Genomic DNA, 57671 nt, shown 5'->3' on the forward strand with positions numbered 1-57671 from the left:
CAAGAATTGCTTCTTTCTGGTCCTCCGTCACTTCCCGGCTGCCCAGTTTGATATCCACATGAACAATCGGTCCGGTCAAAATATTTTGATGGCTGTGTTCCAGCTTATAGCGGAGCTCGTAGAGCAATTCCTCGAATTCACATTGATCGTCCAACAGGAAAACCAGGCCGTCTCGGATGCCTTTAATCGTTACGTGATTCGATTTTACCGTCATAAGCCTGTCCCTCCCATCTCATTACATTTCGTGCCCGGGTCCCCAAGTTCCTGCTTCTCACTCCAAAAATGGTTCAAGAAGCTTCTTGTGCTTTGCTCTTTCTCTTACCAATCCGCTCCAGTTGTTTCCGAAGAGGAACATAAATGATCAGCGCGAACACAAAATGAATAAACAAATTGGGAATCATATACTCAAGCAACGCCCAGTCAAATGTCACGTGATTGAGTTGGAAGAGCTTGTACAGAAAGAATAACATGGTGTCATTCAGCAGACTTCCCAAAAGGACGACGGAAACCATAACAGGCAGTGGTGCACGCGGCGCTTGGAAAATAAGTCCCATCATATATGCTGACAATCCCATAGAGAATCCGTAGGGTCCAATCATTTCGCCGTAAAATACGACGTCGTGCAACAGTCCAAATAGTATGCCAAGCACCAACGCTGTGTGCCGATGATGATATACAGCGATAAATAAAATCACGATGTAAACCAGATTGGCAGAAATGCGCATTTGCCAGCCCGAAGGAATGAGTAGCGGAAGGATCGTTCCTTCAACAATGAACAAAACGAACAGCACCAGGAATAAGACTTGCTTACGCGTCACCATTACTCTTTTACCTCAGGTGGGATGATCACAATCAGCTCTTTCCAGTCCAGAAAGCTTGCATATGGCTTAATAATCGCAGTTCGTGTCAAACCGTATTCCCCAACTTCAACCTTCTCCACTTCCCCTATCCGCATGTACTTCGGAAAATTGTTGATAATTCCAGAGGAGATGATTTCATCACCCTTCTTGATATTGGAGTCTTCCGAAATCTTGGTCATTTTGAGCATACCTGTCTTCGGATCATAACTCTCGATCATGCCAAACACTTTTTCTTTACCAACTGCTGTAGCTGCAATGGCATTGGATGTTGGATCATTGGCGTCCATGGAAGTCAACAGATTCACTGTGGACGTATATGAGCTGACATGACTGACAACCCCAACCAGCCCTTCCTGAGAAGTGACGGCCATCCCAGGTTTAATCCCTGCATTTTCACCGATGTCGATATTAATCGTTCTGCTGTTTGGGTCGGAATTGGCACTGATAACTTGAGCAATTCGTGAACCGTAGTTATACCGATTCTTTTGTTCCTCGGTAAAATTGAGAGCTTTCTGGAGCTGTTCATTCACCTGTTCCATATCATTGTATTTCAGCCGATCTCGGGTATAGTGACCCATTGCTATGCGAAGTTCTTCATTTTCTTGATATACCGTACGCATGTTCGCCAAATCTTTGAAAAAGCCCGCTACAGAAGAAGCGGGCTTGTAAAATACGTATTGTACAAATCCGACTGAATCCTTCAGGAATTTCTCCGGCCAGGATAGAGCGGTTCGCGGACCGAGCGTAAAGCCCATTAACGCGATAAATGTAACAAGGCCCACCAGCAAAACAAAAAGTCTTTTGTTACCCAGCAGTTTAAACAGTTCGACCACCCTCTAACATCCATTATTCTCTTCCGAGCCATGCCCGGCGGGGAGACTGTCAGACTTATAGTCCCTTCGAGAATATCAGTCAATTCTCCCCGGGTATGCGGGTAATAGCTCTCCCAGCCTAAGCCAGGTCCTCTTCGTTGATATCATGCCCCTTGGTCGATAAGCGAGCCAAGCAAGGGAGTAATCAATTATCGTTTGGAACGAACTGCCGAACTGCTTCTGCTCTTGAATAAATGGATATTCTCAAGCGCTTTACCTGTTCCGATTGCAACGCAATCGAGCGGGTTCTCTGCTACGATAACAGGCATTCCTGTCTCACCAGCAAGCAGCTTGTCCAGATTGCGAAGCAATGCACCGCCACCTGTGAGAACAATACCACGGTCCATAATATCCGCTGCCAGCTCAGGAGGACATTTCTCAAGTGTTACTTTTACAGCTTCAACAATGGCATTCACCGTATCTGCCAGAGCTTCACTGATTTCGTCTGATGTAATCGTAATCGTCTTCGGCAGACCTGTAACGAGGTCACGTCCACGAATTTCCATTGTTTCCACTTGCTCAAGTGGCATAGCTGATCCGATATCCATCTTCAACTGCTCGGATGTACGTTCACCGATCATCAGATTATACTGGCGTTTAATGTATTGAATAACGGATTCATCCATCTCGTCACCAGCTACTCGAACCGAACGACTCGTTACAATCCCACCCAGGGAAATAACAGCCACTTCGGTTGTACCGCCACCGATATCCACCACCATACTTCCCGTTGGCTCCCATACCGGTAGATCTGCACCAATTGCAGCCGCAAAGGGCTCTTCAATCGTGTAGGCTTCACGTGCACCCGCTTGTTTTGTCGCATCTTCAACGGCACGTTGTTCTACCGCAGTAATCCCGGATGGTACACATACCATCACGTTAGGATGACGTTGGAACATGGAGCGTTGCTTTTGCGCCTGACGAATAAAGTATTTGAGCATTGTTGCCGTGATGTCGAAATCTGCAATAACGCCGTCTTTCATTGGACGAATTGCACGAATGTTACCTGGTGTACGTCCAATCATTTTTTTGGCAGATTCCCCGACTGCCTCAATGCTTTTTGTATCCGTCCGCAGAGCGACTACCGAAGGTTCGCGCACCACAATTCCTTTTCCACGTACATAAACCAAAGTATTCGCTGTCCCCAAATCAATACCCAAATCTTTCGTAAAACCACCAAACATGACGTAATCTCCTTTTCTGCCTCATATAGCCGCCCCGGTTAATCAAGAGCGTTTCATTTTCATTCCCACCACAATGGCGGAGCTAATATTCGCATTTGTTTTGTGTTGCATTGTTTTGCATTTGTAAAGTGAACCTATCTTCTACGGACAACGCCGTCAACATTCATAGGAAAACATCAACGCCAACCATTATATTATACTAAGCCCTTCTCCTTCAAACTTACGTACGTTCCATCTCCGATAATAATGTGATCCAGCACGTCTATGCCAACAATTGCGCCGGCCTCGATCAGTCTTTTGGTTATTTGGATGTCCTCTGGACTAGGCGTAGGATCACCACTGGGATGGTTGTGTGCGCACACAATAGAGGCGCTGCTGCATTTGATGGCAGCCCGGAACACTTCACGCGGATGTACAATCGAAGCGTTAAGGCTACCCATGGAGAGTGTTTCCTGGGCAATAATGTGGTTTTTGCTATTCAGGAATAGACACACAAAGTGTTCTTTCTGCAAGTAACGCAATTGTTCGGTAAGGATATCGGCCGCATCACGAGGGGTACGGATTGAAGTTGACTGTGTAAGTCTGCTCTTCGCAATCCGATGACCAAGCTCAATGCTGGCTTTCAACTGTACAGCCTTGGCCATGCCGATTCCCTTCATCGCAGTCAATTCTTCCATGCTCAAATCCATCAACGAGCGAATTCCACCCGCTTCGGTCAGAATCCGCTGTGCCATATGCACTGCGGATTCCTGTCTTGTACCTGTTCGAAGTAAGATGGCCAGCAATTCAGCATGGCTTAAGGCGCCCGCCCCGTATTCCATCATGCGTTCTCTCGGGCGTTCTTCCTGGGGGATGTCGCGCATCATATATTGAGGCGACTCCATATGTTCCCTCTTTTCAGATCGTCAATTGCGGAATTTCATGTACGCGGCAGTACATGTATGCCGAATCCATCCAGCATATCGCTAAGCAAGGACAACGGTAGGCCCACCACATTGAAATAACATCCTTCAACACGGTCTATCAGTGAAGCACCAATGCCCTGAATGGCATATGATCCTGCCTTGTCCGAAGGCTCCCCGGTCTGAACATACGCACGAATCGTAGCGTCAGACAGTTCCTTCATCGTTACTTCAGTCTGCCGATACTGAACCATAGATTGCCCATTGCTTGCATCGATACAGGCTACTCCCGTGAAAACACGGTGTACACGCCCCTGTAGACGAGATAACATATGTTCAGCGTCCGCTTCGTCTACGGGTTTACCAAGAATATCACCGTCCAGAACGACAACAGTGTCACTACCAACAATAACCGCATCCTGTTCACGGCCTTCCAGCTCACGATAAACGGCAAGTGCCTTGCGCATCGCAAGCTCCTGTACCGTCTGTTCAGGAGTCCATTCCGGCGGTGTATCTTCATCGGCATGACTTGGTATTACTTCAAATGCTAGATGGAGTGATGCAATCAGTTCTTTACGCCGTGGCGAAGTGGAAGCCAGAATAATGCGACGCTGTTGTGTTTTATCCAAAATAACCGGCCCCTTTTGCTACGGCGACATCCTGTCGGATCACGCTAGTAGATATCATTTTTTTGTTTCTTCGTCAAAATTCGTCATTCTCCTATAACCTGCGATACAGCCATACAGCAGCAATAATACCGATCAGACTCAGGAGGCTCATTTGAAATTGAAGTGAAATGTCATAACTGATAATATCCAGATCAGCCTGCGGCGACCAACGAATGGTCGTGGCTTTCGTTAGAAAGGCAACTGCCTTTACAGGCTGCAGTGCCTTGGCGATCCACGCACCGGCCAGCCAGCCGAGCAGCAGAAACAGCAATAACATGCCGAAGTTTTTTTTCATCGGTGATCTTCCCTCGCCATTTTTTGACACCCACATTATTATACGGGGTTTTGTACGTCAATACAAACACAAATCCGGCAAGGGGAACTATTTCCAGTTCCTTGCCGGATAGGTATTTCAAGGCTGTGTTATGGGAAAGCGTTGATTACTGTTTTATCGCTTCAAGCCATTTTTTTTGCTGTAATACATATTCCATCAGATTGGATTGTACAGACCACATATGCACATTAGCCGGATTTTTGTTGTATTCGGCAAGTGCGGTTACAGCACTGTTCATCGATTTGTCCATCGCGGATACATAGGGTTGTACCTCTGCAGTCAGACCCGATGCAATACTATTCAAACCTGTCAACCAGAGTTGATGCTGGTTCTGTAGTGCGGTCATTGTTTCGGTTGAGACGGCTTCAGGAACAGACAGACCGAGCTGCTGGATCGAGAGGGTAGACAGTTGTTCTACCAAAGTTGATCCGCTTGCGAAGAACTGCTGGACATCCTCTGCTTTTCCGCCGAATACTGCTGGATTCACTTCAGGGTTGACGATTTCCTTGACGTACAGTTCCACACCTTCGGCCTTAAGCCTTGAGCTAAGCAGTTTGGCCTCCTCACGGTCAGCCGCAATGCCTGCGTATACCCGATTACCATCCTCCGGGTCGGAGCCTGCGGCAATGCCTGCCTGGGACAGTTCCACCTTCGCTTGTTCAGCGCGTTCAGGAGAACTGAATACACCGTATTGCAGTGCATAATAACTGCCGCCTGTAGTAGCTGCCTGGAGCTGCTGTTCCGAACCTGCCACTCCATCCTGACCTGTCACAGCGGAAACCGCCTGATTGGCGGGAATCTTGCTCCCAGGATCTACGGCTCCTTCCCGATTGAAAAAAGAAAGAATAACCATGCCGAAGAGGGCACCAGTTACAAGCGCACCGCTTACTGAACCAATCATTTTCCAGCCCCTTGGGGGACGATTTCGCTTATAAGAATAGTTTTCACTATCTGCAAGCCAATTATGGTCACCATAATTCTCGTCCGACCTGTTCTCATTCTCATCTCCCGGATATTCAGTAAGATGATAATTATAATTGTATTCGGACTCATCAAGTTTCGAATCCTTGTCCGTTTTTTGGTAAGGTTCAGGTACAGTGGAGCCTGTCAGCACCGTCTCTCCCCAGTCACCGGGAATATCCTCTGGTGTCCATGAAGGAGTTGTATTCAACCGCGTTGGCGTTGGACTCTGCGGAATTTCTTCACTCAAAGCTGCAAATGTGCTGGATGTGGGTATCCCCTTGTTTTCAGGCTTGTCCGACTCGTTATCCCCAAAGCGAAACGTCATTCTAGCATTGCTCACCCCGTACCCTCTCCTTTGTCCCATTTATAACAGCTATATGCAGAGAGAATCAGAAACATTCCATTTCATGCAAAAAAACCGCCTGCTTCGAAATGAAGTCAGACGGTTCTACGAATGTATTTATTTCAACCCTTTGGCAAGTGTATCGCCAACTTTCCAGATATCACCTGCACCCATCGTGAGCACAAGATCACCTGGCTGAAGACGGTGCTGCAAATCTGCAACCACTTCTTCCTTGGTCGGAAGATAACGCGCAGAAGCATTACTGTTCTGAACGATGAGTTCAACCAGTCTGGCCGAGTGCACACCTTCAATCTGTTTTTCACCTGCAGGGGAATAGATATCGGTAATGAGAACCTCATCCGCTTCTGCAAAGGCTCGACTGAACGCATCAAGCAGGAAGAATGTACGTGTGTAACGCTGTGGCTGGAATACCGCAATGATGCGTTTCCCCGTCGCTTTGGCCGCACTGATCGTAGCCTCAATCTCAGTCGGGTGATGAGCATAATCATCAATAATCAGCATATCATGCGCTTCGCCCAGCACCTGGAATCTGCGTTTCGCTCCATGGAACTGGATAATGGCAGCCGTAATTTTCTCAAATGGGATACCTGCTTCCAAGCATGTGATAACCGTAGCCATCGCATTATAAACGTTATGTTTACCTGGAACTGACAACTCCACCGTACCCAAAACATTGCCCTGATGGCTCATCGTAAAGGAAATTCGGCGATCACCAAGCACGATATCTGTTGCCATATAATCAGCAGCATAATCAATACCATATGTGGTCACCCGTGATTTCAGATCTGGCAAAATGGCTTGAACATTCTCATCATCAGCACACACAATGGCCGTGCCCTCTGGACGAATTTGACTCAGGAACTGTACATAAGCCTTTTTGAGTTCCTCAAAATCACTGTTGTAATTCTCAAGGTGATCCGCTTCAATATTCGTTACAATGCCTAGCCAAGGGTGATACTGCAAAAACGAACCGTCACTTTCGTCTGCCTCTGCAACAACCCAGTCGCCTTGGCCTGCCTTGGCGTTAGTACCCACGTTCATGATTTCCCCGCCAATGATGTATGTCGGGTCTGTATCACATTTTTCCATAACGAGTGCAATCATGGATGAAGTGGTTGTTTTGCCATGAGCCCCGGCCACAGCCACACCCTTGCGCTCGTTCAGCAAACGCGCCAGCATCTGGGCACGATGTAGAATCGGGATGTTCAGTTGTTTGGCTGCCACCCGCTCCACATTATCAGCCGGAGCTGCCGTAGAGTAGACAACCAAATCTGCCCCATTTACGTGCTCTGCCGTATGTCCGATATATATTTTCGCTCCCTTGGCTGCCAGCTTCTCGGTCAACTCCTGTGAAGCGACATCCGATCCGGTAACGGTGTATCCCATCTCAAGCATAACTCTCGCGATGGCACTCATGCCATATCCGCCAATCCCTATAAAATGAACGTGTTCCGATGTATTTAACAAAACTTTCACCAACCTTTTTCAGAATCGGTTTGATGCAAAAGGGCTGCCCGCACATCTGCAATCAGGTACAATGTGCCGGACACCACCCCCAGATCTTCCGCTTCCGTCCGTGACTTCAATAGATCAAGTGCCTTTGCCCATTCAGGCTCGACGATGATTTCCAGGTCCGGTTTCGCAATGGCGGGACGTACCCGTTCGACAATCTGCAGCAATTCGGCTGCATCCATTTTGCGTCGGAAATCTGGCTCGGTCAGGATCAGCGTATCCACTAGTGGCAGTATATGCTGCAAATACGCTTCGTGATGCTTATTCGCCAGCATGCCCATCATCAAAATTAACTTGTTGTGAGGATAAACGTCGATAATGCTCTTGGCCAGCGATTCTGCCCCCTCCGGATTATGCGCTCCATCCAGAATAATGCGGGGCTGATCAACCACTTTCTCGAACCGGCCTGCCCAGAAGGCATTCTCCAGTCCAAGCGCAATATCTTCATCATCCAGCATAAATGCCATGTATTGGCGAAGCAACTCCAGTACCATAAGTGCGCCCGCTGCATTGTCGCATTGATATACGCCCTGCATACGAATACGAGCGTCCAGATCACGGAACGGTCCTGTAAAATGAAAGGATTGACCGTTCTCATCACTGTCCAGTCTATGATAGGAGAAACGATCTCCCGCCAGATACACGGTTGAACTTAACCGTTGTGCGGTCTCCCGAATCACCTTCACAGCCTCTGGCTGCGTGGCACAGGTAACAACGGGTACCCCCGCCTTAATAATGCCTGCCTTCTCTCCTGCAATCGCCTCAATCGTATCTCCCAGTACATCCGTATGGTCCATACCGATATTGGTAATGACCGATACCACGGGTGTAACAATGTTCGTTACGTCCATCCTTCCCCCGAGCCCTGTCTCCCATACTACAATGTCCGGGTAGCATTCTTCCGCATAATACAGAAGGGCGATTGATGTAGACACCTCAAACATCGTAGGTGATCCAAGGGGAGTCAATGCCATCTCTTGGACCAACGGATGAAGACGATTCGCGAGTTTTAGCAGTGTCTCTTCCGGGATGTCCTCCCCGTTGTATTGAAAACGGTTCGTGAATTTGGTGATATAAGGGGATGTGAAGGTTCCAACATCATATCCCGCCTGAAGCAGCACTGACGTCAAAAAAGCGCAAGTCGAACCTTTGCCGTTCGTTCCCGCGACATGAATAAATTTGAGACGCTGGTGAGGATTGCCCAGCAATGACATCAATCCCTCGATTCGTTCCAATCCGGGTCGGATGCCGAAAGGAATAAGGCCATTGATCCAGTTGACTGCCTCGTCATAGGTAAGTAAAGGAGCTGCTTTTTCTGTCCCGTTAAGTTCCGTCATATGATTCACCTTTGGTTTGAGTTTGGTTGAAAAAAGCGGCCGGATGGCGCAAAAGCACTCCATCCGACCCGAATACATTAACCTTTCAGTTCCTTGATTCGTGCAATCACTTTATCCCGTTTATCGGAATAATCCGCTTGCTTGGCGCGCTCTTCCTCGATAACCTTGGCAGGAGCCTTGGCAACAAAGCCTTCGTTCGCCAGCTTTTTCTCCACACGGAGTACTTCGCCCTCAAGGTTCTGCAACTCTTTCTCCAGACGAGCCACTTCCTGATCAATATCAATAAGACCCGCCAGCGGCAAGTACAGCTCAGCCCCAGTAATGACAGCAGTCATTGCTTTATCCGGTGAGCTCAGATCCAGGCCGCTGTCGAACTCGGACGTATTACAGAAACGTTTGATGTAATGGCTGTTGCGTTCAATGATGCTGGATGTCTCTGCGTTGTTCGCTTTCACCATCAATTCGATTTTCTTGCTCATAGGTACATTCACTTCTGCACGGATGTTTCGCACTGCACGGATGGTATCCATAAGCAGATTCATCTCGGCAACTGCTTCTGGGTTCTCCAATGCAGGATCATATACCGGCCAGGAAGCCAACGTGATCGTCTCTCCCTCATGCGGCAGATGCTGCCAAATCTCTTCCGAGATGTAAGGCATGAACGGATGAATCAGGCGCATGGTCTGATCCAGCACATAAGCAAGCACCGATTGTGTTTTCTTCTTGGCAACCGGATCTTCCCCATAGAAGGACAACTTCGCAAACTCAATATACCAGTCACACAGGTCATCCCAAATAAAGTTATACAGCAAACGGCCTGTTTCTCCAAATTCATACGCTTCGATTAGACGCGTAATATCACGAGAAGTTTCGTTCAGGCGGTGCAAAATCCAGTAATCCGCTGTTCCAAGATCTCCACTAATATCGCGATCTTCATAGGTGAACCCTTCCAGATTCATCAGGGCGAAGCGTGATGCATTCCAGATTTTGTTCGCAAAGTTACGAGCCTGTTCCACACGCTCCCAGCGGAAACGGAGATCCTGACCCGGAGTGCTGCTGGTAGAGATCATGTAACGCATAGCATCCGCGCCATATTGCTCAATCACATCCAGCGGATCAACACCGTTGCCAAGCGATTTGGACATCTTGCGTCCGTCTGCATCACGAACAAGACCGTGCATCAGCACATCTTTGAACGGAACCTCTTCCGTGAACTCCAGAGCGGTAAAGATCATGCGCGCCACCCAGAAATAAATAATGTCATACCCTGTTACTAATACACTTGTCGGGTAATAACGTTTCAGATCTTCCGTGTCTTCCGGCCAGCCTAATGTAGAGAACGGCCATAATGCGGAGCTGAACCATGTATCCAGAACGTCTTCATCCTGTCTCAGCTTGCGCCCAGCGTATTCTGGCAGGGTTGTCGGATCTTCAGCAGATACAATAACTTCTCCAGTCTCTTCATCATACCAGGCAGGAATACGATGACCCCACCACAATTGACGAGAGATACACCAGTCACGAACATTCTCGATCCAGTTCAGATACGTTTTCTCAAAACGATCCGGAACAAAACGAACCCCTTCACCGCTTTGTTGCTTCTCAATCGCTTTCTCCGCGAGTGGCTTCATCTCAACAAACCACTGTGTCGACAAATACGGCTCAACAACAGCTCCTGTACGTTCGCTGTGTCCAACCTGATGCGTATGATCCTCGATGTTGATCAATACGCCCTGTTCTTGCAGGTCGGCAACAATCTGCTTACGGCAGTCGCTGCGATCCAGTCCCTGATATTTGCCTGCTTCGGCATTCATCGTACCCGTCTCATCCATCACCGTAATCTGTGGCAGATCATGACGAAGGCCCACTTCAAAGTCATTCGGATCATGAGCAGGCGTAATTTTCACGGCGCCGCTTCCGAAATCTTTATCTACATACTCATCTGCAATAACCGGAATTTCGCGTCCGATAATAGGCAGAACAAGCACCTTGCCAATCATATCTGCGTAACGCTCATCCTTCGGATGAACAGCAACTGCCGTATCTCCCAGCATCGTTTCCGGGCGAGTTGTCGCTACTGTAACATACCCACTTCCGTCTTTGAGCGGATAACGCAGATGGTACAAGTGACCCTGAACTTCTTTATATTCAACCTCAATGTCGGACAGTGCAGTCCGGTTCACTGGGTCCCAGTTAATAATTCGTTTGCCTCGATAAATGAGGCCTTTTTCATACAGTTGAACAAACACTTTACGCACAGCCTGGGATAGACCTTCATCCAGTGTAAAACGTTCACGCGAGTAGTCGAGCGACAAGCCCATTTTGCCCCATTGCTGACGAATCGTTGTTGCGTATTGTTCTTTCCAGTCCCATACTCTCTCCAGAAACTTCTCACGTCCCAGATCATACCGAGTCTGACCTTCTTCACGCAATTTCTGCTCCACTTTGGTTTGGGTAGCAATCCCTGCATGGTCAGAACCCGGCAACCATAGTGCATCATAGCCCTGCATCCGCTTGGTACGAATCAGAATATCCTGCAGTGTAAAATCGAGCGCATGCCCGATATGGAGCATTCCGGTTACGTTCGGGGGTGGAATTACAATCGTATAAGGCTCAGCATCTTTACGCTGGCCTGCCTTGAAATATCCATTTTCCATCCAAGTGGAATACCATTTTTGTTCCGCAGCTTTCGGATCATACGTGGTCGGCATCTCTGTTGCAGCTGAATTTTTTTGTTCAGACATGTGTCATTCCTCCGTTACTTATTCATCATCGCCAAAAAACAAAAAAACCTTTCATCCATCAAAGGACGAAAGGTTAGCTTTCGCGGTACCACCTTTGTTTCACGCAGATAGAAAGATAGACTACCCCTTCTGTACTTACGTGACACTTCAAGCAGATAACGGCTGCGACCGGCCCATCCTACCTTAGGAATGAATGATACTAAAGTTACTCATCCCTTGTATTCAAACAGGCAACTCCCGGGCGACTTCGATCAGTTGGTTCCTACGGAATTTCCCAGCGCTACAATCCCGCTCTCTGAAAGGTCATACTGTCTACTACTCCCGATCCACGTTGTTCTTCAAAAAACCTAAACACATCATACCCTGCCCGTGCCCGATAGTCAACCTGACAACAGCGGAAAAAGCGCGCTGCAATGCAGGTTGAGGGCTGACAAAGCAAAAACCCGCCATCCTCAAGGGATCACGGGTCGAAATGGTCATTAAACCAGCCTACAGGTTAAGGGATATATAGAATCTGTCCTTCTTCCACAACCTGTTCGGACAAACGATTATACAACTGGAGCTCTCGGGTACTTAACTGATATCGGTCTGCAATGGTATCGAGCGTCTCTTCACGCTGTACAATGCATAACTTCACTTTACGGAACGGGGTCTGATCAACAATGGTGCCGAGAAACAGCTTCTTCCACTCTACATCATCAGGCGAGTATGCTTCTTGCTGCTGGACTCCAGCAAGTGCCTCTTGCTCCCGTTCAGCCTCCGCCTCCCGTGTCACCCTGCCAGAGGATAACAAGGAGGAGATGCCTACGCCCTCTTCCTGTTTGGGTGCAGATTCTCTCTTGCTGCCAAAAGCAACCTTAAGCTCCGGCTTGTCTTCCGTCTCAGCCACAGGTTCAGGGATAAAAGATTCTTTTTCAGCGGGTTCACTCGTCTCCCCCGCTTCAAGAGGAGGTGTGTTTTCCTCCGAAATTTCCGGTTCAGACGTTGCAAAGGCATCCTGCCAGTTTTCTGAATGCGAACCCGCCGGGACATCTGCAACCGCCTGATTCTCTTGTTTGGGTTCAGATCGGGCAGATTCAAAATGCCAAACGTTCGGTGCTGCCGGTTCATCCGAAGGCTGCGAGTCCAGTTTGGAATCGGCCTGTTCCGAGTTCCTTGAGTTTGTATGTAAGGTCTCGACGGAAGGCTCGGACCAAACAGACGGCTCTTCAGCCAGAGGAAGCAAAGGCTCAGATTCAGGGTAAGAAGCCAACCTGTCGGCTGTCTCCGCCAAAAAAGACGAAACTGGAGAAGGCGTATCGGAGAACACTTCCGCTTGCGCATCATCCTCCTTGTCCCTCAAGGACGAGGACTCTTCGTTTTCAGCCAATATTTTGCTTTGCTCCGCGTTCCCATCCCCATGCTGCCAGGACTGAAACTGTTCAGGAGAAGCTTGAAATAGATGTTCCTGCTGCAATTCCTCTTCGCTCCGTTGAAGCAGATATTCCTGAGCAAATACATTGGGATAGCTGCCTGTCTGCTCTGTTTCAGCCGAACGGTCGCTCTGCTGAGGGTCGGGCGAATGTACAACGGTAAACTCATCTGCTGACCAGACCTGCGGCTCCTCCACCGGAAAGCCCTCAATGCCGCGAAGCGACAATACGCCTGTAATGTTCAAACTTCGGTTGGATAACAAATCGACGTCAAAATTTTCGATCTCAATGGAAATATCCTCAAGCGATCTTACCCGGTTCAGGGGTACTGTGATCTCCACCGGGATAAAATGTTTGAGTTCCTCCGAGATCTCGTTCTCTCCCCGATACGCACCTGTTAGCAAAAGATGGCCTCGCAATGTGGCATGATCATCCTGACCTATCACCTGAATGCGGGGGTATAACTCAATTTCCTCCAGTTCCTCAATCGCAGGGACTCCCTCTGACAAATGAACGCGCTCATAAATATCGAACCGCAAACCATAAGGTTGATTCAACAAAGGTGGCGTCCTCCTTTCGGCATATGTTCACCATGATCCTTCTCATGGGACTGATCCATGGTCCAAATCCTTCGTTACCCCATCTATATGCCTTGAATGAGATGAGCATGCCACCTTTTGTGCAAACCTTTCCGGTTTATTGGTCCTTGCCTTCACGTTGTGCCAGTTGTTCGAAATCCGGCGGCCAAGGGTCAGCCACTTCAATTCGTACCCCTGTCAGCGGATGACCAAAACTCAGTGTCTCACCATGAAGCGCCTGCCGGCCAATTGAATCCTTTCTGCCCCCGTATAACTCATCTCCAATAAGGGGGTGTCCTGCATAACTTAAATGCACCCGAATCTGGTGTGTGCGTCCTGTATCCAGTGTCAGCCGTACAAGGGTAGCTCTATCCCATACCTCCACAATCTCCACATGGGTTACCGCTTCCTGCCCACCTTCCGAGACACGTCTGCGTTGCTTGTGATGCCTGTCCTTTCCAATTGGAGCATCAATCGTATTCAACTCCTTGGATATCTGACCACCTGCAATGGCGACGTAATGGCGGCCAATGTCTTTACGCCGCATCGCTTCATCCAGTTTGGCGAGGGCAAAAGCATTTTTGGCATATAAAACAGGACCCGTTGTGTCCTCGTCCAGACGATGAACATGGCGTACATTAGCCTGGATGCTACTCATTTCGTAATAGGAGGCAACCGCATGATCCAGTGTAATAGATAGATTCGCACGGCTCCCATCGGGATGCAGCTTCATTCCTGCCGGTTTATGCACGACCAGACAGAAATCATCCTCATACAAAACATCAATATCTGCCCACCTAGGCTCAACATCGATTGGCTGAGACGCAAAAAGGGCCAGCCGAAGCCGGTCCCCTGCCAGTTGTATGCCCTGATTCGTCTTTAGCTGACGCAACATTTTCTCTGGTATCTGAAGTTCAGACAGAAGCCACTGCTCTGCAGCAGCCTGTCTGTCTGAACTTCCTGTCACCACTTTGCCTGGCATCAGCTCAAGCCATTCCCCACGGCGTTTCCAACTTTTAATGGTCATAATGATTGAAGCGCCTTACGGTTCGCCTCGATCGTATCGTCAATATCCTGCTCCGTATGCACGCCAGAGACAAACATGCCTTCGTATTGGGAAGGTGCAACACTTACACCTTGATCAATCATGGCCGCAAAGTAACGACGGAATTGATCCAGATTGCTTTCTTTGGCAATATCATAATTCGTAACCGGAACAGCACTGAAAAATGGACAAACCATTGAACCAACACGGTTAATCGTAATCGCGACACCCGTCTCTGCTGCATTCTTTTCAAACCCGACCTGCAAGCGTGCAGACAGCGTCTCCAAGCGGTCATAGACCTCCGGTGTCAGCAATTTGAGCGTGGTATAGCCTGCTGCCATAGCCAGCGGATTGCCGCTCAATGTACCTGCCTGATAGATCGGTCCGGTCGGAGCAATCTGTTCCATCAGATCGCGTCTGCCGCCATAAGCGCCGACCGGAAGCCCGCCGCCGATGACTTTACCCAAGCAGGTCAGGTCAGGTGTAACGCCGTATCTTCCCTGTGCACAGTTCAGTCCCACACGGAAACCGGTCATGACCTCGTCAAAAATGAGCAGGCTGCCGTATTGAGACGTCAAACTGCGCAGTCCTTCAAGAAAGCCCGGAACAGGAGGCACAACGCCCATATTACCGGCTACAGGCTCCACAATGATGGCAGCCAGTTCTTCACCGTAACGTTCAAAAGAAAGCTTCACCGACTCCAGGTCATTGTATGGAACCGTTATCGTATTTATAGCCACACCTTCAGGAACACCCGGGCTGTCGGGCAGACCAAGAGTCGCTACGCCAGATCCCGCTTTAATTAGCAAGCTGTCGGCATGACCGTGATACGAGCCTTCAAACTTCAAAATTTTACTACGTCCTGTTACACCACGTGCCAGACGAATCGCACTCATCGTCGCTTCTGTACCAGAATTCACCATCCGCACAATATCAATCGACGGCACACGTTCACAGACGAGTTTTGCCATCTCTGTCTCCAGCAACGTTGGCGCACCAAAGCTGGTTCCTTTAAGGGCTGTCTCACGCAATGCTTCTACAACGTCAGGATGTGCATGTCCCATAATGAGCGGACCCCATGATCCCACATAATCAATAAAAACATTGCTATCAATATCATAGATTTTGGAGCCTTCTCCGCGCTCTGCATAGATCGGGGTAAGCCCAACCGATTTGAACGCCCGAACCGGGCTGTTTACACCTCCAGGTATGTACTGCTTGGCTTCTTCAAATGCGCTGCGTGAGCGCTCATCATTGCGACGAGTTCCTTGTTGTGCAGTCATGAACATCCTCCTTAGTGATGAGTCCCCTCCAAACTTTATTGGAGGGGCCTTTTATATAATTTTGATTAACCATAATAAGTTTTGTTCATCCTAGCTGTTATTGAAGCAACCTGTTATTTCTTATTTCTCTGCCAACCAGCGTGAAGCGTCTTTTCCGTAGTACGTAATAATCATATCTGCACCCGCACGTTTCATACTCAACAGAATTTCCATAGCCACTTTCTTCTCATCAATCCAGCCTTGAATCGCCGCTGCCTTCACCATGGCATACTCTCCACTTACGTTATAAGCAACCAGTGGTAGATCGAATTGGTCCTTGATCGTACGCATGACATCCAGATAGGACAGTGAAGGTTTCACCATCAACATGTCCGCTCCTTCCATCACATCGGTTTCGGCTTCACGCAATGCTTCACGAGCGTTCGCCGGGTCCATCTGATACGACTTACGATCTCCGAATTGTGGCGTTGAATCCGCAGCTTCGCGGAATGGACCGTAAAATGCCGACGCATATTTCACCGCATAGGACATAATCGGAATGTGACTGAAACCATTCTCATCCAGTCCAGCACGGATCGCTTGAACGAATCCGTCCATCATGTTGGAAGGAGCAATGATGTCCGCACCTGCCTTAGCTTGGGATACTGCCGTTTTCACGAGCAGATCCAGCGATTCGTCATTGAGAACATCTCCGCAAATGTGACCGTCCACTTCAACGGTGTGCACCATGCCACAATGACCATGATCCGTGAATTCGCACAGACAGGTATCAGCAACAACCAGCAGCTCAGGATACCAGGATTTAATCAGCTTCGTCGCTTCCTGTACAATGCCATCTTCCGCGAACCCAGACGAACCGACACTATCTTTGGTTTCGGGAATACCGAATAACAGCACAGCCGGAATACCCAGTTCGGCAATCTCCCTCACTTCTTCCTGCAGACGATCCAACGAGAAGCGGAATACGCCCGGCATGGATTTGATCTCGGATTTTACATTTTCACCATAAGTCACATAGATCGGTTGGATAAAGTCATCCACAGTCAAATGGGTCTCTCTCACCATATTTCGAATACCTGTAGATTGACGTAAACGGCGATGCCGTACAATTGGAAAACTCATACGTGTGAAACCTCCCTAAATAGTTGTTATATGGTACAAAAAGCGAAGCGCGCCGGTATCGTAACGAATTCAGCACGCTTCATTTATCGATTGCGGTTCAATTTATATGTTTAATGGGGAAAGGCAGCTTCCGTAACAGGTTTTCGTTCCCACTCACACAAGACAGAGATCAGGCTCTCAATCGTTGCTTCTTCAGCCATCATGGTGACCTTCAAACCTGCTGTTTCTGCCGTCTTGGCTGTAACTGGACCGATACACGCAACCTCTACGTTTTTCAATAAAGGCAAGGGGTCCTGCAATCCCATCCGTTTCAGAATGCTCATGAAATTGGTGACGGTGGATGAACTCGTGAAGGTCATCGCATGAATGCCGCCCTCTTCAAGCAGTTTCAGCAGTTCATCGTCATCCTCGCCAGCCAGAATGGTGTCATAGATAATTGCCTCGGTGACTAGGAGTCCCCGTTCCCTCAACTGTTCAGGCAACCAGGAGCGTGCAAGATCTCCATGCGGTAAAAGAACCCTCTGGCCTTCCTTCAGTTCACTTTCAAAAGCTTCAAGCATACCTTCGGCCTGAAATGGCCCTTGGATGACTTCCGCTACAATGCCATACTTACGCAGAGCTTCCCCAGTAGAAGGTCCTACCGCAGCAATTCTAGCTTGATGGAGCGCACGGACATCCTTGCCCTGTTGCTCCAAATGACGGAAGAAGAAATCCACCCCGTTCACACTCGTGAAAAATACCCAGTCAAACGTATTTAACACACCAAAAGCCTGTTTGATACTTTCCTGTGCCGACTCCCTTGATGGCATCACGGTCTCAATGACTGGAAATTCATAGGGTTCACCGCCAAGTTCCTCAATCCGGTTCACTAATTCGCTAGCCTGACTGCGTGCCCGCGTTACCAGAATGCGTTTGCCAAACAGCGGCAGCGCTTCCGCCCATTTCAACTGCTCGCGCTGGTTCACTACCTCACCAACAACAATGACCGCGGGCGGTTGGAAGTTTGCAGCGGTGACTTTTGCTTCGATATCTTCAAGGGTGCCTGTAATCGTAACCTGTTCTGCTCTTGTACCCCAGCGAATTAATGCCACCGGTGTTTGTGCCGGGCGTCCGTGACGAATCAACTGTTCGCTGATATATCCAATTTTGGAAACGCCCATCATAAATACAAGTGTGCCTGTTGCATTCGTCACTTTATCCCAATGGATACTGCGGTCAAGCTTGTCCGGATTCTCATGCCCCGTAATGATGGAAATGGAGGAAGCATAGTCGCGGTGGGTCACAGGTATTCCGGCGTAAGCAGGTACACTTATTGCTGAGGTTACACCAGGTACGATTTCAAAAGGAACGCCGTTTTTGCGTAGCAGATCAGCCTCTTCACCTACGCGTCCGAATATCGTCGGGTCTCCACCTTTAAGACGGACCACAACCTTGCCTTCCAGTGCGAGATCAACCAATAGCTGGTTGATTTCCTCCTGCTTCATCGTATGTCGATCCGGGCGCTTACCCACATATATCTTAACCGCGCCGGGCTTCATTTGTTTGAGTAGTCTTGGACTAGCCAATCGATCATACACTACTGCATCCGCTCTACCGATTGATTCCCAGCCCTTTACTGTAATCAGCTTGGCGTCCCCTGGACCTGCACCAACCAAAAAGACCTTTCCCACCATATCTTCATCCCCTAACTTCTGCCAGTATCTGCTCTGCTCCCCGTTCAATCAATCTCCAAGCCACTTCTTCTCCAAGACGAACCGGATCTTTACCCGTCAAAGCCTCTTTAAGAATCAGTCCACCATCCGGCGTACCGACCATACCTGTTAATTGTAACGCGTTTTGTCCATTCGGGGAATCTGCATCATGTTGTGACACCCATACGGCGTGAGCTCCAATCGGAACCTGGCAGCCCCCGTTTAATACACTAAGGAAGCGACGTTCAGCCAACACAGGAAATGCGGTTTCCGGATCGTTGTATAACTGCAACAGATGAAGCAGTTCCGCATCATCCTCACGGCATTCAATGCCGAGCGCACCCTGACCTACTGCTGGAAGACAAGCTTCCTCTGACAGATATTCCGTAATCCGATCCTGCCAGCCCATTCGATACAAACCAGCGGCAGCCAAAATAATGGCGTCCAGCCCTTCGGTCTCCAGTTTACGCAAACGGGAATCAATATTACCGCGAAGCGATTCAAGCTGTAGATCTGGGCGGTATGCTTTCAATTGACTGGAGCGACGCAGACTGCTCGTCCCCACTCTTGCACCTTCCGGCAATTGATCCAACGTGAGTCCACCATTCGAAATCAGGGCGTCACGGGGATCCGCACGGCGCGGAACAGCTCCGTTCGTCAACCCTTCAGGCAACTCGGAAGGCATATCCTTCATGCTATGAACAGCCATATCAATCGTACGATCCATCATCGCCTGTTCAATCTCTTTGACAAACAGTCCTTTGCCTCCAACTTTGGACAGGGTTACATCGAGAATCAAATCCCCTTTTGTAACGATTTTATGTACTTCAAAGTCAAACGCTAGTCCTTCTCGCTCACAAATATCACGTAAATCTTGAATTACATGGCCTGTCTGGGTCAAAGCAAGTGCGCTTTGTCTACTTCCCACTTTTATTGTCCGCATGTCTACACGTCCTCCTGATTATGGGAAATCCAGTCCCCAATTTGTTCTTCTGTCCACCACTCAAACTGACCTGTACGGATATCTTCCAGCACATTCATCTCGGTTAAACGACGAAGTAATTTCCCCCTGACACCTGGAGAAGATATACGTGCCTTTACTTCCATCCTCATCTGATACAAAAATTCAATATATGTCTCGTACTCATCTCCGAATTGCTGTTCCAATGTGGCACGAATTTCTGCTGCGGCCACAGGTCCTGCTCCAGCGGTCGATATGGCAATGCTCAATCTGCCCCGCCTGACTACACTCGGTGTTATAAAGTTACTCTGCTCAGAAGATATGGCGTCATTAACCAGTATACCCGCATCTTCCGCTTCTTGGACAACAGCTGTGTTCACTTCACTATGATCCGTTGCTGCATATACGAGAAAGGCCCCCCGCAAATCTCCATTGCGGTAGGACCGGGCTAGCCATTGAATTCGGGAATCATGATGCAATTGTTGTAACGTTGGCGTAACTTCCGGACTAATCACCTTGATTTGCGCTTCGGCATGAAGCAAACCTTTTATTTTACGTTCAGCAACACGTCCGCCTCCAACCACGTAACAGGATTTCCCTGATATATCCACAAATATGGGTGTGTAGCGTTCCATCCCCTTCACTCTCCCGTCCAACGATGAAACGCTGAATACGCATTGGATAAAAAACTGATAATGACAAAGCCATATCCAATCAATGTCCATCTCGCCATAATGACTGTGGAGAACTGTTTCCTTCTCTTGAATACGAAGTATCCTACATAGATCGCCATGGCAAGCCCCGTGGCAATAACCTTGAGATCCAAGAGCAGGCTCCAACGCGTTTCAGCCACAATAGACAATACCGCAAGCATGATAGAAACACCAAGAAGAGGCGTGCCAATCAGTGTAGCACCATCCATATATTTGCTGATCACTTCTAGACTCGGCAGACGACGTACGGTATCATTCCACTTTTTATTCTTCAGCTTGCGGTGCAAAAACAGATATAACATGGCAAATACAGCGCCCACTGTAAGAGCTGCGAAACCAAGATTCGCCAAGGTTATATGCAATATAAGCAATCCATGCACAGTCTGCCAGTTATGCAAAGATATCTCGCCTGCTGTAAACCACAAACGGTTCAACACTGTGACCGAGAAACCAACCACGTTCAGCAACAAAATGACAAATTCGGAACGCTGGATACGAGTCATTACCAGAGACATCAGCACGATGCTAAATGAAAATATAAACAAGAAATCAAACGTGGTATAGATTGGAAAATGCCCTTCGGTTAACATACGTAAAATGACATGGAACACCTGAAGCGCCCATACAACAACAAGAAACCCTGTGCCTGTCCGCTTCGCCCCCGCATTGCGTCGAATGCAGTCCGAGAAATAGAACAGTAGGCTCAGGGCATACATATAGATCAGAGCTTCATAGATTTGTTCAGCTAGGGTCAAGCTGCCCACCCGCCTTATACGCCTGCCGGAGCATAAGCCGGCACGTGGTCTTGCCGGGTATCGTTAAGATGAACGGCATCGGGCTTGCGCAGAGCCGTGGCATCACTCTGATTTACTTTTTCAGCGGCCACCTCTACTGCATCCTCCAGAGCAAAGATCTGAGTAAACATGCGCAGCGCTTCATCACCATGCTTGGTACCAGCCATTTCCTTGATCCGGTTAATCGGATCTGTCGTCATTTGATTCACGATGCTTTTCGTCAGGCGACGGATAACTTTACGTTGATGTTCATCCAGTTCAGGCAATTTATTGAACAGACTATCCATCGTTTCTTCATGAATGGAAGCGCCTTTCTCTTGCAATGCCCGAATTACAGGACGAACGCCCAATGTTTTGAGCCATTGATAATAATCTTCCATCTCAAGCTCAATCATTTTCTCAATCTTGGCAGCTTCCACCTTACGCATCTCCAGATTGCTCTCCACAATTCCTTCCAGATCATCAATATCATAAAGGAATACGTTGGACAACTCGCCGATTGCGGGATCGATATCCCGAGGAACAGCGATATCAATCAGGAACAGTGGACGCGATTGACGACGCTTCATACTCTCCCGAACAACTGTGGCATCCAGTACATATCTTTCGGCACCCGTCGAACTGATTACAATATCAACCTCGTTCAATCGCTCTAGTGCCTGTTCCATCGTACAAGGGGTCCCCCGAAACTTCGCTGCCAATTCCTCAGCTCGCGCAAGCGTACGATTCGCCACAATGACTTCAGAAGCTCCGTTGGTATAGAGATGTTTTACTGTAAGTTCACTCATCTTGCCGGCACCCAAAATCAGCACCTTCTTATCCGTAAACATGCCAAAGATACGCTTGCCCAGTTCTACAGCAGCATAACTTACAGATACCGCACTCTCTCCAATCGAAGTCTCCGAATGCGCGCGTTTACCCAGTGTAACAGCCTGTTTGAACAGCATGTTAAACCAAGTCCCAGTAGCTTTCTCTTCCTGAGCTTTGAAAAAAGCTTGTTTCACCTGTCCAAGAATCTGAGTCTCACCAATAACCATGGAATCCAGCCCACAAATGACACGGAACAAATGGCGCATGGCTTGATCATCTTCGTATATATATAAGTGTTGCGTAAATTCTTCCCGCGGAACATTAAACCATTGTTCCATGAACGTCCGAATAAAGTAACCACACATGTGAAGACGGTCTACCACAACATACAACTCGGTACGGTTACATGTGGCTACGATTACACCTTCCAATACACTCTTGGTCAGCTTGAGCTGCTGCAGCGCTTCAGACAAGTCCTTTTCTGCAAATGTGAATCGTTCCCTAACCTCTACAGGCGCCGTGCGATAATTCAAACCAACGACAACGATGTGCATTGCAAGTTCACCTGCCTAATAAATTTCCAATCAAAGTGTTTTCTACATATGTTCATCCATTTATGATTGACATGGTTAATTATATCACACATCCATACAATGGCCGGGCCATTTTTATGAAATGTTTATGAAATCCACATGTAAATCATCTTATGCATTGTCATTTATTGTAGTGTCTCACCAATCTTCACCCTTATACGTTAAATACTTGTTTTAATGATAAAGATTCATGAAACCCCCATATAAAACAAATAGCCATGGAAGATTCCATGACTATTTGGGTTTAGGATAATCTTGCGTTCATCCCGATATGTGAACATTATTCATGCTGTCGTAATTAAATCATGTATACCAGGTCATTAGGTTTCATTTCTGGTGTCTCAACTTGCAATTCGCCCAATCCACGTACCAGTTTTTTTGCGTACGTTTTTTCCGGTTTTAATACGGATACCAGGTAATCAATGGCCAGTTGTGGGTCTACCGTCTCCCCGCAAGTGTAACAATCAATCGCTGCAAACCCTCTCTCAGGATACGTATGAATCGAGAGATGACTCTCAGACAACAGTACAAGCACTGTCGCTCCTTGAGGTTCAAACTGCTTGGATTGTACGGACATTACTGTCGCGCCACATGCTTCCGCTGCTTCAACCAATTGAACTTGCAAATACTCGGCACTGTTCAATAGATCAAAGTCTACACCCCAAACATCAACAGCAACGTGTCTTCCGAAAGTTGAATATTCCATCTTTCGGCGCCCCCTTCCTAGGAATAAAATGTTTGAAAATTTCATCCGCTAGGACCTACGTCATTCACTTCCCGAGGGAAAAATCTCTCGCAACATATAATGTCCTGAGTGAATCCTGGTTCCTATATTCTTTTCAACGAGATTAAAAATAACATCTAATCAAAAGGAATGCAACCCCTTTTTAAGAAGATCAAAAAATAAAAAATTCATTGTCGGTTAAACTCCCAAATTCAAAAAAATCCCCTTTCGCTGCCGTCTGGAATGTGCCAGATCAGAGCATAAGGGGATAGTTACTTAGGTACTTGTATAATTCACATCTTCAGGTCAATAGGCTTCAAGCTCAAACAGCCGTTTCTGGTGACCAGCAAGCTTTTCATCAATCTGCTGGAGTTGTTCAGAAGTAGAAGCATTCATTCTTGTATCCAATAATGAATCAATCTCGGTGTGTACCTGATTAATCTCACGTTCAACATCCCGAGCCTGAAACACACGCTGCAATTCAAGCAACGTATTTTTGTATTCGTAGATGACACGGATATTCTCCCCGGTCTGCTCCACTATTTTACGGACAACACCTTGGGCATAAACATACGTCATGGTGAACTCTTCATAAATTCGATGAACAACGCCGTCACCTTTAAAGGTCATAAAGAGCTTCCGAACTACGTTCGTCAGATGATGGTTTACCAGGCGGCAAGATAACTCACAGATGTAAAACCCTTCCCTACGGTCAAACGGGAAATGAACTTCTTCTCCACTCACATCTTCTAGCACAATTTCCTGGCAGCCATTCTCCATCACCTTGACACGTTGATGAATCCGGCCATCTTCTGTCATGCGCAAAAACTGATGCATCTGGGGTTCTGACAATTTCAAAGTGGCTTTAACATACTCTGTGGCTAATCGCTGAGCCATAAAAATCTCCTCAATTCTTTCCCGATTGTTTTGCCTTCCTGCACATGTGGCAGTGATCTCAAAATTCTTCAGGCCGGCAAAGCCGGTATTTTGGTACTGTGGCAAAAAATGCACCTATGCTCATTATACACTACCGTATAACTATTTCGCCCCAGAACAAAACGATGAATTTTCACGAAAATCCATCAAAATATGGATTAATCCTTGATCTCCTCCAAGATACACCCAAGTTGCTCACTATCCTGCATACACATGGCGTAATCCCCGGTTATCCGTTAATTTCGCGGTCTTCGTGACTCTCAGCCTGCGGCTCTTCTTCTACTGAAGCTTGACCGATTCCCGCATAGCGGGTGATGATCTCCCATAATTCTTCTTTACCTAAACCTTCTTCTGATGAAAACGGTACAAACAGATCCCCAGGACGGAGATCTAACGCTTCTTTGATGACTTTGATATGTTTGGCTCTACGCGTTTTTGGAATCTTGTCCATCTTCGTCGCTACCACAACGAGAGGCAAGCCATGATGGCGAAGCCAGTCATTCATCATCATGTCATCCTTGGACGGTTCATGTCTCATATCCACCATTTGCATGACCAGTTTCAATTCTTTCCGTTCCAGCAAATACTTCTCCATCATTTTGCCCCAGGCAAATCGTTGCTCTTTCGAAACTTTCGCGTAACCATAGCCCGGAAAATCGACGAAGTAGAGATCCTGGTTGATCTTGTAATAGTTCAGTTGCTGTGTCTTACCAGGGGTAGAACTCGTCCGCGCCAAATTTTTTCGATTAATCAAACGGTTGATCAAAGATGATTTCCCTACATTGGATCGTCCCGCCAAAGCAATCTCGGGCAGGCCATCCTCGGGGTATTGTTCAGGCCGAACGGCACTGATGATAAATTCGGATTGATTTACTTTCATAATGTATCTGTCCTCTCTTGAACTCCTGTGCTCTTACTTATAGCTGCTGTTGGTATTATGCCATGGATTGTTCTATCATACCAAAAAAACCGTTCCAACGGACGCCAAAGCTTCCGCAGAACGGTTTACTCTTCATACGATCCCTCGTTTAAACGGGGTACAGGGGTATTCCTGCCTGTTCCACAAGCGCATGTTGCAGCACCTGATCCATATGGGCTACGGGAACAAATTCCACATCTTCCTTAATGCTATCCGGAATATCCCGCAGGTCCCGTTCGTTATCCTTGGGCAATAATATTTTTTTGTAACCGGCGCGGTGGGCAGCCAGTGATTTTTCCTTAAGTCCGCCGATCGGCAACACACGGCCACGCAGTGTTATTTCACCAGTCATGGCAATGTCTTTGGAGACATGCTTATTCGTCAAAGCAGAGATCAACGCAGTCGCCATTGTAATCCCGGCAGATGGTCCATCCTTCGGAATGGCTCCTTCCGGAACGTGGATATGGATATCGTTTTTCTCATGGAAGTCAGACGCAATCCCCAATTGTGCAGCTTTCGACCTGGTGTAGCTGAATGCCGCCTGAGCGGATTCTTTCATGACATCGCCCAATTTACCTGTCAGCGTCAACTTGCCTGTTCCAGGTACGACCGTAACTTCAATGACAAGGGTATCTCCACCCACTTCAGTCCAAGCGAGACCTGTCACAGTACCGATCTGATCTTCCAGTTCGGCCATGCCATAGCGGAACTTGCCAGGGCCGAGGTAGTCTTTGACCTCATCCGATGTGATATTAATTTGACCTTCTACACCGGATACGATGTTTTTAGCCGCTTTACGGCACAAAGACGCCATCTGCTGTTCCAGATTCCGCACACCGGATTCTCGTGTATATTCACGAATGACACGCAGCAAACTGTCATCCCCAATATTCAACTGATCTTCTTTGAGGCCATGGTCCTCCTTCTGCTTCGGCAGCAAATAGTTTTTGGCGATTTGCAGCTTCTCCAGCTCGGTATACCCTGGAATATTGAGCATCTCCATCCGGTCCAGAAGTGGACGTGGAATGTTGTGCACTGTGTTGGCTGTTGTAATAAACATAACGTTAGATAAGTCAAACGGCAACTCTACAAAGTGGTCACTGAACGTGTTGTTCTGTTCGGGATCAAGTACCTCGAGCAACGCTGCGGAAGGGTCTCCGCGGAAGTCCGAAGCCATTTTATCGATCTCGTCCAGCAGGAAAACCGGATTGAGTGAACCCGCCGTCTTCATGCCCTGAATGATACGGCCTGGCATTGCACCAACATAGGTACGACGATGTCCGCGAATTTCCGCTTCATCTCGCACGCCACCCAGCGATATTCTGACAAATTCTCGTCCAAGTGCTCTGGCAATGGAGCGGGCAAGCGACGTTTTGCCGACCCCTGGAGGTCCAACAAGACAAAGGATCGGTCCTTTAAGCTTTTTCACCAGCTTCTGAACAGCCAGGTACTCTAGCACACGCTCCTTGGGTTTCTCCAAACCGTAATGATCTGCATTTAGCACATCTTCAGCCTTTTGAATATCCAGATCGTCAGCTGTCATCTGTGTCCAAGGCAGCCCCAGCAACCAATCAACATAGTTGCGGATAACCCCGCCTTCAGCAGAACTAGATGGCATTTTCTCCAGTCGATCAATTTCTTTCTCAACCTTTTCCTTCACCTTGTCCGGCAAGCCAAGAGCCTCCATCTGCTCTCGGAGTTCCTCAACCTCGCCGGCACGGCCCTCTTTCTCACCCAGTTCTTTCTGAATCGCCTTCATCTGCTCACGCAGGTAGTATTCTTTCTGGGTTTTCTCCATCTGTTTCTTCACACGCTGGCTGATTTTGCGTTCAAGCTCCAGTACTTCCCGCTCATTGTTCAGGATGTCCAGCAACTTCTCCAGCCGTTCACGAACGTCGATGGTCTCCAAAATCTCCTGTTTGTCCTTGATTTTCAGGGACAGGTGACTTGTAATAACATCGGCCAATCGACCTGGTTCTTCGATATCAGACACGGCTGCAAGTGTCTCCGGTGTAACCTTTTTGGACAGATTAATATAATTTTCGAACTGGTTCAGAACTGTACGCATCAGCGCATCCGTTTCCGGATGACTGTTCTCCTCTTCAGGAAGCTCTTGTGCCAGCACTTCGTAATATTCCTCGTTATCCGTATATTCAATGATTTCAGCCCGTTCCAAGCCTTCCACAAGTACACGAATCGTCCCGTTTGGAAGCTTCAGCATCTGTCTGACCTTGGCAACCGTTCCGATTCTGAAAATATCCTCTTGTGTTGGTTCTTCAATATTTACCTCGGCTTGGGAACATAGGAGAATCAAATGTTCTTCTACCATCGCTTTTTCTAAAGCCTTGACCGATTTCTCCCGGCCCACATCGAGATGCAGTACCATACTCGGGTAGACGAGAAGTCCTCTTAAAGGCAGTAAAGGAAAACGACGACCTTTCGCTTTGCTCGGTCCCATCGCTTTCGCACCTCCAATGGCTCTCAGGTTGTAGTCATTCATTATTCTATCAAATGTTCACATAAAAAACCAATGAAGGGAAGCGCTTAGCAGCTTCCCGAATCTGTAACCTGTCCTGGACGGGGCAAGTCAGCACGTAAATAAGAAGCGGATGCAGGTGGAAAAATCTCCGGTGCAGGTGTCGCTGACTCCTCCGCAAGGTTCACTTGTTTCGTTTGCTCCTCATTAGGTACCCAGTCAAATACTTCTCGGAACACGTCTTCAACGGTATCGACCGGAATAACACGTAAGCCATCCAGATTTTCAAAGATGGACTGCCAATTCTCTGCGGGAATAATGACCGTCTTTGCACCCGCCTGGAATGCAGCTTCCACTTTGGCCAGTACACCACCGATCGGTTTTACCCGGCCATGGATACTGATCTCTCCAGTCATCGCTGTCTCATGATCAATCGGACGCCCCTGGATGGCTGATGTAATGGCTGTAGCCATGGCAATTCCGGCAGACGGACCATCAATTGGCGTTCCACCTGGGAAGTTGACGTGTAAATCATAGTCGTTAGGACGAATGCCCATGGCCTTTAATACAGTTAACACATTTTCAACCGAGCCTTTAGCCATGCTTTTTCGCCGGAGTGTGCGCGAACCGCCTCCAATCTCTTCTTCATCCACAACTCCCGTGATGTTAATCCGTCCCTGATCTCGAAGAGCCGGAACAGCGGATACTTCGATCTCCAGAATGGTGCCCATATTAGGTCCATATACGGCCAAGCCGTTCACAAAACCGATCTGTGGCTGCAAAGGCACCTTGCGATCTGGCCGGGGCTGAATCTGGCTGCTGCCAGCGACCCATTCCACATCCGACGCCTGCAGCGTTTCACGTTTTTCGGTCAAGGCCAGCCCAGCAGCGAGCTGAATGATATTTACCGCTTCACGTCCATTGGTTGCATATCGCTTGACCACATCAACGGCTTCTGGACATGGACTGAACCCGATTTTCTGTACGGCATCTTCCGCAATACGCCCGATCTCTTCGGGCAGCAATGGACGGAAATAGACCTCCATGCACCGCGAGCGCAAAGCTGGAGGCAGTTCATGGGGCGAACGAGTCGTCGCTCCGACAAGGCGAAAATCGGCTGGCAGACCATTTTGAAAAATATCGTGGATATAAGCAGGAGTATGCGTGTCTTCCGAGTTATAGTACGCACTTTCCAAAAAGACCTTGCGGTCCTCCAGTACTTTCAGCAGTTTATTCATCTGAATGGAATGCAGTTCACCGATCTCATCAATAAAAAGCATTCCCCCATGTGCCTTCGTAATCGCACCGGGTTTCGGCTGAGGAATGCCTGCTACGCCCATCGCTCCAGCTCCCTGATAGATCGGATCATGCACTGAACCAATCAAAGGGTCAGCAATACCCCGTTCATCAAAACGCGCAGTCGTGGCGTCGAGTTCCGTGAATTTGGCATCTGCCTTAAAGGGAGATGACGGATTCTTTTTGGCTTCTTCCAAAACCACCCTTGCAGCGGCTGTTTTCCCCACTCCTGGTGGTCCATATATAATGACGTGCTGTGGATTAGCACTGCATAGTGCGGCTTTAAGGGCGCGAAGTCCGTCTTTTTGCCCTACAATATCATTTATGGTTGCCGGACGTGTCTTCTCTGACAGGGGCTTGGTGAGTGAAATGGAGCGCAACTTCCGCAGCTTCTCCAGTTCCTTGCGAGATTCACGCTCAACCGCACCGCGATTCGTTTTCTGACCACGAAGCAAATTCCAGAAATACAAACCGATCACCACACCAAAAAATAACTGAATCATCATTATGACCATACCAAATTCCATGTCTCAACATCCTCCTGTTCTATCCCTATTCTCATATGAGATCATGCTAATACTTGGTAGTATAGCCTTTTCACCGAGACGTAAACGGGTGATCAGGAAATTGTATGTTTGAGAATAAAAAACAGCCCGTCATTGCTGACGGACTGTTACAGAAGTGATTATTAATCAATCAGTGCGAGCGACCAGGAATAACTCCTGTCGTTTCATAGGCTTCCACGATGATGTCGATCTCTTTTTTCAATTCCTCAACCATGATCTCTTCCGGCACTTTACGAATCATTTTACCATGACGGAATAACAATCCTTCTCCGCGTGCGCCAGCAATACCAATATCGGCCTCTTTCGCTTCACCAGGACCGTTAACCGCACAACCAAGCACAGATACTTTAATCGGCACCTTAAGTTTGGAAATATACTCTTCCACCTCATTAGCAATGGAGAAGAGATCGATATCCAAACGACCGCAGGTTGGACAGGAAATCAGTGTAGCTGCATTGGAGATCAGTCCAAAGGTTTTGAGTAGGTCACGAGCAACCTTGATTTCTTCAACCGGATCCGCACTAAGCGATATCCGCATCGTCGAACCGATGCCCATAGATAACAAGGCACCCATACCGGCAGAACTTTTGATTGTACCAGAGAACAACGTGCCCGCCTCGGTAATCCCCAGATGCAACGGATATCTGATAATCTCGGCTGCTTTGGAATAAGCCTCAATCGCCATCGGTACATCCGATGCTTTGAGAGACACGATGATATCGTGAAAATCCAATTCTTCCAAAATACCAATGTGATAAAGTGCACTTTCTACCATAGCATCAGCCGTTGGATAACCATATTTTTCAAGCAAATGGTTTTCCAGAGAACCTGCGTTTACCCCGATCCGAATCGGAATACCCTTCTCTTTACAAGCTTTGACGACTTCCTCCACTTTAGCACGTTTACCGATATTACCGGGATTAATCCGTACTTTATCGATGCCGTTCTCAATCGCAAGGAGAGCCAGTTTATAATTAAAATGGATATCCGCTACAAGCGGAATATTGATCCGTTTCTTGATTTCCTTGATGGCTGCTGCAGCTTCCTCATTGTTCACCGTTACACGCACCACTTGGCAGCCTGCTTCTTCCAAACGCAAAATCTCTGCCACGGTTGCCTCAACGTCTGCCGTTTTAGTTGTACACATGCTCTGGATGATGACCTCGTTGCTGCCACCAATCGTTAAGTTTCCCACTTTTACGGGACGTGTATCTTGTCTTAAAAACATGAGTGATTTCTCTCCCCACAACGTCAAAGCTCCACCCTGACAGAGACATGAAATCGTCTTCTGCCAGGAGTGGAGAACTGACAAGTCTATATTTCAGTGTTGAAACGGAATATTCACCTTTAGTTAGGCACTTTCTTCCTGCTTGTCGTCCTTCGTTTGGCTCAGTTCAGGCACAACTCTCTTCTCAACGACCTCTTCGGTAATGACACAGTTCGTAACATCATCACGGGAAGGCACTTCATACATAATCTCAAGCATAATGCCCTCGATAATCGCGCGCAGTCCACGTGCACCTGTGTTACGTTTAATGGCTTCCTTCGCAATCGCAAGCAATGCTCCTTGTTCGAACACCAGATTCACATTATCCAGCTCAAGCAGTTTTTGGTATTGTTTCGTAAGCGCATTTTTCGGCTCGGAGAGAATCCGTACCAACGTTTCTTCGTCCAGCGGCTCCAAAGTGGAGATGACTGGCAAACGGCCTACAAACTCCGGAATCAGACCAAATTTCAACAAGTCTTCCGGCAATACCATACCCAGATATTCACCTGGTTTAAGATCTTTTTGTTCCGCAACGGTGTTAAAGCCAATGACTTTTTTACCGATCCGGCGTTTGATCATTTGTTCCAGACCATCAAAGGCACCGCCGCAAATGAACAAGATGTTGGTGGTATCAATTTGGATGAATTCCTGATGTGGATGCTTACGACCACCTTGTGGTGGTACAGAAGCTACAGTTCCTTCCAAAATTTTCAAGAGCGCCTGTTGAACACCTTCACCCGATACATCACGTGTAATGGATGGGTTCTCGGATTTACGCGCTACTTTATCAATTTCATCGATATAAATAATGCCGCGCTCTGCTTTTTCCACATCATAATCAGCAGCTTGAATCAGCTTGAGCAGAATGTTCTCTACATCCTCGCCGACATAACCCGCTTCCGTCAATGAAGTTGCATCAGCAATAGCAAAAGGAACATTAAGGATTTTGGCCATCGTTTGTGCAAGCAACGTTTTACCAGAACCCGTAGGTCCTAACAGCAAAATGTTACTTTTTTGCAATTCAACATCCTCAATCTTGCTTTGGGTGTTGATCCGTTTATAGTGATTGTAAACCGCAACAGACAAAGACTTCTTCGCCTGATCCTGTCCAATAACGTACTGGTCAAGAATGTCGCGAATTTCTTTCGGTTTTGGAATATCTTTGAGGTCCAGTTCTTCGTCATGACCGAGCTCTTCCTCAACGATTTCAGTGCACAGTTCGATACATTCATCACAAATGTAAACGCCTGGTCCAGCGACCAGTTTACGCACCTGTTCCTGAGATTTACCGCAAAAAGAGCATTTCAATTGCCCTTTCTCATCGTTAAATTTAAACATGAAACCACCCCTTTAGGAATTGATCGGTCTGCTGAGCACCTGGTCAATAATGCCGTACGTTTTGGCTTCTTCAGCACTCATGAAAAAGTCACGGTCTGTGTCCCGCTCGATTTTCTCAAGGGGTTGACCTGTACGATCGACGTATATTTGATTCAGTTTTTGACGTGTTTTAATAATCCATTCTGCGTGAATTTTGATATCCGCAGCCTGTCCTTGAACGCCGCCAAGCGGCTGATGAATCATTACTTCGCTGTTTGTTAGCGCATATCGTTTGCCAGGAGCACCGGCTGTCAGCAATAACGAACCCATGCTTGCTGCCATACCTACGCAAATGGTCGATACATCCGGTTTGATGTATTGCATCGTATCGTATATACCCATCCCTGCGGTGACAGAACCACCAGGTGAATTAATGTACAGGCTGATATCCTTCTCAGGATCGTCGGCTGCCAAAAACAAAAGCTGTGCTATGACAAGATTGGCTACATCGTCATCAATCGCACTGGTTAGAAAAATAATGCGATCCTTCAGCAAACGCGAATATATATCGTAAGAACGCTCGCCTCGATTGGTTTGTTCTACAACCATTGGCACCAGACTCATGAGACCAACCTCTTTTCTACATGTAATTAGACATAGGCTACCTGTAAAGCAAACCCAAATTCATTCTAACACGTTCCTGTGACAATGTCATTTTTCACAAGCAGTGTCAAGCCTAAGTGAGTTTACTTTTTTGCCTGATCATATTTAACCATGTTTTCTATGTATGTGCAAATCGGGGCAATCCTATGCCGTTTCGCCTTTTTTATTTGTAGGAGAACCATAGGACGTTGAATATGCATAACCAACACCACAAAGAATAACATCCATATCATTACTGAATCCTCTATAAAATGGATGCCATAATTTAAAAATAAGGCACGCAATGATTCACGTGCCTTATCGTTTATTCAGCTATTCATTACAAAACAGCTTGTCTTATTTTTCGTCAGCTTCTGCAGCAACTTCTTCAGCTGGAGCTTCAACGACTTTGCTGTTCTCAACGAGAACATCGATCGTTTTACGCAGTTTCACTTCATCACGAAGGCTGTCTAGGGAACCATTACCCTCAAGAATGCCACGAATCTCTTCAGCAGGACGCTTGTAAGACTCAGCCATTTTTTCGAGCTCTTGGTTAACTTCTTCGTCAGACACTTCGATGTTCTCCGCTTTACCAACTGCTTCAAGAACCAAGTTGTTACGAACACGTTTGGAAGCATCTTCCTGCATTTGTCCTCTAAGGTCAGCTTGAGTTTGACCAGAGAAGCTCAGGAACATTTCCAGGTTCATACCTTGGTTGCGAAGACGGTTGTCGAAATCACGCATCATGTTTTGTACTTCGCTGTCAACCATTGCAGAAGGAATGTCCACTTCAGCATTTTCAGCCACTTTTTCTACAACAGCATTTTCTTGAGCTGCTTTGGCTTCATCTGCTTTACGGGATTCCAATTGTGTTTTCAGATCAGCTTTGTACTCTTCAAGCGTTTCGAATTCGCTAACATCTTTTGCAAACTCGTCATCCAGTTCAGGAAGTTGTTTACGTTTGATTTCATGTACTTTCACTTTGAATACCGCTTGTTTGCCAGCCAGTTCAGCTGCATGGTAGCTCTCTGGGAAAGTCACTTCAACGTCTTTGAAGTCGCCTGTGGACAGACCCAAAACCTGCTCTTCAAATCCTGGGATGAACGTATTGGAACCAAGTTCCAGGGAATAACGCTCAGCTTGTCCGCCTTCGAACGGTACACCATCAACGGAACCATCAAAGTCGATTACAGCAACATCGCCGTTTTGTGCAGAACCTTCGTCGATAACAACGAGTTCTGCGTGACGTTGTTGAAGACGCTCGAGTTCTTCAGTCACTTCTACATCCGTTACTTCATGTTTGGCTACAGCAACTTCAACGCCTTTGTAGTCACCCAGTGTAACTTCAGGTTTAACAGTTACTTTCGCTTTGAACTTGAATACTTGTCCTTTAGCGAATTGTTCCACATCTACATCAGGGCGATCAACCGGGAAGATATCCGTTTGGTCAATTGCTTCTGTGTAAGCTTCAGGAAGCAAAATGTCAATTGCTTCTTGATACAAGCTTTCCACACCAAAACGAGCTTCGAAGATTGAACGTGGAACTTTACCTTTACGGAATCCAGGTACGTTTGCTTGTTTAACTACTTTATTAAAAGCTTTGTCGAGTGCTGCAGTTACACGATCTGCACCCACTTCAACCTCAAGAACCCCAAGGTTCTTCTCTATCTTTTCCCAAGTTGCTTTCATTGTATACTTTCCCCTCCAAAATTCACATGTTCACGTAGACAATCACGTACAAAATAACCATCTTAGTATAAACAAGATTAGATTCTTTTTCAAGCGGAATCCCTTGATACGGTTTGAGGAAAACGTTTCCGGCTCCTATTGACCGTCCAAACCGGCAGAAACAAACTGCTTCATTGATCGATATGCTTGCTCCAGACGAAAGCGCATAGCCCCTGTCACAGCATACATTGAGCGAGTATCTTCCTCGTCATGCGAACCGCCCAGACTATCTGCAACGGTCATATGTAGAGCGGCTGCCCATATATCTGTCATGGAATCATTTTCTTCCAACATGGACATATAATCACGGGTTCCATACACGGCCATGACATATTGAATCCACAGTTCTTGTGCAAAATAAAAGAGCGTAGGTTCATGAACCTCCGTCTGATCTGCCACCCTTTCAAGAATCTGAACAATCTGAAGCGGGAAATCCTCAGGTCTAAGTGGAACGGTATCAATCTCGACTTCAACCGGCTCTTCCCCACGAGTAAACGCAATAATGCCTTGAACGCCTCGGCGGCGTAATGTCTGAAGCACACGGAATTGAAGCAAAGGATGCAGTGTCTTGTCTTTAAGCCAACCGGTAAGCGAATCATTAATTTCTGGCCGATCGAGATACGCAAGCTGCTCCAGCGCCAGCATCGTCTGTTCAGATAAAGGTTCCTCCATCACGGTACGAAGCATTTTATCGGCATAGCCATCATCCTGCTCAAGCTTGGACCTCGCATGTTGGCGTGCCATGTCCTCTTCGCTAATCTCCTCTTCATCACGCTCTTCACGGATCACTGGTAAATCTTCTCCATAATGAGGAAAAGCAGCTTGAAGCCATTCGAGCAACGCCCGCCATTCGTCGTAATGCCGCTCTTCCTGCCCTTGGCATTGCAGCAAAAAGCGAAGCAGATCCATCGCTTCACCATATCGTTCATTTTCTAGCATAACCGTCAATTGAATCTGGTAATAGTCCAGCGTCTTAGGAAACAGCACAATATTGTTGCTGTGCTCAGTTTCCGGGGTCGTGGATTCCTTAATAGGAGCACCTCCTCTATATCCTGAATCTCCAGTCGCAATCAACCATAAATAGATGTATATTAAACGTAAGTCGATCTATTTTTTGAGTTCTTCTGATATTCTAACATAACCTTAATTATAATGAAAAAAACGTTACTGCCGCCAAATATCATACACATAAAATATATTATAATAAAATGTTTGATATTCATCATTATTTATGATAAAATCAATTTTGCTTGAAAAAAATCATGTCTCAGTAGCTCAGCTGGATAGAGCAACGCCCTTCTAAGGCGTCGGTCGGGGGTTCGAATCCCTCCTGGGACGTAATAAAAAAAGCTTCCTTTGAGAAGCTTTTTTTGCGTTCTGGGGATGATTGGATACGTTCATTGCCTCATGTTGACACGGGATGTTATGCTTGTTTGTGTATATGTATGTATCAATGTATACATATTAGACAAATAAACCATAGGAGATTTACCATGCCCTCATCTTTACATCAAAACTCACCTGACCGCTCTGCAGTCGATAATTCATCGTCAGCATCGATGAAACTTGGACTCTTGCTGGCAGGCATTATCGTTATTGCAGCGACAATGCGCTCACCCATTACGGCAACAGGTCCAATCGTGGAACTGATCCGTACAGATACAGGAATAAGTCATACAATGGCAGGCTTGCTTACCTCTCTTCCTTTGCTTGCCTTTGCGGCAATCTCTCCGTTCGCTCCACAACTGGCGCGAAGATTCGGACTAGAAACCGCTCTGTTAACTGCCATAATTCTCGTGACCATAGGTGTAGGCCTTCGGTTTATGCCCTCTGTTCCCGTTCTCTTCGCAGGAACAGCGATCCTTGGATGTGGCATTGCCCTAAGCAACGTATTGCTGCCCAGTCTGATCAAGCGGGATTTCCCATTGCGAGTAGGACTCGTTACCGGCCTCTACTCCGTGTCCATGAATATATGGGGCGCTATCGCCTCAGGAATCAGTGTTCCCGCGGCAGGTTTAACCTCCATGGGATGGCATGCCTCACTGGGCATGTGGGCTATACTGTCCATCCTGGCCCTGATTCTCTGGCTGCCTCACGTCCGTTCTGGACGTCGCGGCGAAGTTTACGTGGCTTCGAGAACGGAAGCGAAGCCGGTTCGACTTATTTCATCTTCCTTAGCCTGGCATGTCACCCTGTTCATGGGACTGCAATCTTTAATTTTTTACACTACAATTACCTGGCTGCCCGAGGTTCTGTCTGATCAGGGTTTCAGTTCCTCTTCAGCGGGCTGGATGCTTTCCCTGATGCAAATGGTTAGTGTTCCGGTAACGTTCATCGTTCCCATTTTGGCTGGACGAATGAAAGACCAACGTAGGCTGACAGCAATCACAGGCTCATGTCTGATTCTGGGATACGCATTCCTTTTAAGCGGTATTTCTTCTCTCGTAACCGTCGGTGTTGCTTTGGCCGGCGTTGGAGCCGGGGCTTCGTTCGGACTTGTAACCATGTTTTTTGTACTGCGTACGTCCGATGCAAGACAGGCTGCGGGACTTTCAGGTATGGCTCAATCCTTTGGGTACATGCTGGCGGCCATCGGACCTTTGCTGTTCGGCGTGCTTCATGACTGGACAAAAGGATGGACCCTTCCGTTGCTGGTACAGGTTATCCTTGCCATTGTTTTACTGATCGCAGGGATCAAGGCCAGCAAGAATCGAGTGATCGGTTAGATTCAAAAAAAAGAATACCTTCTGGTCATATATTTGACTTTTAATTTACGCTCCCCTTGGGTGACAGGCTAATAAAACCTGCCACCAAAGGGAGCGTTTTATTATTAACGGACTTTTATGCGAACTATATTGAATGTACGATTAACAGGACCACGGATAGCTATTCCATTCACGCAGCAGAAAAAACAAAATAAAACGGCCTCCATCCCGCGAGATCAGAATGAAGACCGCTCATGCAAAAAGCAATTCCTTCAATAACTTAGTTCCGAAGAACTTACTTCACCTTTACCGTGATCTTATCAGTGCTGGTGACACCCGATGCGTTGAGTAACTCAGCCCGGTACGTATACGTGCCTGAAGTACGTCCAGACAGCGAAGTAACAGCGCTTTGCGCATTAGGCGTAACCGCATTGAGTGCTTGGGTGTCGATCAACTTATCATTTTCGTAGAGGCGGTACTCCGTGGCATTGGTTCCCCACCACAAGTTCATGGTAACCTTATACTTGCCGTCGCCATCCCAGTTATCTTGAGAGAGAACTGCTTTGCCTGGCGATGCGTTGGTAACCCGGACTGTCAGCGTCTGACTCCGCGTGGTCCCCTTGTCGTTCGTTAGCTCGGCTACGTACGTATAGGTGCCGTTGGTTTTGCCCGTAATCTTCGTTTGGGCAAACTGTGCCAGAGGCGCGTTGTAGGTTAACTTCTGCGTATCGATCAAAACTCCGTCCTCATAAAGCTTGTAGCTGGTGGCGTTCTCACCCCACCATAGGTTCATGGAGACGGTATATGATCCTTCAAGCAGGCCGTTAACACCCCCGTTATTGTGAGACAACACAGGCGTTCCAGGCGCTTTGACAGCTGGAGTTTCTGGCTCAGTCTCCGTGGATTTCAAACTCAGTGCTGTAGTGGCCTTACCAGAAAGCCCCTGTTGGTCTTTTACTGTAAGTTCAACGGCATATTCACCTGCTTGGATGCCCTCCAAAGGAAAGCTGAAGCTACCATCAGGTTGTACTTCAAAGATACCCTCCTTGTATATTGAACCATCCTCTTTTTTCAGGACATACGTGGCTTTCAAGGCAGCCGCCGGGTCAAACTCAATGTTCCAACTTTCTTTAAGCGCAGGAGCGACACGGAAGTACAAGTCATCCACGCTGCCGTTAATGACAGCAGATTCATCTTGCTTGAATTCCAACTTTTCTGGTGCCGTTACAACCGGAGCTGCTTTTTTCACCAAAAATGGAGAAGTATCTTCAATATACGTTTTGCCATCCACACCGATTGTCGTGATGTCAACCGTGTAAAGACCATCCGGAATTGTAGTTACCTCGTCGGTAGTGTAGTCTGCATACTGTCCATCCCAAGTCAGATTATATCTTGTGTTGGCAGCGAAATTGTAGTAGTTGCCAAAGATAGATCCAATATATCCATCTCCATAATAGCCCCCATCCGGGTTAAGGCCATCGAAGATCTCAATAAGTGCAAAATTCATGGGATTGTAGAATTCCATAGCTACATTAAGTGTATCCAGCGTACCATCAGACTTCAATGGATAATGGAACGGGTTCTTCTCTGTACCTTTTACAGTCTCAATGTATTTAACGCCTGCCAGTGTTACGTTGAAATGTGCGACATACGGAACAGTGAATGTGTTCGTTCCATCTGACAACTGAAGGTATCCTTGCGCTTCTGTTATAGCAGTAACACCTTTTGGAACTGTAATGGTAACCTGCAACTCTTCCTCACCATTCAGTGCAAAAGAGCTCTTGTCCACCGCAACGGATACGCCAGGTATCGTACGTGTTGGATTCACGCTTACTGAGTAGTTTCCACCACTGCCATTCAGTGACTCCACTTTAATCGATTTGGTGACGGTTTTTTCGTCCGTGCTCAGGAAGTTGCCGAAATTGACACTACCTGTAACATTGGGCTTCTCAACTACCGCCCCATTCTCTGTGTATTTCGTTACATCCAATACTTTAACCAGAGCAGCAGGATCAATCGTTTTCACCGCTTGAATACGTCCTGCACCTTGATCAAACACATCATATTTCGACGTGTCGAGAACTTTACCATTGTTCATGAGTGCAACTTTAATATCAAATGGTGTCCAGTCACTGTGTTTCTCAATCAACAGGGCAACCAGTCCGGCAACATGCGGTGTGGCCATACTTGTACCTGATTTACGATCATAAGCCTGTGAATAATCTGCTCCAGGCTCGTCCTTGCCATAGGCAGGAACAGTAGACAAAATGCTGGTACCCGGCGCAACTATATCCGGTTTGATATCCAGAGTCACCTTGGCTGGTCCGCGGGAACTAGATGCATTCATTTCATCGCCTGCCGTTTGACCTTTAACGAAGTCACTGAAGCTCACTTCAACACTTTGGCCGGCATCCAGCTCAGCTTTGATACTTTCTCCATCTTCCTTTGACATGCTCAAAGTTGGAATGAGTTCAAAATTATCTCCCAAGCTCACACCGATCGGGCCTGGAATATTATTATATACGATAATCGCAACTGCACCAGCTGCTTTGGCATTGGCTACTTTCTCCACAAATGCCAGCTCGCCGCGCTGCACAAAAGCCACTTTGCCCGTGAAATCCTTTCCTTCAAAATCGGTCGGTTTACCCAACCCGGCAAATATAAGCTCATATTGATTCGTCAAAATAGATTCCGGATCTGCTGAGAGGCTCCAGCCCATCACATCAAGGCGATACACCGACTCAGTAACAGCCAGTGGATTTTGCTCCGTTTCAGTCAGAGCAACCGCAGGCTCTTCTTTCACAGGTGCAACCTCTGGAGATGTTTCGACCGGTGCCGAAGGCGAGGCTGGTTGAGTAGTATCTTCTGATTCACTGTTCTCTACAGTTGGTGATGCGTCGGCAGGCGTTTCGGATGATACTCCACCTTGCGCTGATTCAGCCAAAGCAGCTTCGCCTGTCGCATCTTCCGGTGTGGTTGATGGTTCGCTTTGAGCCGGAACCTCAGGAGTATCCGTTCCCGGTGCTGTACCTAGTTCAGGAGTTGGTTCAACCTCAGGTACAGGCTGTTCTTCAGGAAGTGTACCTTCACCTTCCTCACCAACCCAGAAATGAGTATTGGCTGTAATGGTTTGGCTTGGACCTGTGGAGTTACCCACAGTAATCGCCATAGCCGATGCCCCTGGGGAGCCCAATGTGTAACGGTTAGGACCATTGTTACCACTCGCCACAACAGCTGTCACGCCAGCCAACATGGCATTGTTAAGAGCGACCGAAGTAATGTAACTTGGATCATTGGCAGCGTTACCCAGCGAGAGATTGATCACGTCCATACCATCAGAAACGGAACGATCAATTCCCCCCAGTACCCAAGAGGTTTGTCCACTACCATACGGTCCAAGAACACGATAGGCATAGATATCCGCTTCGGGCGCAACTCCGACAATGCCGTAGTCCCCTGCTTCACGAGCAGCAATTGTACCTGCTACGTGAGTACCATGGGAAGTGTAATAGGCGCTTCCGGTTTCATTGAATTCCGGTTGACCTGAAAGCTTCCACTCTTCATGTGTTGTTTCGTAAGGATCATTGTCATTTCCAACGAAATCCCATCCACCTTTGTAGGCGTCTTGCAAATTAGGATGTTCATAATCAATTCCTGTATCAATAACACCTACTTTGATACCTTTTCCTTTGTATCCCAGATTCCATACTTCAGGGGCGCCAATAAATGGTGCGGTATCTTTCATATAAGGATTTACTTCATCCGTTTCCGGGGCTACGGTAATTTCAAGGTCAGGGTATACACTGACAACACCCGGTAAGCGAAGCAACTGTCCCAACTGGTTGCCCTTAAGTTCGATGGCTACACCATTCAGGGCGTATGCGTAATTTTCCAATACTTCGTGTTTGATTTTATTTTGAGTGAGGCTATGTACAAATGACTGTTGTTGTTGCTCGACTTGAGTCACAGCCTTTGTTTCCATAGAGGAGGTAAAGGATTTACCAGAGAGGGTAGATTCGCCTTGCGCAACAGCAACTGGCTTATTGGAGAGCTCAACAATTACTCTTGTTTTCTCTCCCCCAAGACCGTCCAAGCTCTTGTCCAAAAATGGATCTGCTGCAAGCTTTTCTTCCCGCTGAGCAAGAATCTCTCTCCATTGTGTGGCTTCGGCCTTGCTTAGCGAGTTCTCAAGCTGAACACCTACAGGAGCGGCTCCGGCCGCTGGCATGATAATAGAAAAAGTCATAAGAATACTTAACAATATGGATATCATTCGTTTATTCAAGGCTATGCCCCTCCTTCTCAATATGAAAGTACCTCACCAATCGCTTGGGTCCTGCTATGACAAGTACTGCAATACCTGTGACAACTCACCACCCTATCTGCAAGAAGATTGACCCTTGGTAAATTATTCTACTAAAATAACACATTCCCCTTCTAAATAATTACAATTATGATATAAAAATTACTTATATGGTTCTTGAGTAAGAGAAACGTGTGAAATTGTATTTATTTGTCGATTGAATATTTCAATTTTTAATTACTGCATAGGAAAAAAGGCCAAGAGCCTCTTCATCTGAAAGAGATTCCCAGCCTATGTGTGATCGATGAATTTTATAGAAAAAATATGATGTCAATTCACTTAACAAAGAAATTCCATTTGATTATTTAATTTTCTGGCTTCACGGCTTCAATTCGAAGACGCTTGTAATCGGCATAGATTGCATCTTCTTTCCAGAGCTTCGGCACAACGATTTGGCTAGTCTCACGACAGATTTCTTGAATTCGCTCCCGATTCAAACCCTCAAAATAGTCCCCACCAAAATGGGCTAACCAGCCCTCTATACCCTGTTCACCATCCGCCAGTCTGGTAGGACGGTCATAGTGGTAGGCCTGTCGCACCAAAAATCCGCATTGTTCCAAAATGTTGCTGTATTGCCCGATCGTCGGGAAATACCAAGGGTTGCGCTCTGATCCACGAATGCCAGTGTGTTGTTCAAACACTTCCTCTAAGGCATCTACAATGATCTGCACATTTCCTTTGCCACCAAACTCCGCCACAAAACGTCCACCAGGCTTCAAAGACTTCCATATGCTATCCACTACAAGTCGTGGACTTCGCATCCAATGCAGAGCTGCATTGGAAAAGACGGCATCATAGAGCTTGCTCGTCTCAAACTGATGTCCATCACCCTCCACGAACTCGATATCGGGAAACTTCTCCCTCGCACGACGAATCATATCCGGTGATGCATCCATGCCAACCACCTCAGCCTGCGCTACAGAAATTTCGTACGTCAAATCCCCCGTCCCGCATCCCAAGTCAAGGATATACTCCCCTTCCTGAGGTTGAAGCCATGAGATTAAACTTTTACCGTAACCTGATACAAAAGCCAATTTATTGTCATATTCATCTGCTTGCCATTGATTCATTGATTGCATGGATCCCACCGTCGCTTTCATGATTGATATCTTCATTGTGTCACAAGACGGCTTATTATTTAAATATATAAATTCTATACTATTAATAGGTTATACCTATAAGTCTTTTTAACACAAAGACTCCCAAATTTAATTGAAAGCCTTTTTTAAAATACCTTTAGAAGGTTCTCTTCTGTATAAGGGGTTTAAAGAATACTGTAAAATTAGACTGATAAATACTGCCAAAGAGCTCTATGGATTGCTAATCTTTTTTCAAGGATAACTTCATCATCTCCTCGGAATGCCCATCTATTCTTACCATCCTTAGAAACATTTCCTATAATCCCTATTCTAAACAAATGTATAACTATGTTACTTAATCGATGATTATCAAGTAATATCTTAATAGAATCATATGTTATAGAGAGTTCTTCGCTTCTCACTTGAAAATCTTTATAGATAAAATAAGGTTTGTAACCATATAACAATCTTCTAATACCATCGATTTCTTCTTGATTATAGGTTGCACGAAGTTCTTCCGCCATTTCTGTCCAACTGTCAATTGAATACTGCTTCCTTATTCCATCAAAAACTTTGTGACTAAATTTAGTCTCACTTGGAAACTGATTCTGAGCTAAAGTCAACAATCGAATTATGTCCCTTGGTCTATACCACGTTCGATGTAATATGTAATCAGTTACACGTGTAGATTGGACTTTATCAGGAAACCATTTATTCCAGACTTCTATAGGAGTCCTAGTTTTCTCATTGTAAACAGATTCAGAAGAAATAATTCTTTGCACCAATATTTTTAAAATAGGGTGTTTAAGAATGTCACCTCCTGATTGATGCCATATTACAGGGACCCCAAAGCTGCTTACAGGCTTGTTAATTTCTTTGCCTGAAGATGAGATAGCTGAAAGAACTTCAGATCGAACAGCGCAGATAATTTTAATATTTTTAGAAGATTCTTTACACAATGTATTAAACTGTTCTACAGCAATAATCAAATCGCGAATTAGTTTAATATCTCTTTCATAAATGTTTTTTGTAAGATGGGACAGTTCTAACTCATCAATAAAAATGAGCATACTAGCAATATCAGAACTCAATTTATTGAATAAGTTATCCGCTTGCCTTACGATAGAATTAAATTTCACTTTCGTTTTATCATTATCATCATATTCAAACTCTAATCCTAATTTACCACTTATATCAGTCAATCCTGCCCCAAGTTCTATACTTCCATTTTTAATTTTTGGTAACTTACTCGCGATACCCGAATCCTCATTTCCTAACTTTGGTGCCAGTACACAAGTCTTATACTTGTTCCATTCTCTGTTCTCTACGAACATAGGAATTTCTCTATCAATAATTTGTTGAACAATATGTCTATGGATATACCATCGCCAGATATTTTCATAATCAATATCATCAGGTATATCTTCTGTATCAATTACAGTTGCCCCAGCAAAATTAGTTAAATCTTTTCTATCATCTTCAGAAAATTGTGTTTTGAAAAGGATAAAGGATGTTGCAGCGCCGACCGCTTTCTCAGCAGATATAGAAATGTAGCGTAATAAAGCCGTTTTCCCAGTTCCTTTCAATCCAGTAATATAATATTTTCTCCCAGTCAAAAAATGTTCAATAATTACATTTTCAGGTATTAAAAACGATTTCACAAATCTATCTTTTTCTTCTGGAGAATTCGATAAAAGCTCATATTTTGCATCAATATCACCAAGATATAAATCAGATAATTTTAGCATTGCAACTATCAACCCCTAATATAATAAAAATATTTTCAGAAAAAATGTTTTTTTCACGTTGTAAAACGAATTTATCTAGATAATAATTATATAAACCTCAAAATTGTAGCATAGAATGTATGATCTGCAAATAGCACTTTTCTATGATGTCGATCTAGACTGCTACATTTTCCTACCGAAGCTTATCCTCCGACGAACCATTGGGGTTCTCATCCCCTGTACGCAAAAAAGCCTCCCGAAGGAAGCTTTTTCTTACGTCCCAGGAGGGATTCGAACCCCCGACCGACGGCTTAGAAGGCCGTTGCTCTATCCTGCTGAGCTACTGAGACAAATATGTATAAAAAATACGGCGCGATTTCTATTATACTCTGATTTCTATATTTTTCAATAGTTTTATAAAAAAAATTAATAATTGCATCTTTCCACATGACTTGAACGTAATATTCTCATACTCAACACTTGTACAGAATATGAATGCTTTAAGCAGGCAATATTGAGGATATTAAGCTCAGATGCATATAGAAAATGGGCAAACATATTCATGATGAGTATTGCTGGGTAATCTTTTGCATACATACATTTCACTGAATTAGATAAAGGAGAGAAACGCTATGAGACAACTTTTATCAGCATTATCCTATTTTAGTATTTTCTTCGCCCCGTTCCTGTTTCCCATCATTATTTGGATTGTTGCCAAGGACAACTATATTGAGGGACATGCTAAACGGGCTTTATTCTCGCATATATTCCCGTTTCTTGCGGCAATCCCGCTGCTTTATTTCTTTGTTACCGCCCACAGTCTGGGTTCCGCTGTCGGATTTGTAATTCTGTTCTTTGTCATTTATGCATTAAGCTTTGTATACAATATTGTCAAAGGGATTCAAGTGCTGCGTGAATATGCCTGAACACAAGCTTCACAATCAAGTTAAATTAAACATTCAAAAACCCGCCTTTCAAAAGAAGGGCGGGTTTCTGCATTCCGGTTACTTGTTTCCCTGACGCCACGGATTTCTCTGGGCAGGACGCTTGCTGTTAATGGCGAGCACTTCCTCGGCAAACTCGGTATGATGCGCATAAAGGTTCCCTTTGTTTTTCTTGAACTTGGAAGCCATTGCTATCACCTCCCCGGAACTTGCATTTAGTATGGCTCCGGGTAATTCCGCTTATCCTTTGCGGCTATCGGCATTTGTTGGAACACCTACCTTAACCTTGCCCCACCAAATAGCGCTGAAGCGTCGGCCCCAGTAATCCGAAAGCAAGTAGCTCACTCTGAAAGCGGGCTTTGTCTTCCCCTGCTGCAATGCCTTCACTGTTCTCAAACGCCGTTTCCGTCGCATCTTCAAACGCTGTGTGCATATTGTTATTGTACCAATCCAGGACTGCATCCGAGTGATTGCGTACAATTCGAACGACTTCAAGCGAATTCCCCGGCTGGGTAGCCGCAACGTATACAAGCAAAGAAGGATCACCCGTATTTCCAGGCTGTACCTCAACTTCTGCACAAGACAATCCATCCACTTCGGTTAATCTGCGTATTTTGGCATCCTGAATGGCATACATTTGTTATCGCGCTCCTTTGTCCATTTCATGTACTTTGTTCGATCTGGTATCGGGTCTCCGGTGTTCCCAAGCGATAAATCTCCCGATACACCTGCTGTAATACAGCTTCATATGCACGGTTTACAGACTCCTCCGGCGTATCCGGCCAAGGGAATACCATTCCTGGAAAGGCTTCCTCCTCTTTTTCCTGCATTAGATTAAGCAGTCCCAGTAATTGTTCCGCCTCTTGAGGCGTCGCTTGGATAACCCATTCATACGACGTTGCGTACGGGTCCGGAATAACGGAGCGCCCCATGACAGATACATAATAGGTCATACTGTCCATTTGCAAGTTCTCTCCTTCACAGGCATGTTGAGGCCGTTGTCCCTAGATATAGTTTCCGAAGAGGACAGACATTTTATGCCTGCTTTCGGCATATATTTGTTACGACTTCTGACGAAAAAGACAACATTTGCTGGCTGTTAGCGACTCAAGCAGCCATACGGATGAATGACTCGACTAAGAAAGGATGAACAAACCATGTGCGGTATAACCGGCTTCATTCAGTGGAATCGGGACTTGACCCAGGAATCAGAGCTGCTGGTCCGGATGACGGACAGCTTGTCGAACCGGGGGCCCGACGCTTCAGGTACATGGATCTCCAATCCTTGTGCGTTCGGACATCGGCGTCTCAGCGTTATGGACCCGGAAAACGGGGCACAGCCCATGCATGCGTTACAGGGAGACACCTCCTATACCGTCGTGTATAACGGAGAACTATACAACGCCCCCGAGTTGAAAAAGGAATTGCTCCAGCGGGGACACCATTTCCGCACACAATGTGATACGGAAGTGCTGCTCGCCTCTTATATTGAGTGGGGACCGGCCTGTGTTGACCGGTTTAACGGGATTTTTGCTTTTGCCATATGGGACGGTGGACGCGAACAGGTTTTTATCGCACGTGATCGCCTGGGCGTCAAACCCCTGTTCTACAGTAATGCAAAAAATATCCTCGTATTCGGCTCAGAACCCAAAGCACTGCTCATCCACCCGGATGTTGAAGCTGTTGTTGGCCCTGAAGGATTGGCAGAGGTATTCATTGTGGGGCCTGCCCGGACACCTGGACACGGCGTATATTCCTCCCTTAACGAGCTCAAACCTGCACATGCGCTTATCTACAACCGAAACGGTATTAAAACCTATGCTTACTGGAAGCTGGAAAGTCAGCACCACGAACATAATCTGGAAGAAACAGCTGCCGAGGTACGCAGTCTGTTGCAAGATACATTAGAACGACAGCTTGCCTCGGACGTTCCTGTCTGCTCCCTGTTGTCAGGGGGACTGGATTCAAGTGCTCTATCTGCGTTAGCGGTGGATTATTACAACCGTACCGGTCAGGGTCAAGTCAGCACGTATTCGGTCGACTACGTGGATAATGCAAAGCATTTTCAGGCCCATTCCTTCCAGCCTGGTGCAGATGGACCCTGGATTAAGCGAATGGTGGATGAACTAAAGACGGATCATCACTGGATTGAGATTGAAAATGGCGAACTGGTGCACGCCCTGACTCAGGCCATGCTTGTACGGGATTTGCCCGGCATGGCAGATGTAGATTCCTCCCTCTATCTTTTCTGTAAAGAAATCAAAAAAGGGGCCACGGTTGCCATTTCAGGCGAAGCGGCGGATGAAGTATTTGGCGGTTATCCCTGGTTCCATCGGGAAGAGATGCTGAACTCCGGTACATTCCCATGGTCCGTAGCTCCTGACATGCGAGCAGGATTGTTATCCCCGGACATTCGGGAATGGATCAAGCCGCTGGAATATCTCGCGGATCGCTATTCGGATGCAGTGGCTGAAGTGCCTTTACTCGATGGGGAAACTGGTAAGGCAGCCCAAATGCGAGTCATGTCCTATCTGAACATCACCCGGTTCATGCCTACACTTCTGGATCGAAAAGATCGGATGAGTATGGGGGCCGGGCTTGAAGTTCGGGTGCCTTACTGTGATCATCGTTTAATTCAATATGCGTTTAACGTCCCTTGGGAAATGAAGATGACAGGCGGACGGGAAAAAGGAATTCTGCGTAAAGCGCTGGAAGGTGTATTGCCTGACGATGTGTTGTACCGCAAAAAGAGCCCGTATCCGAAAACACATAACCCGCAGTACCTGGCTGCCGTTAAACAGCAGGTTCTTGATATTTTGGATGACGCAAGCTCGCCGATCTTGCCATTAATCGATAAAGCTCAAATTCGCAAATTGGCCTCCTCATCGGATGCTTCATCGAACCTGCCTTGGTTTGGACAGTTAATGTCGGGTCCACAGCTGTTTGCTTATCTGACACAGATCAACTCGTGGCTCCGTACGTATAAAGTTGCCATTCGGTAAGCTATACAGGGATCAACTTTATAGGTAAATATTAAAAATGGGTGTCTGGTGAACAGCATAGCTGTTCTTACCAAGCACCCATTTAATATATAAAACCAAATAATATTCACTTTAAAACTTTGGTTGGAGGCCTTCTGCCTATCCATGGATTGCAGCCGGATTCCGTTCAAGCAATCCGCTGCCAAAGATATCTCTGAAGGGAGAATCCTCCATATGAATGTAACCGATGTAACAACCACACTTCTTCATGCTGCACGGTCGATCTGCGGCTAAAGTTTCCAAACCATCGCGGTATAAATGCCCTATGATCCGCCGATCTTTGTAACACCTTTTTACATGCCCTGACCCTTGCACATAAAACACCTCCGAACCAGCGGAACAGCGTTTACCCAAACTTTCGTAATCCCGCAGGTTCCCTTCAAACAGCGGATCAACGGATTGTAAAAAGTCGACCTCATCTACAGTGTAATACTTCGGTCGATCTTTAAAGGCATTGATCCACATATACACATCTTCGGGTAAAGCCTGCCTCATCGATTCAATAGCCGGGAATGCACTACGCAATCCAACCGTCCCCACACTAAAAGCAAGTCCTATCTCACGTAAAGTCAGACATTGTTTGACAAAGGAAGACTCCTTCGTCTCACGCGGATGATATGTCGCCCAGAACGCCGCTTTATCACGGTTCAATTCACGGGCCCAGTCCAGTTTGACGGACAGGTTGGTTTGAACTGCAATTTTGTCCACATGTGGCATATGGGACAGCTCTATCATGGCTTCGCGGTACCAGCGACGTACCAGAGCTTCTCCATACGGGTTAAAGAAAATTGAAAATTGATGTCCGGCGCTCTCCTGTTCCCTCACCCAATTTACAAATTGACGCAGTTGTTGTTCATCCACTTCCAGCGTCTCCTTGGAATCTACCGTTTTGCTAAACGGGCAGTATGGACAGTCGTAATTACAGGACGACAGCTTTCCCCGATAATACAAGGTTGCTCTCATAAGAACACGAACCCTTCCATTTCTTCTCGAACCTCAGCGGAGATGAGCCAATCTCCAATGGCATCCGAGTAGCCCAATCCCTCTTCTGTCAGACGCAGCACCTGGTTATCCTTATCGTCCTGTCCAAGCTCAGCCATGCCCTCCGACAGCAATTCACTCAACCATCCGTAGTCTGACATGACTTCCGTTTCGAATCGCTGATAATAATCGGTCAGTGCCAAGCCTTCCCGATGCAGCAAGGCTTTCAGAATAAAGCGACGCTTCTGCTCCTCCCGGCTCAGTACAATGCCGTAATCGGCCACATCATAGCGCTCGGTTGCCACATAATCGGCGATGATGCTTTGTGTAGCCTTATAACTAACGCCATACTTGGAAGCATAGTGTACTTCACTGGTATACGAGCGTGCACCGCATCCCAGACCAACCATGCCTTCCTCCTGACAGCTGTAGGGTAGAAGCTCCTTACTGCCAAAAGAAGATTGCTCTTTCGCAAATCTGCGCATGGAATACTGGACATAGCCCCGGCTTTTTAAGGTCTCACGCGCAGCCTTATACAGTTCCATCCGAATATCCGGTCCCTGACGCTGGATATCATCGGGTTTCACAATGGTATTCTCGCGAGTGTACAGTGGATAAATAAAAATCTCACCCGGCTCATATGAGAGGACACGTTCCAGGGAATACAGCCATGATTCCACCGTTTGTCCCGGCAGCCCATAGATCAGATCCAGATTCAACAAAGGAAATTCAAAACGCGCAAGCTTCTCAAGCGCGCGTTCCACTTCCTGCGGTTTCTGTGGACGGTAGATCGCAGCGGCTTCCGCTTCAATAAAACTCTGGATGCCCATACTAACCCGGTCCACGCTTCGCTCCTTCATAATCCGCAGCTTCGTGTCAGTTACGGTGTCCGGTGACGTTTCTACCGAGATCGAGGCTTGCGTTGGATCAAGCCCCATCACCTGTTCCGCAATATCAAACAAGCGTTTCAACTGAATTTCATTTAATAATGTGGGCGTTCCGCCACCGATGGCAAACCTCGAATAGGGTCTGCGTGATGTGAGTGGTGCCCATTGCCTGGCTTGCCGTTCCAGCGCATCCACATAACGCACATGGGTGTCATCACGGCGATCTGGCAACGTGAACAGATTGCAAAATCCGCAACGAGCAGCGCAAAACGGAATGTGCATATATAAAAAATACGTATCGGTGTTCTCACGTTCCCACAATGGACCGAGCGGTAACGGCGGGTTTAATTCCCGATATGCGGTCTTGTGGGGATATGAATATAAATAAGAGCGATAGGGGGAAGCAAGCACTTCTCTGAGACCTGTAGCTGTATTGGATCCGGACTGTGCGGAATGACCTGCTGTCGTATGTTGAGATTGATCGTCCATCGGTTTCCTCCCTGTATCCGGTTTGTAATTGTTAATGATATGAAGCATTGTTCTATAAAATAAATTCACGGTAAGGCACATTCCAGACAACATCATGCGCCAACCTGTGCCCCTGATAACCATCCTCACCATAAGCCGTGCCATGATCGGAAAAAGCTAAACAAAACGTAGGCCGTGAACGCTGCCTCATTGCATCAAACAATGGCCCAAGGGCCTCGTCCACATACCGAAGCGCTGCACGCTGTGTTTCTACCGAATCCTCTCTTGCACCCTCCACAAAATAGCGATTGGGCCCATGGATGGCAGACACATTCAGGAACAAAAACAGCTTCTCATCTGGTGCGCTTTGCTCCAGCAGCTTCAAGGCATGCTGAACCTGATGCTCGGTCGATTTGGGGTTGGTCACCCCAAAATTCATCCGCCAGTAGCTCTGCTGAAAATAACCCGGCAGCACTTTGGCGATTGGATTTTTCTTGGTGAAGAAAATGACCCCGCCAATACAAATCGTACGGTACCCTTCAGCTGCAAACCCGGATACGATATCTGGTGTGTCGAACAACCAGGTATGTGGATGAGTCTTTAATCCGGTATTCCGGGAATGAAAAAGTCGTACGTGAGAGGCTTTATCCGTATTGGCAGGTGTAGGCATGAAGCCGCCAAAAAAGGCATGATGTGCCGCATACGTAAAACTTCCCGGGGTATGTCGCTGCTCCCAGGAACCCGAACCGCACAGGTTGGGGCAATTCTGCTCTTCCAACTTGGCGACGTCATACCTTAACGTGTCCAGCGTAATCATCAACAGATCATGGGAGCAAACGATGGTGTTCATATCAGTCATGGTTGTAAGGCTCCTCTCGCAAAAGCTTCATTTCCCACTCATAGGTTCCAAGTCCTTTATGCTGTACTCTGTACAATAAATCTCCGAACGGATTCACATCCAGAATATAAGCACGATGCTCAGTGCCACCACTGAGCATCACATCAATACCGGCTGACCATGAGTTGGGGAAGGCAGCCATCGCCGCTTTCGCTGCCGTCTGAACCCGTTCCATATTCTGTTCATCCAGCCCCGCTTCTGTGGGCAGCAACCTCTCATTGCGCAAATGCAGATTGGTGATCGGTGTCTGACTAAGCCGTACGACGGCATGACCTGCTTGTCCTCCTGCCACAAGCTGGCGAATATCAAACACGCTTGAACCCAGGGACGCTTTTGCCATCCAACGTTCAATCTGGGCACCCTCAGCACACAGCCAATCCATGAGCGGTGAAATCTCCGAAGTACATGTGTACCTGCGCATCCGGCCTTCATTGTAAAAAATGGTCTTTCCCTGAACCCGTTCCATTCCCACCGTGGTTATGGCGATTTCGGCACCCGTTCGCGGATTAATTTGATAGGCAACAACACCTGAAGCCCCGGAGCCACACGCAAGTTTTACAAAAACGCGATTCATACCGGCAGCTTTCATCGCTAGGCGCAGGTCTTCATAATTGCTGATCAACTCCGATGATGGGAGCATTGGAGGGATCTGAACCCCGTGTGAGGATAGATGTTGCTGACATTTCCTTTTATCAAACATGATCGCAATGTCATGGGGATCATTCATGAAACGTGCATTGGGCCAAAATTCCCGAGCTTCACGGCCGATTCGTTCCAAACATGCCTTCCAGCCACGAAACCATTGACCAGGGGCATATATCTGCCCCCAATCCTGTTCAAGAGCGAGTGTCTGTTCTGCCGGAATCATTCTTGCAGAAGTACCATCCGTTAACTGAGCTGTATCATTCACTGCTCCGAGAAAGAGCAGCTCACGCTCCACCTCCCACTCCTCGCCTGGGGCATCCATTCGAATAAGAGGTACGTTACTCGCTCCGTAAACTGAATCATGATTCGCATATGACATGGATGCTGGTGAAGATGTCCACTTCGCTCCGTGCGTGTGTGCAGCAACTTCCCCTTTCAGACATTGCTGTACGGCATCTGCCATAGTTCCGCCCTTTCTCCAAGTCTTTAGCAAACGGGCATAAGGCAGCACAAGTGCAGGTTGTAAGCCAAGACGCTGTCTTGCCTCCTGTAATCCAAGGGTACGGCGATTATTCGGGTTCCCAATTAACAATAAAGGCTGCTCCAGAGTTTTATCCGAATCCTTAAATTGGCGTTGCAAATTTTGTTCCATTTCCGTCATGCCTGACATCATTTATTCCGTTAACGACGGGTAACGCCAGTCATCTTCATCACTCTGTTGTTGCTCGCTGACATCTACAGATATGCCAGAACGTTTCCAGCGAATGAGCATTTCGTCCGTCATGTAGTGATAACTGAGATTGAGATGTTTAAGTTTTTTGATTTTGTCACTGGCAAGCAGCGCCTCAGCCCCTTCATCAGACAACGTTCCCTCTGACAGATCCAGGACTTCAAGTTGATCCAGAATCGGAGCCTCCGCTGCAGCTTTCGCAATCTCATCCTGAATCTCACTATCTTTCAAACCCAGGTAGACGAGCTTTGGAAATAAGCCCTGTTCCAAAAGTGGCAGTACATCTTGGAGTGAACCGTCGAATCCATAATCCTCCACGCCCAAATACAGTTCAAGCTTGCGCAATTCAGGCAACTTTGCCCGAGCAATTGAAGCTAACACGCCTTGGGGCAGACCACCGCAAATAATGATCAATTCTTCAAGTTTGGCATGCTGAATTGGCTCCAGACTTAGTCCGCTGCTGCCCTTCACTGAGAAGGACTTCAATTCAGGAAAAGCAACCAATAGTGGTGTGAGATCCGTCTGAATAATCCAAGATACCTCGCATTCTTCAAAGCCCATATCTCCGATAAACAGTTTCTTCAAAGACGGAAAGCTTGGAGCCAGTTCAATGAGCGTGCCCATGAATTCATCCGGCGAATTTTCATAAGCTTGTCCCCAGTCTCCAATAATCAGGCTCTCCAGCGAACCAGCCTCCGGTGTGGCGGCCAGTTCCCTGATAAACTTCCCCATTCGAATACCGTTCTCATAATCATCATAAGACACCGTTAGCTTCACTTCTTGCATAAGCAAATCCCCTCCGTTTGAGTTCATTGATGATTCGTTAATTTGAATGTTAACCCATACACCATAAAGCTTGCAACTTCTTCCAACCCCGGTCCTAATGCTCTGCTCAAACGTGAAATCATCGTATTTCCCTCCATAGGTATAAGAACATACGTTCCATCACTCTCTTGAACAAAACCGGGATTTATTTTGGGTCCACGGACTGGCCTTGTTGAGATTAACTCACGCAATAAAATAAAAAAACGTTAATGGTTGGTAAACCATCCCACAGGAATGATTATTACCTTCCACTAACGCTTTGATATTTAAGTAAGGCACTAATTCGCCTTATACATTCATATTCGTATGAACCGATTCGGTTGAAGCTCAGCCTTCCAGTGTGGATACGAGCGCTCTCAGCGCATGACCCCGGTGACTGATCGCCTGCTTTTGCTCCAGCGTAAGCTCTGCCATCGTCATCTCGTATTCAGGCACATAGAAGAGTGGGTCATATCCAAAACCACCACCACCGGCTGCTTCTGCTGTGATCCAACCTTCCACCATGCCTTCTGATTCATACTTGTCTCCGGTTGCCGGATCATACAGCACCAGTGCACAGACGAAACGGGCCGGACTCAGCAGCGGTTGCTCCGTATCTTCACCGGATTTGAGCGATTCCAGTGTCTCAAGCAGCTTGGCATTGTTCTTCGCATCGGTTGCGCCTTCGCCAGCATATCTCGCAGAGTACACTCCCGGGTCACCGTCCAGCAGATCCACGCACAATCCCGAATCGTCAGCCAGGACAGGAAGCCCAAGTGCATCCCCCACCGCTTTGGCTTTCTTCCAGGCATTCTCGGCAAAGGTTACGCCATCCTCAACGACATCCGGCAGCTCCGGATAGTCGAACATGCTTTTGACCTCTTTGCCCAGCGGAGCAAATGCATGGGTAAATTCACGTACTTTCCCCGCATTGCGGGTTGCAACAATGATTATTGAGCTATCCAAACTCATCTTAAGCTTCTCCTAATCCACGAGCACCGATCTTGAGTGCAATAGGACCAAGAACTTCTTTTTGACGCTCAATCATTTCCAGAATGCCCTGCTCACCCAGCTCCAGCATCGCGTTCAGCTCACGACGGTCAAATGGTGCTTCTTCGCCTGTTCCCTGAAGCTCCACATATTTCCCGCCGCCTGTCATCACCAGGTTCATGTCCACCTTGGCTTTGGAATCTTCATCATAGTTCAGATCCAGCACAGGCTGTTCTCCAACTACACCCACACTTACCGCTGCAATGAAGTCCGTAATCGGGAACACTTGCAGTTTATGTTGTTGGGCAATTTTGTTCACAGCGAGAGCCAGAGCTACAAACGAACCGGTAATGGACGTTGTACGTGTACCCCCGTCTGCTTGTATAACATCACAGTCCAGTGTAATCGTACGTTCACCCAGCGCCTGCAAATTAACGACCGAGCGCAATGCCCGGCCAATCAGACGCTGAATTTCCATGGTGCGTCCAGTCAATTTGCCGCGGTTCGCTTCACGCTGGTTCCGGGTATGTGTTGCACGTGGCAGCATGGAGTATTCGGCCGTAACCCAACCTTTACCCTGCCCTTTCATAAAGGGAGGAACACGTTCCTCCACAGTAGCTGTACAGATAACCTTGGTATCTCCCACTTCAATCAGTACAGAACCTTCGGCGTATTTATTCGTGTTAATTGTTAAATTCATCGGGCGCAGCTGGTCGCTGGTTCGTCCGTTAGATCTCATCATTTCTGCCTCCTACGACTTAAGCATCCTGTAATGTCGAGCTTGTTCTTACTTTTACTAATCCCTTCTATATTACCAAAGAGTTCACTTAAAAGCATCCTGTCCCCCAAAGAGTTCTGTTAAAAGCATCCTATCCACCAAGAGTTCTGTCAACCGTACGCCAGACAGCTCTTTGTGGCTTAAATTGGAATTTCATTGATATATTCAGGCTTCGATACGGGGGCACTGTAATCCCGATTATCATCACTCATGACTGTCTTTTGGCCATTCCATTCGATCTGGACTTTAGCTTCCTTGCCTGCTATGTTCTCGGCCGTGGTCAACACCACGGATTGTAACAGTTCACTTGGTACGACATCTCCCTCGATGAACATGTCGTCTTTGAGTGCAACCGTTACGGTTCCATCCTCGGACGTTTTGACCGATTGCAGCTGGGTTCCGCCTGTCATAACCTCTTCCAGCTCGCCGCCTTTGGCTGGCCCCTTGATCAACTCGTTCAACGCTGCCTGCACCCGATCTCCACCTGGTGTCACAAGACGTGTGACCGGAACATAATATTGGATGCCTGCAGGCGAAGCGGCTGAAAAATAAACCGTCACAGGACTGCTGTTGGTCGTGAATGTATCACCCAAATCGAGATTGATGCCCACCGCCCGGTTCAACGGTTCCGGCAGCGGCGTACTGTTTACTGGCATTTGCGTCAGCTTTTTGCCGTCCACCCAGATCTGTACGTTCTGCACATCCGGTGTACCGGTGAGTGTCCAGGTTACAGCCTCCAGCATTTTGCGCTCATTCTTGGCATCATACTTGGCAAAGTTGCCGGAGAACTCCACAACTGCCAGCTTGTCATCCGAATGAATCGTTACGTTCTGAACAACGGTGCCCTGCGGGAGAACGCCCTGAAACCCTTCAGGCAACATTCCTGCATATGGACCGCCAGTCACGAGCGTATCCAGGGCCGTTTTGGGACTGCTAACGTCCGTCCCCGACGGAAGGGTCATGGATACCGGAGCCAGCAAACCTTGCTGGTCCTGCAAATACACGGTTGTAAGCGGCAGCTTGGCGAGTGATCCATTGCCCTCGGCCGCCTGAATCATGGCCGCTTCCTGAATTGGCGGCGGTGGATCGATTGCCTCGGAGGACTGTGCCCCAAACATGCCACATCCTGATAACACCACAGGAATACTCAACAGCGCAGCTGCAGAAGCTGTACGCAAATAACGGATCTTACTCATGATCACGTTCCCCCTCATCATTTTTACAGTTTGTACTACCATGTATACGAGCCTTTGTCCAAAAAATAACTACTTTTTAAACAAGCTCACCATGCATAAAGCCAAAAACAGGCGCTCCATCCCCATCGAAGGTAGTAAAAGAAACCCAAAACGGTTAATAACGTATTAGGATACAAGTGTAGGGACATTGCTAACTTCAGAGGAGGAATCGCCCATGGAACATCCTGAGCAAGAAAAAATCCCTTACAGCCTGAATAGCCGTAAAGTGGCAGAGGCCACAAGGGAATGGCTGCACAAGCGGGGCGTTACGATCCTTGAGATTGCAGAACTGGTTATGATGCTGCAGAAAAAGTATTATCCGGGTCTTACGATGGAAGAATGTATTGACAATGTGGAGAAGGTTCTCCGTAAGCGCGAGGTACAGAACGCTGTTTTGACCGGCATCCAACTTGATCTTCTGGCAGAACAGGGTCAACTCATTTCTCCTTTGCAGGAGATGATTGAGAATGATGAAGGGTTATATGGCGTGGATGAGATTCTTGCATTCTCCATCGTCAACGTATATGGCAGTATCGGATTTACGAATTACGGCTATGTAGACAAGCTAAAACCCGGTGTACTTGAACGTTTAAACGACAAGAGCCTCGGGCCTGTGCACACGTTTCTGGATGATATCGTGGGGGCTATCGCCTCGGCGGCCAGCAGTCGGATTGCGCATCGCAAACAATCGGAGCTTGAAGAAGCTTTGGGAGAAAAACCGGTCAGCGATGATATCGTATAATTTGCATGGGTGATTAGGATGTTGGAATTGAACGAACCAAG

47 protein-coding genes, 2 tRNA genes, 1 pseudogene and 1 other annotated feature are annotated in these 57671 nt (G+C 47.1%); of the genes and pseudogenes, 5 read left to right on the forward strand and 45 right to left on the reverse strand.

Annotated features, from left to right (window positions below; all coding sequences use genetic code 11):
- The 30 genes and pseudogenes from AMS66_RS34115 to AMS66_RS23555 form a co-directional block, all read right to left on the reverse strand.
- Nucleotides 1-214, reverse strand: a pseudogene (locus AMS66_RS34115) (septum site-determining protein MinC); the annotation flags it as partial.
- A gap of 73 nt (nt 215-287) precedes the next feature.
- The gene (gene mreD / locus AMS66_RS23415) at nt 288-821 is read right to left on the reverse strand and encodes a rod shape-determining protein MreD (protein WP_053783093.1); all 534 of its coding nucleotides are present in this window, start codon (nt 819-821) and stop codon (nt 288-290) included.
- Complete coding sequence (mreC, locus tag AMS66_RS23420; protein ID WP_053783094.1) at nt 821-1693, reverse strand: rod shape-determining protein MreC; 873 nt, start codon at nt 1691-1693, stop codon at nt 821-823. Before mreC ends, mreD begins: the two co-directional genes overlap by 1 nt.
- 188 nt (nt 1694-1881) lie before the next feature.
- Complete coding sequence (locus AMS66_RS23425) at nt 1882-2916, reverse strand: rod shape-determining protein (protein WP_053783095.1); 1035 nt, start codon at nt 2914-2916, stop codon at nt 1882-1884.
- Between the two features lie 194 nt (nt 2917-3110).
- Nucleotides 3111-3800 carry a RadC family protein gene (gene radC, locus AMS66_RS23430; protein WP_053783096.1) on the reverse strand — a complete coding sequence of 230 codons (690 nt, stop codon included), beginning with the start codon at nt 3798-3800 and terminating at the stop codon, nt 3111-3113.
- A gap of 35 nt (nt 3801-3835) precedes the next feature.
- Nucleotides 3836-4447, reverse strand: a complete 612-nt coding sequence (locus tag AMS66_RS23435; RefSeq protein WP_053783097.1) for a Maf family protein — start codon at nt 4445-4447, stop codon at nt 3836-3838.
- Nucleotides 4448-4538: 91 nt separating this feature from the next.
- Complete coding sequence (locus AMS66_RS23440; RefSeq protein ID WP_024633972.1) at nt 4539-4781, reverse strand: DUF4321 domain-containing protein; 243 nt, start codon at nt 4779-4781, stop codon at nt 4539-4541.
- 145 nt (nt 4782-4926) lie between these two features.
- Nucleotides 4927-6123, reverse strand: a complete 1197-nt coding sequence (locus AMS66_RS23445; RefSeq protein ID WP_053783098.1) for an SPOR domain-containing protein — start codon at nt 6121-6123, stop codon at nt 4927-4929.
- 120 nt (nt 6124-6243) lie between these two features.
- The gene (gene murC / locus AMS66_RS23450; protein ID WP_053783099.1) at nt 6244-7563 is read right to left on the reverse strand and encodes a UDP-N-acetylmuramate--L-alanine ligase; all 1320 of its coding nucleotides are present in this window, start codon (nt 7561-7563) and stop codon (nt 6244-6246) included.
- 56 nt (nt 7564-7619) lie between these two features.
- A complete protein-coding gene (locus AMS66_RS23455) occupies nt 7620-8996 on the reverse strand; it encodes a bifunctional folylpolyglutamate synthase/dihydrofolate synthase (protein WP_053783100.1) in 1377 nt (458 codons plus the stop codon).
- A 77-nt stretch (nt 8997-9073) separates the two neighbouring features.
- Nucleotides 9074-11740: a valine--tRNA ligase gene (locus AMS66_RS23460; RefSeq protein ID WP_053783101.1), complete on the reverse strand. Its 2667-nt coding sequence runs from the start codon at nt 11738-11740 to the stop codon at nt 9074-9076.
- Nucleotides 11741-11798: 58 nt separating this feature from the next.
- Nucleotides 11799-12078 (reverse strand) — a binding site (T-box leader).
- Between the two features lie 158 nt (nt 12079-12236).
- Nucleotides 12237-13712, reverse strand: coding sequence for a LysM peptidoglycan-binding domain-containing protein (locus AMS66_RS23465; RefSeq protein ID WP_053783102.1), 1476 nt, complete (start codon nt 13710-13712; stop codon nt 12237-12239).
- A 136-nt stretch (nt 13713-13848) separates the two neighbouring features.
- Nucleotides 13849-14757: an RluA family pseudouridine synthase gene (locus AMS66_RS23470; RefSeq protein WP_053783103.1), complete on the reverse strand. Its 909-nt coding sequence runs from the start codon at nt 14755-14757 to the stop codon at nt 13849-13851.
- Nucleotides 14754-16058 carry a glutamate-1-semialdehyde 2,1-aminomutase gene (gene hemL, locus AMS66_RS23475; RefSeq protein WP_053783104.1) on the reverse strand — a complete coding sequence of 435 codons (1305 nt, stop codon included), beginning with the start codon at nt 16056-16058 and terminating at the stop codon, nt 14754-14756. Before hemL ends, AMS66_RS23470 begins: the two co-directional genes overlap by 4 nt.
- Nucleotides 16059-16178: 120 nt before the next feature.
- Nucleotides 16179-17180, reverse strand: coding sequence for a porphobilinogen synthase (gene hemB, locus AMS66_RS23480; protein WP_053783105.1), 1002 nt, complete (start codon nt 17178-17180; stop codon nt 16179-16181).
- 110 nt (nt 17181-17290) lie between these two features.
- Nucleotides 17291-18853: a uroporphyrinogen-III C-methyltransferase gene (gene cobA, locus AMS66_RS23485; RefSeq protein WP_053783106.1), complete on the reverse strand. Its 1563-nt coding sequence runs from the start codon at nt 18851-18853 to the stop codon at nt 17291-17293.
- Nucleotides 18854-18857: 4 nt separating this feature from the next.
- Nucleotides 18858-19814, reverse strand: coding sequence for a hydroxymethylbilane synthase (gene hemC, locus AMS66_RS23490; protein WP_053783107.1), 957 nt, complete (start codon nt 19812-19814; stop codon nt 18858-18860).
- Nucleotides 19815-19816: 2 nt separating this feature from the next.
- Nucleotides 19817-20467, reverse strand: coding sequence for a precorrin-2 dehydrogenase/sirohydrochlorin ferrochelatase family protein (locus tag AMS66_RS23495; RefSeq protein ID WP_053783108.1), 651 nt, complete (start codon nt 20465-20467; stop codon nt 19817-19819).
- Nucleotides 20468-20472: 5 nt separating this feature from the next.
- On the reverse strand, nt 20473-21300 hold the full coding sequence (gene ccsA / locus AMS66_RS23500) for a cytochrome c biogenesis protein CcsA (protein ID WP_407944568.1): 828 nt from the start codon (nt 21298-21300) through the stop codon (nt 20473-20475).
- A gap of 14 nt (nt 21301-21314) precedes the next feature.
- Nucleotides 21315-22703, reverse strand: coding sequence for a glutamyl-tRNA reductase (gene hemA, locus AMS66_RS23505; RefSeq protein WP_053783109.1), 1389 nt, complete (start codon nt 22701-22703; stop codon nt 21315-21317).
- A 337-nt stretch (nt 22704-23040) separates the two neighbouring features.
- Complete coding sequence (gene speD, locus AMS66_RS23510) at nt 23041-23448, reverse strand: adenosylmethionine decarboxylase (RefSeq protein ID WP_053783110.1); 408 nt, start codon at nt 23446-23448, stop codon at nt 23041-23043.
- 324 nt (nt 23449-23772) lie between these two features.
- Nucleotides 23773-24363: a hypothetical protein gene (locus AMS66_RS23515; RefSeq protein WP_053783111.1), complete on the reverse strand. Its 591-nt coding sequence runs from the start codon at nt 24361-24363 to the stop codon at nt 23773-23775.
- Nucleotides 24364-24631: 268 nt separating this feature from the next.
- Nucleotides 24632-25282, reverse strand: coding sequence for a ribosome biogenesis GTP-binding protein YihA/YsxC (gene yihA, locus AMS66_RS23520; protein WP_053783112.1), 651 nt, complete (start codon nt 25280-25282; stop codon nt 24632-24634).
- 148 nt (nt 25283-25430) lie between these two features.
- Nucleotides 25431-27779, reverse strand: coding sequence for an endopeptidase La (gene lon / locus AMS66_RS23525; protein WP_053783113.1), 2349 nt, complete (start codon nt 27777-27779; stop codon nt 25431-25433).
- 86 nt (nt 27780-27865) lie between these two features.
- Entirely contained in the window at nt 27866-29620 is a 1755-nt protein-coding gene (lonB, locus tag AMS66_RS23530) for an ATP-dependent protease LonB (protein WP_053783114.1), read from the reverse strand.
- 169 nt (nt 29621-29789) lie between these two features.
- The gene (gene ispG / locus AMS66_RS23535) at nt 29790-30887 is read right to left on the reverse strand and encodes a flavodoxin-dependent (E)-4-hydroxy-3-methylbut-2-enyl-diphosphate synthase (protein ID WP_053783115.1); all 1098 of its coding nucleotides are present in this window, start codon (nt 30885-30887) and stop codon (nt 29790-29792) included.
- A gap of 123 nt (nt 30888-31010) precedes the next feature.
- Nucleotides 31011-32264, reverse strand: coding sequence for an ATP-dependent protease ATP-binding subunit ClpX (gene clpX / locus AMS66_RS23540; protein ID WP_053783116.1), 1254 nt, complete (start codon nt 32262-32264; stop codon nt 31011-31013).
- 12 nt (nt 32265-32276) lie between these two features.
- On the reverse strand, nt 32277-32867 hold the full coding sequence (gene clpP, locus AMS66_RS23545; RefSeq protein WP_024633993.1) for an ATP-dependent Clp endopeptidase proteolytic subunit ClpP: 591 nt from the start codon (nt 32865-32867) through the stop codon (nt 32277-32279).
- Nucleotides 32868-33242: 375 nt separating this feature from the next.
- Nucleotides 33243-34574 (reverse strand): trigger factor, encoded by a 1332-nt coding sequence (gene tig / locus AMS66_RS23550; protein ID WP_053783117.1) that lies wholly within the window; start codon nt 34572-34574, stop codon nt 33243-33245.
- Nucleotides 34575-34709: 135 nt separating this feature from the next.
- A complete protein-coding gene (locus AMS66_RS23555) occupies nt 34710-35552 on the reverse strand; it encodes a hypothetical protein (protein WP_053783303.1) in 843 nt (280 codons plus the stop codon).
- A 325-nt stretch (nt 35553-35877) separates the two neighbouring features.
- On the opposite strand from AMS66_RS23555, the gene AMS66_RS23560 reads away from it, so the two are divergent.
- Nucleotides 35878-35951, forward strand: a tRNA-Arg gene (locus AMS66_RS23560).
- Nucleotides 35952-36106: 155 nt separating this feature from the next.
- Nucleotides 36107-37339, forward strand: coding sequence for a CynX/NimT family MFS transporter (locus AMS66_RS23565; protein WP_082350875.1), 1233 nt, complete (start codon nt 36107-36109; stop codon nt 37337-37339).
- Nucleotides 37340-37613: 274 nt separating this feature from the next.
- Here AMS66_RS23565 and AMS66_RS23570 read toward each other — a convergent pair whose 3' ends face one another.
- The 4 genes from AMS66_RS23570 to AMS66_RS23585 form a co-directional block, all read right to left on the reverse strand.
- On the reverse strand, nt 37614-41603 hold the full coding sequence (locus AMS66_RS23570; protein ID WP_053783118.1) for a S8 family serine peptidase: 3990 nt from the start codon (nt 41601-41603) through the stop codon (nt 37614-37616).
- 383 nt (nt 41604-41986) lie between these two features.
- The gene (locus AMS66_RS23575) at nt 41987-42751 is read right to left on the reverse strand and encodes a methyltransferase domain-containing protein (RefSeq protein WP_330219349.1); all 765 of its coding nucleotides are present in this window, start codon (nt 42749-42751) and stop codon (nt 41987-41989) included.
- Between the two features lie 212 nt (nt 42752-42963).
- Nucleotides 42964-44508, reverse strand: a complete 1545-nt coding sequence (locus tag AMS66_RS23580; protein WP_053783119.1) for a P-loop ATPase, Sll1717 family — start codon at nt 44506-44508, stop codon at nt 42964-42966.
- Between the two features lie 255 nt (nt 44509-44763).
- Nucleotides 44764-44837 (reverse strand) — tRNA-Arg (locus AMS66_RS23585).
- 282 nt (nt 44838-45119) lie between these two features.
- On the opposite strand from AMS66_RS23585, the gene AMS66_RS23590 reads away from it, so the two are divergent.
- On the forward strand, nt 45120-45413 hold the full coding sequence (locus AMS66_RS23590; protein ID WP_053783120.1) for a DUF4870 domain-containing protein: 294 nt from the start codon (nt 45120-45122) through the stop codon (nt 45411-45413).
- 78 nt (nt 45414-45491) lie between these two features.
- Here AMS66_RS23590 and AMS66_RS34445 read toward each other — a convergent pair whose 3' ends face one another.
- The 3 genes from AMS66_RS34445 to AMS66_RS23600 all read right to left on the reverse strand — a co-directional run bounded on the left by AMS66_RS34445 (nt 45492) and on the right by AMS66_RS23600 (nt 46393).
- The gene (locus AMS66_RS34445; RefSeq protein ID WP_256336669.1) at nt 45492-45620 is read right to left on the reverse strand and encodes a hypothetical protein; all 129 of its coding nucleotides are present in this window, start codon (nt 45618-45620) and stop codon (nt 45492-45494) included.
- Between the two features lie 91 nt (nt 45621-45711).
- Nucleotides 45712-46068: a hypothetical protein gene (locus tag AMS66_RS23595; RefSeq protein ID WP_053783121.1), complete on the reverse strand. Its 357-nt coding sequence runs from the start codon at nt 46066-46068 to the stop codon at nt 45712-45714.
- A 25-nt stretch (nt 46069-46093) separates the two neighbouring features.
- Nucleotides 46094-46393: a hypothetical protein gene (locus AMS66_RS23600; protein ID WP_053783122.1), complete on the reverse strand. Its 300-nt coding sequence runs from the start codon at nt 46391-46393 to the stop codon at nt 46094-46096.
- Between the two features lie 195 nt (nt 46394-46588).
- On the opposite strand from AMS66_RS23600, the gene asnB reads away from it, so the two are divergent.
- Nucleotides 46589-48433 (forward strand): asparagine synthase (glutamine-hydrolyzing), encoded by a 1845-nt coding sequence (gene asnB, locus AMS66_RS23605; protein WP_053783123.1) that lies wholly within the window; start codon nt 46589-46591, stop codon nt 48431-48433.
- 138 nt (nt 48434-48571) lie between these two features.
- Here asnB and AMS66_RS23610 read toward each other — a convergent pair whose 3' ends face one another.
- The 8 genes from AMS66_RS23610 to AMS66_RS23645 all read right to left on the reverse strand — a co-directional run bounded on the left by AMS66_RS23610 (nt 48572) and on the right by AMS66_RS23645 (nt 56849).
- Nucleotides 48572-49435 carry an STM4011 family radical SAM protein gene (locus tag AMS66_RS23610; protein WP_053783124.1) on the reverse strand — a complete coding sequence of 288 codons (864 nt, stop codon included), beginning with the start codon at nt 49433-49435 and terminating at the stop codon, nt 48572-48574.
- On the reverse strand, nt 49432-50829 hold the full coding sequence (locus tag AMS66_RS23615; RefSeq protein WP_053783125.1) for an STM4012 family radical SAM protein: 1398 nt from the start codon (nt 50827-50829) through the stop codon (nt 49432-49434). The genes AMS66_RS23610 and AMS66_RS23615 overlap by 4 nt, the downstream gene beginning before the upstream one ends.
- A 52-nt stretch (nt 50830-50881) precedes the next feature.
- Nucleotides 50882-51667 (reverse strand): STM4013/SEN3800 family hydrolase, encoded by a 786-nt coding sequence (locus AMS66_RS23620; protein WP_053783126.1) that lies wholly within the window; start codon nt 51665-51667, stop codon nt 50882-50884.
- Nucleotides 51660-53024, reverse strand: a complete 1365-nt coding sequence (locus tag AMS66_RS23625; protein WP_236703594.1) for an STM4014 family protein — start codon at nt 53022-53024, stop codon at nt 51660-51662. The genes AMS66_RS23620 and AMS66_RS23625 overlap by 8 nt, the downstream gene beginning before the upstream one ends.
- Nucleotides 53025-53867, reverse strand: coding sequence for an STM4015 family protein (locus AMS66_RS23630; RefSeq protein WP_053783127.1), 843 nt, complete (start codon nt 53865-53867; stop codon nt 53025-53027). It lies immediately after the preceding gene.
- Between the two features lie 366 nt (nt 53868-54233).
- Nucleotides 54234-54857 (reverse strand): XTP/dITP diphosphatase, encoded by a 624-nt coding sequence (locus AMS66_RS23635; protein ID WP_053783128.1) that lies wholly within the window; start codon nt 54855-54857, stop codon nt 54234-54236.
- Between the two features lies 1 nt (nt 54858).
- Nucleotides 54859-55617 (reverse strand): ribonuclease PH, encoded by a 759-nt coding sequence (rph, locus tag AMS66_RS23640; RefSeq protein WP_053783129.1) that lies wholly within the window; start codon nt 55615-55617, stop codon nt 54859-54861.
- A 176-nt stretch (nt 55618-55793) separates the two neighbouring features.
- Nucleotides 55794-56849, reverse strand: coding sequence for a GerMN domain-containing protein (locus tag AMS66_RS23645; protein ID WP_053783130.1), 1056 nt, complete (start codon nt 56847-56849; stop codon nt 55794-55796).
- 214 nt (nt 56850-57063) lie between these two features.
- Between AMS66_RS23645 and AMS66_RS23650 the strand changes: the two genes are divergently transcribed.
- Nucleotides 57064-57630, forward strand: a complete 567-nt coding sequence (locus tag AMS66_RS23650) for a phosphatidylglycerophosphatase A family protein (protein WP_053783131.1) — start codon at nt 57064-57066, stop codon at nt 57628-57630.
- Nucleotides 57631-57671: the final 41 nt, after the last annotated feature.

The sequence above is a fragment of the Paenibacillus xylanivorans genome, assembly GCF_001280595.1.
Classification (GTDB): Bacteria; Bacillota; Bacilli; order Paenibacillales; family Paenibacillaceae; genus Paenibacillus; species Paenibacillus xylanivorans.

Excerpts from the sequence above, each read along its gene's own strand:
- mreD (WP_053783093.1), bottom strand. The coding sequence starts at position 821 with ATGGTGACGCGTAAGCAAGTCTTATTCCTGGTGCTGTTCGTTTTGTTC.
- AMS66_RS23425 (WP_053783095.1), bottom strand. The coding sequence starts at position 2,916 with ATGTTTGGTGGTTTTACGAAAGATTTGGGTATTGATTTGGGGACAGCG.
- radC (WP_053783096.1), bottom strand. The coding sequence starts at position 3,800 with ATGGAGTCGCCTCAATATATGATGCGCGACATCCCCCAGGAAGAACGC.
- AMS66_RS23440 (WP_024633972.1), bottom strand. The coding sequence starts at position 4,781 with ATGAAAAAAAACTTCGGCATGTTATTGCTGTTTCTGCTGCTCGGCTGG.
- murC (WP_053783099.1), bottom strand. The coding sequence starts at position 7,563 with ATGAGTGCCATCGCGAGAGTTATGCTTGAGATGGGATACACCGTTACC.
- AMS66_RS23455 (WP_053783100.1), bottom strand. The coding sequence starts at position 8,996 with ATGACGGAACTTAACGGGACAGAAAAAGCAGCTCCTTTACTTACCTAT.
- AMS66_RS23460 (WP_053783101.1), bottom strand. The coding sequence starts at position 11,740 with ATGTCTGAACAAAAAAATTCAGCTGCAACAGAGATGCCGACCACGTAT.
- AMS66_RS23470 (WP_053783103.1), bottom strand. The coding sequence starts at position 14,757 with ATGACCATTAAAAGTTGGAAACGCCGTGGGGAATGGCTTGAGCTGATG.
- hemL (WP_053783104.1), bottom strand. The coding sequence starts at position 16,058 with ATGACTGCACAACAAGGAACTCGTCGCAATGATGAGCGCTCACGCAGC.
- hemB (WP_053783105.1), bottom strand. The coding sequence starts at position 17,180 with ATGAGTTTTCCAATTGTACGGCATCGCCGTTTACGTCAATCTACAGGT.
- cobA (WP_053783106.1), bottom strand. The coding sequence starts at position 18,853 with ATGGTGGGAAAGGTCTTTTTGGTTGGTGCAGGTCCAGGGGACGCCAAG.
- hemC (WP_053783107.1), bottom strand. The coding sequence starts at position 19,814 with ATGCGGACAATAAAAGTGGGAAGTAGACAAAGCGCACTTGCTTTGACC.
- AMS66_RS23495 (WP_053783108.1), bottom strand. The coding sequence starts at position 20,467 with ATGGAACGCTACACACCCATATTTGTGGATATATCAGGGAAATCCTGT.
- hemA (WP_053783109.1), bottom strand. The coding sequence starts at position 22,703 with ATGCACATCGTTGTCGTTGGTTTGAATTATCGCACGGCGCCTGTAGAG.
- speD (WP_053783110.1), bottom strand. The coding sequence starts at position 23,448 with ATGGAATATTCAACTTTCGGAAGACACGTTGCTGTTGATGTTTGGGGT.
- AMS66_RS23515 (WP_053783111.1), bottom strand. The coding sequence starts at position 24,363 with ATGGCTCAGCGATTAGCCACAGAGTATGTTAAAGCCACTTTGAAATTG.
- yihA (WP_053783112.1), bottom strand. The coding sequence starts at position 25,282 with ATGAAAGTAAATCAATCCGAATTTATCATCAGTGCCGTTCGGCCTGAA.
- lon (WP_053783113.1), bottom strand. The coding sequence starts at position 27,779 with ATGGGACCGAGCAAAGCGAAAGGTCGTCGTTTTCCTTTACTGCCTTTA.
- lonB (WP_053783114.1), bottom strand. The coding sequence starts at position 29,620 with ATGGAATTTGGTATGGTCATAATGATGATTCAGTTATTTTTTGGTGTG.
- ispG (WP_053783115.1), bottom strand. The coding sequence starts at position 30,887 with ATGTTTTTAAGACAAGATACACGTCCCGTAAAAGTGGGAAACTTAACG.
- clpX (WP_053783116.1), bottom strand. The coding sequence starts at position 32,264 with ATGTTTAAATTTAACGATGAGAAAGGGCAATTGAAATGCTCTTTTTGC.
- clpP (WP_024633993.1), bottom strand. The coding sequence starts at position 32,867 with ATGAGTCTGGTGCCAATGGTTGTAGAACAAACCAATCGAGGCGAGCGT.
- tig (WP_053783117.1), bottom strand. The coding sequence starts at position 34,574 with ATGAAAGCAACTTGGGAAAAGATAGAGAAGAACCTTGGGGTTCTTGAG.
- AMS66_RS23555 (WP_053783303.1), bottom strand. The coding sequence starts at position 35,552 with ATGCTAGAAAATGAACGATATGGTGAAGCGATGGATCTGCTTCGCTTT.
- AMS66_RS23565 (WP_082350875.1), top strand. The coding sequence starts at position 36,107 with ATGCCCTCATCTTTACATCAAAACTCACCTGACCGCTCTGCAGTCGAT.
- AMS66_RS23575 (WP_330219349.1), bottom strand. The coding sequence starts at position 42,751 with ATGAATCAATGGCAAGCAGATGAATATGACAATAAATTGGCTTTTGTA.
- AMS66_RS23580 (WP_053783119.1), bottom strand. The coding sequence starts at position 44,508 with ATGCTAAAATTATCTGATTTATATCTTGGTGATATTGATGCAAAATAT.
- AMS66_RS23590 (WP_053783120.1), top strand. The coding sequence starts at position 45,120 with ATGAGACAACTTTTATCAGCATTATCCTATTTTAGTATTTTCTTCGCC.
- AMS66_RS34445 (WP_256336669.1), bottom strand. The coding sequence starts at position 45,620 with ATGGCTTCCAAGTTCAAGAAAAACAAAGGGAACCTTTATGCGCATCAT.
- AMS66_RS23595 (WP_053783121.1), bottom strand. The coding sequence starts at position 46,068 with ATGTATGCCATTCAGGATGCCAAAATACGCAGATTAACCGAAGTGGAT.
- AMS66_RS23600 (WP_053783122.1), bottom strand. The coding sequence starts at position 46,393 with ATGGACAGTATGACCTATTATGTATCTGTCATGGGGCGCTCCGTTATT.
- asnB (WP_053783123.1), top strand. The coding sequence starts at position 46,589 with ATGTGCGGTATAACCGGCTTCATTCAGTGGAATCGGGACTTGACCCAG.
- AMS66_RS23610 (WP_053783124.1), bottom strand. The coding sequence starts at position 49,435 with ATGAGAGCAACCTTGTATTATCGGGGAAAGCTGTCGTCCTGTAATTAC.
- AMS66_RS23615 (WP_053783125.1), bottom strand. The coding sequence starts at position 50,829 with ATGGACGATCAATCTCAACATACGACAGCAGGTCATTCCGCACAGTCC.
- AMS66_RS23620 (WP_053783126.1), bottom strand. The coding sequence starts at position 51,667 with ATGACTGATATGAACACCATCGTTTGCTCCCATGATCTGTTGATGATT.
- AMS66_RS23625 (WP_236703594.1), bottom strand. The coding sequence starts at position 53,024 with ATGATGTCAGGCATGACGGAAATGGAACAAAATTTGCAACGCCAATTT.
- AMS66_RS23630 (WP_053783127.1), bottom strand. The coding sequence starts at position 53,867 with ATGCAAGAAGTGAAGCTAACGGTGTCTTATGATGATTATGAGAACGGT.
- AMS66_RS23635 (WP_053783128.1), bottom strand. The coding sequence starts at position 54,857 with ATGAGTTTGGATAGCTCAATAATCATTGTTGCAACCCGCAATGCGGGG.
- rph (WP_053783129.1), bottom strand. The coding sequence starts at position 55,617 with ATGATGAGATCTAACGGACGAACCAGCGACCAGCTGCGCCCGATGAAT.
- AMS66_RS23645 (WP_053783130.1), bottom strand. The coding sequence starts at position 56,849 with ATGAGTAAGATCCGTTATTTGCGTACAGCTTCTGCAGCTGCGCTGTTG.
- AMS66_RS23650 (WP_053783131.1), top strand. The coding sequence starts at position 57,064 with ATGGAACATCCTGAGCAAGAAAAAATCCCTTACAGCCTGAATAGCCGT.